The sequence below is a fragment of the Pseudomonas sp. IT-P100 genome (genome assembly GCF_949767185.1).
GTDB lineage: Bacteria > Pseudomonadota > Gammaproteobacteria > Pseudomonadales > Pseudomonadaceae > Aquipseudomonas > Aquipseudomonas fluorescens_B.
This window is the reverse complement of record NZ_CATKQK010000033.1, coordinates 283,976-340,434: the sequence shown is the minus strand read 5'-3', so window position 1 is coordinate 340,434 and position 56,459 is coordinate 283,976. Positions and strand designations below refer to the sequence as shown.

Genomic DNA, 56,459 nt, shown 5'->3' with positions numbered 1-56,459 from the left:
TCGGGGCCGAAAATCTGCAGGGCGGTCAGGACCACCAGCCGGTTATCGTCGTAGTTCCAGGGCGAATCCTTGAGGCCGAACTCCGACAGCTTGATGTGCACGTTGGGCTGCAAGGCCAGCGCTTCCAGGCCTTTGCGCCAGCGCGTCATGCCGGCCGGGCTGCGATCCCAGGCGAAACCGGTGTGATTGAGCGCGATGCGGATCTGCGGAAACATCGCCGCCACCTCGGCCGCCTCGACCAGGTGCCACGGCGGTACCCGCAGGTCCCACGACAGATCGTGAGCGGCCAGCCGGGAAAATCCTTCCAGCCATTTCGGGTCCTGCATCGTGCCCTTGGCCCCGGCAATCGATACCTCCGGTGAAGCCGAGGTCACCGGTTTCGAGCGAATGCCTTTCACCAGGGGCCGGGCGGCTTGTTCCGCAAGAATCTGCGCGCTGTCTTCGCGATCGAACCAGGCGTGGGCGACGATGGCATTCGGGAAGCCGTAGCGTGCGTTCACCTGTTCCAGCCAGCGTGTCTCGGCGACTTGCTCGTCACGCGCACGTTCGGCCTCGACATGCACGGTCCCCACCAACCGTTGTTTGGCGGTCAGGGCCAGGAACTGTTCCGCCAGGAAATCACGGCACAGGCTGTGATAGTCGCCGAGGAAAAAGTCCTCGTGGTATTCGTCCTGCAGCCACGGATAGCGACCGTTGCCGAGGTCCCACAGATGATGGTGAGCATCGACAACCGGCAGCGCATCCTCGGCGGCAAGGTTCCGCAGACCGTTGCGTTCGTGCAGCGTGATCATGACTCGACCCTTTTCAGCGTGACGCAGAGAATTGGGAAGGGCTGAGCACGCCGTCTTCGACTTCGCCAGCGGCGGCGGCCTCGGCTTTGGCCTGCACGCGGCTGCGCAGTTTGGCGACGTTCACCACCACGCGGGTATGCGCGGCCGTGGCGACCAGCTCGACGTCATCGCGCACTTCGACGTTGAAGGTGACACTGCGACCTTCGATGCGGGTCACCGTGGCGACGATGCTGACCGACATGCCCAGCAGCGTGGCGCCGACGTGGCGGATATCCACCGCCGCGCCGACCGTGTTTTCGCCGTCATCGAGGAAGGTCAGCAGGTAATCGAGGCACGTCTGTTCTATGTCGTCGACCAAGCGTGGCGTGGCATAGATGCGCAGGTCCTCGCCGAGAAACGAGATGGTGCGTGGCTGGTCGACGATCAGTCGGCGTTCGGTGGCGGTACCGGCTTCGAGCGTGGAGAAATTCATGGGAAACCTCATGTTTGAGTGCTGACAGTCAAAAAGTGATTCAGGCGTTGGGCAGGAAACCGATGGAAATCCACGGCACGGCAATCAGCACCCCGAGCGCTACGACCAGCGCGCCGAGATACGGCCAGACCCGACGCATGGCGCCGCTGGGGTCGACCTTGGCGATGGCGCACGCGGCGTAGAAACCCACGCCAAACGGCGGGGCGAACAAGCCCAGGCCCATGGCGAAGATCGCGACCATGGCGTAATGCACGTCGTTGATGCCCATGGCCTTGGCAATCGGGAACAGCAGCGGCCCGAACAGCACGATGGCCGGGATGCCTTCCAGGAAACTGCCGAGCAGGATGAACGCCACGGCGGAGATGATCAGGAAACCCATCGCACCACCCGGCACAGTCGACATCACCTGCGCCAACTGATGGGAGAAGCCCGACTGGGTCAGCGCCCAGGCCATGGCGGTGGCGCTGCCGATGATGATCAGGATCGCGCCGGACAACGAGGCGGTGCTGACCAGAATCGGATACAGGCGCCGCCAGTCAAAGCAGCGATAGCACAGCAAACCGACGATGAAGGTGTAGGCCACGCCAATGGCGGCGACTTCGGTCGCGGTGGCGACCCCTTCAACTACGGCGGTGCGGATCACGAAGGGCAGGGCCAGCGCAGGGATCGCGAGCAACAATGAGTGGCCGATTTCCTTGCCCGAGGCGCGTTTACCGGTGGAAGCCTCGCCTTTGCGGTTCTTCCACCAGATCACGGCGGCCATGGCAATCGCACCCACCACCGCCGGCATGAAGCCACCGGTGAACAGTGCGGAAATCGACACGCCGGTCACCGAGCCGATGGTAATCAGCACCAGGCTGGGCGGAATGGTTTCCGACATCGCCCCGGAGGCATTGAGCATTGCCACCAGTTCGTTTTCATCCTCGCCGCGTTTCTTCATTTCCGGAAACAGCGCGGGTGCGATGGCGGCCATGTCGGCTGCCTTGGAACCGGAAATGCCGGAGATCAGGTAGATCGCGCCGATCAGCACATACGACAAACCGCCGCGCACATGACCGATCAACGAGCACAGGAAGCGAATCATCGCCCGCGCCATGCCCATGGCCTCGATCAGCGCCCCCAAAAACACGAACAGCGGGATGGCCAGCAGGATCAGGCTGGCCATGCCTTCGTCCATCCGCCCGATCACCAGGGTCAGTGGAGTGCTGGTCATGGTCGACAGATACGCCACCGTCGCCAGGCCGAACGCGACCATGATTGGCACGCCGATGACGATCATCGCCATCACGCCGATCATGAAGAAGATCACCAGGTTCCAGTTGCCCATCAACAGCATCCAGCCTTCGGCCACCCACAACAATGCGCCGAGGGACGCGAGCATCGCCACCGACACCGAGAAGTCGATCAACCGTGCGCTGGTCAGCAACCGTGCGACGCAGGTCATCAGCATCAGGCTCAGGCCGACGGCGATGGCGGACACGCGAAAGGCGTTGGGAATTTCCAGGGCGGCGGTGGTGATGATCCACTCATCGCTGACGTACTCCCAGGCCGGGGTGAACAGCAGGCCGATAAAGGTGATAACGATCACCGCGCCCAGGGTGTCGACGAAGGCGCGTTTTTCCACGGGCAGCCGCCCGATGAACGAGGTGAGGCGCATGTGCTCACCGCGCCGCATCGCCACCACCGAGCCGAGCATCGCCAGCCACAGGAACAGCAGCGAAGCCAGTTCATCGCCCCAGACGATCGGCTGGTTGAGCACGTAGCGAGAGAACACATTGCAGAACAGCAGTGTGACTTCGATCACCACCAGCAACGCCGCGCTGCCCTCGGTCAGCCAGCGCAGGCCGGTGTCCAGCGCACGACCGAGACGAAACGTGGTTTGGCGCGGGCTGACTCCTTCAGCGGGGGACACTTCCGTCATTGGTATTTCAGTTTTCATGACCTTGTCTCCGGCTTAGGACAGTTGACCTGCGTATTGCTCAAGCAAGCTCCAGGCTTCCGGGCCGTACTTTTCCTTCCATTGGGTGTAGAAGCCCTTCGACTGCAGGTCAGTCCTGAACAATGAACGGTCGACTTTATTGAAGGTGATGCCGTGGGCGGTCAGCGAGGGTTCCAGGCTGGCGTTGAGGTCGATCACCTGTTGGCGCTGGACCAGCGCGGCGGCGTTGATCTGCCGGGAAACGATTTCCTGCACATCGGCGGGCAGTTTTGGAAAGGTCTTGCCCGAGGCGACGATCCAGAAACCGCCCCAGATGTGGTCGGTCATCGAGCAGTATTTCTGCACTTCATAGAAGCGTGCGGACTCGACCACCACCAACGGGTTTTCCTGGCCGTCGACCACTTTGGTCTGCAAGGCCGAGTAGGTTTCGTTGATGCTGATGCCGGTCGGCGAGGCGCCGAGGGCGCTGAACATCGAGGTCCATAACGGGCTGACCAACACGCGCAGCTTGAAGCCGGCGAGGTCTTGCGGGGTGTTGATCGGCCGTGTCGAACTGGTGATCTGGCGGAAGCCGTTGTTCCAGACTTTCTCCATCGGGATCAGGCCGACTTTCTCGGTTTTGGCCCGTACGTGCTCGCCCAGTTTGCCGTCCAGCGCGGCCCAGACACTGTCGTAATCCTTGAACGCGAACGGCATGCTTTCAATCGACATGGCCGGTACCAGCGTCGAGAGAATCGCACCGGGCAGCGGAATGAAATCGATCGCCCCGGCACGCACCTGGGACAGCATGTCGGTGTCGCCACCCATGGCGCCGTTGGCGTACACCTGCAAGTCCACTGCGCCGTTGGTTTCGGCCTTGATCGCGAGCGAGGCTGCTTTCATCTGGATGTTCAGCGGGTGGGTGTCGGGCAGGCTGCTGGTGTAGCGCAGTACGATGGGTTTGGTCGCGGCGAAGACGCCGGAGGGCAGCAGGTTGGCGGCGAATGCACCACCCACGGTGACGCCGGCAGACACTAGAAATGATCGGCGGCTGACAGACTCGGTCAAGATACGGCTCATGATGTTCACCTTCTTGTTTTTGTTGTAGTTGTTCTAAAAAACAGCAGATCAATGATGCGAACGCTGTTCCCTGCGGGAGCGGGCTTGCTCGCGAAGGGGCCATCAGTCTCGATATCTGTATTGACTGAACCACCGCATTCGCGAGCAAGCCTGCTCCACAGGTTTTTGCGTTATGCCAGGGCCACCACTGCTTGGCTCCGGATCAGCTCATCGATTTCATTCTCCGCATACCCGCTTTCCTTCAGCACTTCGCGGGTGTGTTCGCCGAGCAGCGGCGCAGGGCGGCTGGTGGTTGGCGGGGCGTTGTCCATGTCGGAGAAGTGGATCGGCAGGCCCATGCCGCGCACCCGGCCTTCGGTGGGGTGTTCGGTCTCGACGACCATGCCGCGAGCCTTGGTTTGTGGATGGGCGAGGGCGGCGGCGATGTCGAGGACCGGCCCGGCAGGCAGGCCGAGGCTGTCGAACAACACCATCCATTCATCCGTGGTGCGCGCGACCAGGACTTCGTTGAGAATTTCCACCAGGGCCAGACGATGCTCCATGCGCAACGCGTTGCTGGCGAAGCGCGGATCGGCCTTGAGTTGCGGCAATGCCAGCGCTTCGACCAGCCGTTCGTAGTTGGCCTGGTTGGCGGCGCCGATGTTGATCCAGCCGTCCGCCGTGCGGAACACCTGGTACGGCGCGCTGGTGGAGTTGGCCGAGCCCATTTTCGGCAGGATGGTGCCATCGGCGAAATACGCCGCTGCCGGCCAGTACATCTGTTGCAGGCCGGCTTCGAACAGCGACGTGTCGACCATCTGCCCGAGCCCGGTTTTCTGTTTGGCGGCATAGGCGGCGCAGATGCCGAGGGCGGCAAGGATGCCGGAGTTGATGTCGGCCACCGGCGAACCGGCCTTGACCGGCTCACGCCCGGCTTCACCGGTCATGCTCATCATGCCGCTCATGCCCTGGGCGATCAGGTCGAAACCGCCTTTCTCGCCGAACGGCCCGCTGCGCCCGTAACCGGAAATCGCGCAGTAGATCAGGCCAGGGTTGAGGGTTTTCAGGGTGTCGTACCCCAGGCCGAATTTCTCCATGGTGCCGGCACGGTAGTTTTCCGTGACCACGTCGGCGTCCATCAGCAGGCGGCGCAGTACGTCGCGTCCGCCCTCGGTTTTCAGGTTCAGGCCGATGCCGCGCTTATTGCGGTTGACCACCATGAACGAAGCGGATTCGCCGCTGGCCATGATCGGCGAGAAGCGGCGCGAATCATCACCGTCCGGGACTTTCTCGACCTTCACCACGTCAGCGCCCATGTCGGCCAGCATCATGCCGCACACCGGGCCGGACATGATGTGAGCCAGTTCTACCACGCGCATTCCTGTCAGCGGTCCCATGTTATTTACCCTCGAATTGTGGTTTGGCTTTCGCGATGAACGCGTTCAGGCCAGTCTGAAAATCGTCGGTGTCGTAGCAGGAGTAACTGCTGTCGATCTGTTCGACGGTGGGGGCAACGCCCGCTTCCAGTTGTCGCGCTGCCTGGCGATGCCAGCGAGCAACGAGGGGCGCGCCTTGGGTGATGCGTTTGGCGGTGGCGAGGGTCTCTGACTCGACCTCGGCATCGGGCACGACGCGGGTCACGATGTTTTTCACGTAGGCGTCGTGGGCGTCGAGAATGCGGCCTTCCAGAAGAATTTCCAGGGTCGTCGAGCGTCCGGCGAGGGCTACCAGCCCGGCCATTTCGTCATAGGACATGACCAGCCCGAGCTTGCCGACCGGCGCACCGAAGCGGCTGGATGTGCCACAGATACGCAGGTCACAGAGCGCGGCGATTTCCAGGCCGCCACCGACGCACACGCCATGGATCATCGCGATCACCGGGTGCGGGCAATCGACAACCGCGCGCATCGCCTTCGAGGTGACATCGGCATAGACCCTGGCTTGCGCCTGGTTGGCACGCATGGCCGGAAACTCGCCGACATCGGCGCCAGCGGCAAAGGCCTGTTCGCCGGCACCGCGCAACACCACGCAGCGCACGCTGAGGTCGGCGGACAATTCGGTCATGACGTCACCCAGGTCCTGCCACATGGACAGGGTCAGGGCGTTCATTTTTCCCGGATGACTGAGGGTGACGATGGCAATGGTGTCTTGCCGTTCGATAAGGACGGTGGGCTTCATGATTGTTCCGCTGGCGTTGGCTTGGCCGACGACGCGGATGCCTCCTGATTTATTGTTGTTGGATAGCGGCTGCTTACAGCGATTGTTCGAGCATCGACAGGTAGTCCGCAGACGAGGCTTCGCGCGGGTTCGTCTTGTGGCTGTGATCGTGCAACGCGCCCTCGACGATGCCGGCAAACAGGCTCGGATCGACGCCGATCTCGCTCAGGCGGGTGGGCAGGCCCAGGCGTCGGGTCATGTCTTCGATGGCCGCACCGATGTTCGCGCCGGCTTCAAGGCCCATCGCGTGGCGCAGACGTTCGAGTTTGCGCTCGTCACGGACGGTCGGAGCATTGGCATTGAAGTGCACGACCGCCGGTAAAAAAATCGCGTTCAACGTGCCGTGGTGGAGTTTCGGGTTGATGCCGCCCAGGGAGTGGGAGAGGCTGTGCACGCAGCCCAGACCTTTTTGAAAGGCGAGTGCGCCCTGCATCGAAGCGCTCATCATGTTCATCCGCGCTTCACGATTGCCAGGCTCGGCGGTGGCACGTTCGATGTGTTCCCAGGCGCGCCACAGGCCATCGAGGGCGATGCCGTCGGCGGCGGGGTTGAAGGCCGGCGCCATGAAGGTTTCGATGCAGTGGGCGATCGCGTCCATGCCGGTGGCGGCGGTGAGCATGGGCGGCAGGCCCAGGGTCAGTTCCGGATCGCAGATGGCCACGCGAGGCACCACGTAAGGCGAGATGACGCCGACTTTGCGACCATCGTCGAGGATCAGGATGGCGCCTCGTCCGACTTCACTGCCGGTGCCCGCCGTGGTGGGAATCGCGATCAGCGGCGCGGTGGCCGACGTGATGCGGTCCAGCCCGCCTTCGATCACCGCAAAGCTGTGCAGAGGACCGTCGTGGGTGGCGCAGACCGCGACGCCCTTGGCCAGATCGATCGAGGAACCGCCGCCCACCGCGATGATGCCGTTGCACTCGCCGAGGTGGTAGTGCGCCACGGCTTCACGCACGGCGTGTTCGTTCGGGTTGGGCGGGGTGGCGTCGAAAATCGCCGGAGTGAGGCCGCCGAGGGCAGCGATGACTTTGTCGACGATGCCGGCATTGCGCACGCCGACGTCGGTGACGATCAGCGGCCGGGTGATGCCGGCGCGCTCGGCTTCGGCCGCCAGGTGCTGGAGGCTGTCATAGCCGAACTGGATTTTGGTGACGTAATTGATGAGTGACATGATTCACCACAAGTTATACAGGATTGTTATTGTTGCAACCGGTCTTGGGCAGGAGGGCGTTAGCGCTCTGGTCAAACCCGTTGCATTGCCTGGTTGTGGGGTGGACTATAGGGCCGTCGTGGCCAGCCTCGATACTGACAACTTTCGATACCTCTATAACTTTTAGTTAATCCTGATGACGCCCTCACTGAACTCGATCATGTCCCGCCTGCACATCAAGCAGCTTCGTTTGCTGATCGCCCTGGATGAGCACGGCTCCTTGCTGGGCGCGGCCAAGCAGGTCGCGCTGACCCAGCCCGGCGCGAGCAAGGCACTGCAGGAAATTGAAACCACCTTTGGCACGTCCTTGTTCACCCGCACTAACCGCGGGCTTGAACCGAACGATGCCGGACGCTCGGTCATCCGGTACGCGCGGTTGATCCAGACCGACCTCGCGCACCTGCGCGAAGAGATCATCGGCATCATGAGCGGCGAGGGCGGGCGCGTGTCGGTCGGCACCATCATGGGCGCCGTTCCGCTGCTGACCACGGCGATCAGCCGGGTGATAGCCGACCACCCGAAGCTGTCCATCGAGATCGTCGAGGACACCAGCGCCGCGCTGCTCAGCCAGCTCGACGCCGGACGCCTGGACCTGGCGATCTGCCGTACTACCATCAGCACCACTCCCTACTTGTACGAGAGCTCGACCTTCGTCGAGGAAACCCTCGCGGTGATCGCCAGTACCCAACATCCGTTCGCCTATGCCCGGCAGCTATCGCTGAAGGACCTGGTGGATTACCGCTGGGTCGTCTACCGCGCCAACATGCCGATGCGGTTATTGCTGGAGCGGGAATTTCACGAGGCCGACCTGCGTTTTCCGGTGCACCTGCTGGAAACCACCTCGGCCTTCGCCACCTTGTCGCTGCTTCAGGAAAACCCGACCCTTGTCGCGCTGGTGTCGACCGACGTGGCGAAGTTCTGCTCCGGCTACGGCTTCACCACCACGCTGCCGTTGCCCATCACCTCGCGCAGCGAACCCTATGAACTGGTATCGCGCAAAAGCGTGCCGGACTCGCCGGCGGCCAGGCTGTTGCGCGAGGCGTTGTTGAATCCCGCGTAGAACCGTAATGCTGTTCACACCCGGAGAGTCTTGAACCAGAGAAACCTGTGGCGAGGGAGCTTGCTCCCGCTTGAGTGCGTAGCACTCACAAAAACCGCATTGGCTGTCAGCTTTTTGGGGCCGCTACGCAGCCCAGCGCGAGCAAGCTCGCTCGCCACAAGTGACCAGCATTAGCCTGGAACCAGTGGTTGGGATAGTGCCCGGCATTGAGGGCGTGCATTCGTGCGATTCAGGCAAAATTGATTTGTGACTGGCGCGGTGTTTGTGACGGATCAACGCCGCGATACTCGACGGGATTTTGCCTTCCCCTAAATTGGCCCACGGATGGCCATTGCGAGGTTCGAACCATGACTGTTTCCCGCCGATTGGCGCTCTTGATGACCGCTGCCGCGTTGCTTACCGCGTGTGGTGAATCGTCCAAACTGCCGCCCCAGGCCAGCGTCGGCCCCTCGCCGCAGTTGCCTGAACCCACCACTTCGTTGATCCCCACGTTGAAGGTGTCCAAGGCAGTCGGCTGGTCAGGCAGTGACATGCCCAAGGCGCCTGCCGGATTCAAGGTGACCGCGCTGGCGGACGATCTCGACCATCCGCGCTGGATCTACCTGCTGCCCAACGGCGATGTGCTGGTCGCCGAAAGCAATCACCCGCCGATGCCCGAAGGCGCCACGGACGGCGGCAGCGGGCCGCTGGCCTGGGCGAAGCGCACGGCGATGGGCATTGTGATGGGACGGGTCGGCGCCGATGTGCCCAGCGCCAATCGCATCACCTTATTGCGCGATGCCGATGGCGACGGTCACGCTGAAACCCGCACGGTGTTCATGAGCGGGCTGACTTCGCCATTCGGCATGGCGTTGGTGGGTGACGAGCTGTTCATTGCCAACGCCGATGCCGTGGTCAAGGTGCCTTACACCACGGGGCAAACCGAAATCAGCGCGACGCCGGTAAAAGTCACCGACTTGCCCGCTGGCATCAACCACCACTGGACCAAAAACGTCCTCGCCAATCCCGAGGGCACCAAGCTTTACGTCACCGTCGGCTCCAACAGCAACGTCGGTGAAAACGGCCTTGAGGCCGAAGAAGGTCGTGCGGCGATTTGGGAAGTCGACGTTAAAAGCGCAGAAAAGCGTCTGTTCGCCAGCGGCCTGCGCAACCCCAACGGCCTGGCCTGGAAGCCGGGCTCGAACGAGTTGTGGACCGTGGTCAACGAGCGTGACGAAATCGGCAGCGACCTGGTACCGGATTACCTGACCTCGGTGAAAGACGGGGCGTTCTACGGCTGGCCGTGGAGTTACTACGGCAACCACGTCGACACCCGTGTAGAGCCGCCGCGCCCGGACAAGGTGGCTCGGGCCATCTCCCCGGATTACGCGCTGGGCACCCACGTCGCACCGCTGGGCCTCGCGTTCTCCGACGCCCGCGCGATGCCCGCCGGTTTCGCCAATGGCGTGTTTATCGGCGAGCACGGCTCGTGGAACCGCAATCCGCAGGCGGGCTATAAAGTGGTGTTCATCCCGTTCAGCGACGGCAAGCCGTCAGGCGTGCCGGTGGATTTTCTCACCGGTTTCCTCAATGCCGATGGCGAAGCGCAAGGGCGTCCTGTGGGGGTAGCGCTTGATCAGGGTGGTGCGTTGCTGGTGGCCGATGATGTCGGTAACAAGGTGTGGCGTGTGGTGGCGGCCAAACAGGGGCAATGAAAACCTGGGCTTGACTCAGTGTTGCAAAACTCACGCAGATGATAGAAGGCGCGCGCCGCGAGGTACGCGCCGTTTTTTTTGTTCGACGAGGGCATCTTGTGGATTTTGTGCACTGGCCGGTCCGTGACGTTCTAAAAGAAGTTTGATCTATCCACTAGGGAGAAAAATCGAGGAACGAGGCATTTCCGAGAAAGGTGTAGGACGTCTCCGAGACGCATAAACCGGGTTTTTCTTCGCTTAAGGCTCGCCTATAGTTCGCCCGTCGCCGACGAATCGGTGATCGACTTTAGCCGGTCGTATCAGATGATGCACAAGCGCCCGTATAATCGCGGCGTTTTTTGCTGCCTAGAATCTACATGTCTATGGTGGCTGTGCGTGGGACACCTTCGGGTGTGCCGGGTTCATCTGTCCGGTCGGCTAACCCGCGCATAGCTACCACCCAAATTCGTTTAGCCGCGAAAGGGTGGGAGCTTCAATTATCAGGTGAGATTCACGCCATGCCTAAATTCCACCCGCTCCAAGGCAACTTCAGCGTCGGCCCGACGCTGTACATCGACACCGAAGCCCGCGCTTCCGATCTTCTTGAAACCGCCGTCCACCGACTAAAAGCTGCGCGTAATCTGCTCAACAGTGTTTCCTGCCTTTGCGTCAGAGAAGCCGAGGGTCATGACCTGGAGCATTTCGCCAACGCCGCACACATGCTCGTCCAGGACGGCTGTGATGCCTTGGATGTGCTGGGCTGGACGCTGGAAAAAGCTACACGCTGAGAACGAGAAAGCCGCGATATTCGCGGCTTTTTTGTGCGTCAAAGTGGCCTGCTCAAACCCCGTTCCTGGTGTTTTGCGGCCCATGAGACTGCTGGGTTGCATCCGTCACTTCCGCAGTCTTGTCCTGAGTCTCGTGCACCGCCTGGATGATGACCTTGGCCACGTCGGCCGGACGCGACTGCTGCGGCACATGACTGGCCTGGACTTCGGTGACCTGCGCTTTCAATTTCTTGGCAAACGCACGCTGCAGATCCGGTTGGATCATGCGGTCGTCGCGAGCAACGACGTACCAGGTCGGTTTGCCTTTCCAGGCAGCGACGCTGGTTTTGTCGTCGAATGCCGAGGCACGAATCGGTCCCTGCGTGGCGGCCATGACGGCGGTCTGTGCAGCGGGAAGATCCTGGGCGAAGCCGGTGGCCATGCCTTGGGGGGTCATGTAGAGAAAACCGTTTTTATCAGCGGCGATGTCTTTCACGCCGGGCGGCGCCGGGAAGTCTTTGCCCAGATCCTTACTGGCCTGGCCCGCATCCGGGGCGAACGCAGCGACGTACACCAGGCCACGGACTTTCTGGTCAGTACCGGCCTGACTGATGACTGTACCGCCCCAGGAGTGCCCGACCAGCACAACGCCGTTGTCCTGATTGTTCAACACGCGCTGCGTGGCCGCAACGTCATCGGCCAGGGAAGTCAGCGGGTTTTGCACCACGGTAACCTTGATGCCTTCGGCCTGTAGCAGCGGAACAACCTTGCCCCAGTCGGAGCCGTCGGCGAAAGCTCCGTGTACGATCACCACCGACGGTTGCGGGGCGGCGGCCTGGCTGCCGACGGCGAACAATGAAGTGGTCATGGCGAGTGCGAGGGCGATAGCCTTGGGTTTGAACATGGTTGGAACTCCTGTGGTTGGTGTGACGCAGTTTCAGGAATACGGGGGCGGTCCGGTATCGGTCGTTTATCCGAGGCAGGCCAAACATCATTCGAAGAAAGGGGAGAGTCATGCGCGAGAGTGACGGCATCGAGCTGGAGAGTGCGATCCTGGCGTTGTCCATGGTCGGCGATTTGAGTATGGGCCAGCCCTTCGACCAGTCACGCCGTACGGCTCGCCTGGTGCAGTTGCTCGCGCAGTCGTGCCACGGTGCCGGTGAACACACTGAGGTCGCACGGCAAGTGGCCTTGCTGCGTTGGTCAGGGTGTACGGCCAATGCGGAGGGTTTTACCCGTTTGCTGGGCGATGACGTCGAAGGCCGCAACGCCATGCTCAGCCAGACACTGGGCGCGGCAGGCTTGCGCGCGATGCGCAAATCGGCGCCGTTGGCCGTGGTGCATTGCGAGGTGTCGGGCGATATCGCACACACGCTGGGCCTGAGCGCACCGGTCGAACATGGGCTGCGACATGTGTTCGAGCAGTTCGACGGTGAAGGCAAACCCTTTGGCTTGCGCCATCCCGAGGTGCCTGAGGTGGTCTATCAAGTGTTGCTGGCCGGTGATCTGGAAATCCTCTCCCGGGTTCACGGACTGGAGGCGGCACTGGAGTGGATCGCGACCAAGGGCGATCGTCGCTACCCGGCATCGCTGGCGGCAGAACTTGCGCTCAATGCCAAAGACTGGCTGGAATCGTTGCGCGTGCCGCAAGACGTTCGTTCGCAACCGCATCGAAGCGAGGGGCAGGTTGCGCTGACGCTGGTCGGGGATGTGATCGACCTCAAGCTGCCTTGGTTGGCGGGCTACTCACGCCGGTCGGCCGAACTGGTCAGGGAGGCCGCGAGGTTGTGGGGCTTGTCGGACCAGTCGGCTGACCAGGCCGCGAAAGCCGCGCTGATTCATGGCGTCGGCCGGGCGGCGGTGCCCAACCGAATCTGGAACACGCCGGGCGTATTGCTGGACGGTGATCTCGAACAGGTCCGGCTGGTGCCTTACTGGACGTCGCGCACCTGCGGCCAGATTCCCGAACTGACGGCGCCGGGTCGGCTGGCGGCGAATGCCTATGAACGACTGGATGGCAGTGGCTACTTCCGTGGCCTTGAGGGCGATGCCTTGCCCGCCGAACAGCGTTTGCTGGCGGCCACGCTGGTCTGGCAGGCATTACGTGGCGACCGGCCGTGGCGTGCGGCTTTCAGCGACAGTGACGCCGAGCGTCTCTTGCTCGACGAAGCCGCGCGGGGGCGTTTTGACCCCCAGGCCTGCCAGGCAGTCATCGCGGCGGCTCGCGGCGAGAGCGTCGTCGCACCCAGGGGAAATGCCAGCCTGCTGAGCGATCGCGAGACGCAAATCCTGCAACGCATCAGCATGGGCGGCAGCAACAAGGAGGTGGCGCGCCAGCTCGGCATCAGCCCGAGCACGGTGCGCACCCATGTCGAGAGTGTGTTCCGCAAATTGCAGTGCACGACCCGTGCGGCCGCGACACTGAAGGCGCTGACGCTCGGATTGATATGACCCTCAAATGGGGATGTGTGTGGTCGACAACACCTGGCGCAACCCCATGAAAGAGCGAATCTGCCGAACCCCCGGCAGGTAAAGCAACTGCTCGGCGTGCAGCCGGTTGAAGCTGTTGCTGTCCTTGGTGCGGATCAACATGAAGTAGTCGAATTCCCCCGTCACCACATGGCACTCCATACACCCGGACACTTTCTGTGCCGCGGCTTCGAAGGCGGCGAAGGATTCCGGCGTCGAGCGGTCCAGCACCACGCCGATCAACACCACCATCCCCGCGTCCAGCGCGTCGTTGTCCAGCAGCGCGACGATGCCCTTGATCAGGCCCGCCTGCTTGAGGCGTTCGACTCGCCGCAGGCAGGCGGGGGCGCTCAGTTTCACCTTCTCGGCGAGCGCCACATTAGAGATGGAGGCGTCTCGCTGCAGGGTCTTGAGAATGGCGCGGTCGGTCCGGTCCAGCGTGAGCGGCTCCGCACCTGGAGTGCCGGGTTTCTTGTGATTATTTGTTGCGCTCATGGTCATTTCTGCACAATAAAAGTCTGTTTTAAGTAATAACTGCTGATTGATGTTTCTTTAATGGATTGAAACTTGCAACACATATTTTTCGCTTTGTTCTTAATATTGAACTCATCGAAGTCGCCTGAAACAGCCTGGAAATGCCGTTTTTTTGTCTTTCGGTCTGGCGCTTGGATATCCAATAATCAAGGAGCAAAGTCATGAACCTGAATCGCTTCAAACGTTATCCGCTGACCTTCGGTCCTTCTCCCATCACGCCCTTGAAACGCCTCAGCGAACACCTGGGCGGCAAGGTCGAGCTGTATGCCAAACGTGAAGACTGCAACAGTGGCCTGGCCTTCGGCGGCAACAAGACGCGCAAGCTCGAATACCTCATTCCCGAAGCGCTCGAACAGGGCTGCGACACCCTGGTGTCCATCGGCGGGATCCAGTCGAACCAGACCCGTCAGGTCGCGGCCGTCGCTGCCCACCTGGGCATGAAGTGTGTGCTGGTCCAGGAAAACTGGGTGAACTACTCCGACGCCGTGTATGACCGGGTCGGCAATATCGAAATGTCTCGCATCATGGGCGCCGACGTACGACTGGACGCCGCCGGGTTCGACATCGGCATTCGGCCCAGCTGGGAGAAGGCCATGAATGATGTGGTGGAGCGGGGCGGCAAACCGTTTCCGATCCCGGCGGGGTGTTCCGAGCATCCGTATGGTGGCCTCGGTTTCGTCGGTTTCGCCGAGGAAGTCCGCCAGCAGGAAAAAGAGCTCGGCTTCAAGTTTGATTACATCGTGGTCTGCTCGGTGACCGGCAGCACCCAGGCGGGCATGGTGGTCGGGTTTGCCGCCGACGGCCGTTCGAAAAATGTCATTGGCATCGACGCCTCGGCCAAACCGGAAAAGACCAGGGCGCAGATCCTGCGTATCGCCCGGCACACCGCCGAACTGGTGGAGCTGGGGCGCGAAATCATCGAAGAGGATGTGGTGCTCGACACGCGCTTCGCCTATCCGGAATACGGTTTGCCGAACGATGGCACGCTGGAAGCCATTCGTCTGTGCGGGCGTCTTGAAGGCGTGCTGACTGACCCGGTGTATGAGGGCAAATCCATGCACGGGATGATTGAAATGGTCCGCCGTGGCGAATTTCCCGAAGGTTCGAAAGTGCTTTACGCGCACCTGGGCGGGGTACCGGCGCTGAATGCCTACAGTTTCCTGTTCCGCAACGGCTGAAAAAACTGTGGGAACGGACCGTTCAACCGCTGGGAGTAACGCCATGCATGCGACATCGCAATCCGCAGTCTGGATCAAGGAACCGTCGGCGGAGGCCGGGGTGGTCATCGTCACCAGCGCCGCTTTGCCCAAATACATGATCGACAAGCTGCACATGGCGATCGATGACTGGGATCAGGTGGCTTATCTGGCCGTCAAGCAATCCCGGGAATTGATGCTCGACTGGTTGCGGGTCGGGTTCAACCCCGAACAGTCGCCGCGGGTCGACGCGTGTGACGCCAGTCAATTGCTGCGCTACGTTTCCAAAGGCAGCTTTTTACTGGACGTCGAAGTCGGCGCGGCCCCTGGCCTGGCCTGGCTGGGCTCTGTCTGTGGTCACCCGTTGCGCGTCGTCGAACTGGGAGAAGTAGCGTCCTCCAGTGCGGCGATGGATCGACAGGTGGAAGCGGTTCTATCGGCCACCCGGAGCCTGGCGAAAAGCGTGCTGCAGGAACGCTGCGGCATTTAGCAATCAGCCACCCCCAAACAAGAAAGGCGAAGCCTATGAGCCAAACTGCCGACTGTCGCAAAGCCATGAAATGGATGCGCGAGCCTTCAAGTTGCACGCGTATCGTCGTCATCGCGTCCGGACTTGAAAGCGATCATATTGACTTGCTCCACCAGGGCTTCAGCTGTTTTGACAATGTTGCGATGATCCATGTCGAGACGGCGAATGTCGTCTCGGCGGAGCGTTCCATCCTCGAGGCGATGGAGCACGTCAAAAGCCTCGCCCGAGCCAGCCATTCGCGCCACCTTGAAGTGTTTCCCGACACCTGCAGGAGTTGCCCATGAACCCGTCCGACATTCATGCCCAATTGCCGGGCCAGACCGCTGAAGATGCCCAGGAAATCGCTGAATGGCGGGATGCCTTGCTCTCGGTCATCGCCCATGGCGGTGCCGGGCAAGCCGCGCAGATCATGGACATGCTGGTGGCGCTGGCCAGCACTGCCGAGATGAACTGGCGGCCGCGCCATGGCACGCCCTACATCAATACCATCAGCGTTGAGCAGCAGCCGGTGTTTCCGGGCGATCTGGCGATGGAAGAACGCCTGGCCTCGATCATGCGCTGGAATGCGCTGGTCATGGTAGCCCGGGCCAACCAGGCCTATGGGGAACTCGGTGGTCACATCGCCAGTTATGCCAGCGCTGCGGACTTGTTCGAGGTGGGCTTCAACCACTTCTTCAAGGCGCGTACCGAAAGCAGCGGCGGAGATCTGGTGTTTTATCAGCCGCACTCCGCGCCGGGCGTTTATGCACGGGCCTTTCTGGAAGGTCGCCTGGAGGAAAAGGACCTGCAGCATTATCGACAAGAGATCGGCGCGCGCGCCCAGGGTGCCCGAGGCCTCTCGAGTTACCCGCACCCGTGGTTGATGCCGGACTTCTGGCAGTTCCCGACCGGCTCGATGGGCATCGGCCCGATCAGCTCGATCTACCAGGCGCGCTTCATGCGATACCTGGAGCACCGCGGCTTGCAAGACACTGCCGGGCGCACTGTCTGGGGCGTGTTTGGCGACGGTGAAATGGATGAGCCGGAAAGCATGTCGGCCCTGACGCTGGCGGCGCGTGAAGGGCTGGATAATCTGGTGTGGGTGGTCAACTGCAACCTTCAGCGGCTGGACGGTCCGGTGCGGGGCAACGGTCGCATCATCGATGAATTGGAGGCGCTGTTCGGTGGGGCTGGCTGGAACGTCATCAAACTGGTCTGGGGTTCCGACTGGGACGGCCTGTTTGCCCGGGATCACGACGGTGCGTTGGTCAAGGCCTTGTCCGCCACGGTCGACGGCCAGTTCCAGACCTTTGCCGCCAAAGACGGGCGCTTCAACCGCGATCAGTTCTTTGGCCAGAATGAAGCCCTGACGCATCTCGCCCAGGGCCTGACCGATGAACAGATCGACCGCCTCAAGCGCGGTGGCCACGACGTGGTGAAGATTTTTGCCGCCTACCACAGCGCGATGCGTGAGGGCAGAAAGCCCACGGTGATTCTGGCGCAGACCAAGAAAGGCTTCGGCATGGGCGACGCCGGGCAGGGCAAGATGACCGTTCACCAGCAGAAGAAACTCGACAAGGAGGCCTTGATCGCCTTCCGTAACCGTTTCAATTTGCCGCTGACCGATGAACAGGCCACCTCGCTGAGCTTCTTCAAGCCCGCCGACGACAGCGCCGAAATGCGTTACCTGCATGAACGTCGCCGTGCCTTGGGCGGGTACATGCCGTCGCGACCGACAACGTCGGCGTCATTGGCGGTGCCCGATATCAACAGCTACGCCGGGTTCGCCATTGCCGCGGAAGGCAAGGAAATGTCCACCACCATGGCGTTCGTGCGGATGCTCAGCGGTTTGCTCCGGGACAAGCAACTGGGGCCGCGCATCGTGCCGATCGTGGCCGATGAGGCGCGCACGTTCGGCATGGCCAGCCTGTTCAAACAGATCGGCATCTACTCCAGCGTGGGCCAGCGTTACGAACCGGAGGACATCGGTTCGATCCTGAGTTATCGGGAAGCCCTGGATGGCCAGATTCTCGAAGAAGGCATCAGTGAAGCTGGCGCGATCAGTTCCTGGGTCGCCGCGGCGACCAGCTATTCGGTGCATGGCCTGCCCATGCTGCCGTTCTACATTTACTACTCGATGTTCGGCTTCCAGCGCGTCGGCGACCTGATCTGGGCGGCGGCTGACCAACGGGCACGCGGGTTCCTGCTTGGCGCCACGGCGGGCCGCACCACGCTGGGCGGCGAAGGCCTGCAGCACCAGGACGGTAACAGCCACCTGATGGCAGCGATGGTGCCCAACTGCCGTGCCTACGATCCGGCGTTCGCCGGTGAGTTTGCGGTGATCCTCGATCACGGCATGCGCCAGATGCTGGAGCGCCAGGTCGACGAGTTCTATTACGTCACGCTGATGAACGAAAACTACCCGCAGCCCAACCTTCCCGACGGTGTCGAACAGGCGATTATCAAAGGCATGTACCTGTTCGCCCGACACGAAGTCGAGGATGCACGCGGCAGCGTCCAGTTGCTGGGCTCCGGCGCGATCCTGCTTGAAGTGATCGCGGCAGCCGAGTTGCTGGCCAGCGACTGGAACATCGACAGTGAAGTGTGGAGCGTCACCAGTTTCGTCGAACTGGCCCGCGAGGCCCGCGAAGTGGAGCGCTGGAATCGCCTGCATCCCGGACAACCGGCGCGGCGCAGCCACGTTCAGGAATCGCTCAACGACGCGGCGCCGATCATTGCCTGTACCGATTACGTGCGCGCCTTGCCCCAGTTGATCGCGAGTTATCTGCCGGCGCGTTACACCGTGCTCGGCACCGACGGTTTCGGTCGCAGTGACACCCGCGGCAGGCTGCGCGCGTTTTTCGAGGTGGATCGCCATCAGATCGTCTTGAGCGCGCTGACGTCACTGGTTCAGGAAGGACTCCTCGATGTTGGCGTGTGCGCCGAAGCGATTGCGCGCTACGCGATTGATGTGGACGCCATCGCGCCTTGGGAAGCTTGAAGCCGGGCTTCAGGTCGAGTCGAATTATCAGGAAATGGTCATGAAGAATGTGCATGAAGTGCGAATGCCCGACATTGGCGATGCCAAAGATGTCGGTGTCATAGAAATACCGGTCAAGGTGGGCGATGCGGTGGTCGAAGGGCAGACCCTGATCATCGTCGAGACCGACAAGGCGTCCATGGAAATTCCATCGCCGCAGACGGGTGTGTTGCAATCGTTGGTGGTCAGGCTGGATGACAAAGTCAGCGAGGGATCGCCGATTGCCTTTATCGAAAATGAAGGGCGATTGGCGACGTCTGCGCCCAGCATAGAGCCCGTTGCAACGGTCGCGGCGCCTCTGTCGGTGGCTGCGCCAGCGTTGCTCATCGAAGCGTTTGATCCGCCAACGGACTTGCCGCTGGCATCGCCGTCGGTTCGCAAGTTCTCTCGTGAGTTGGGTGTTTCGCTCAAGGCCATTCAGGGCACGGGTCTACGTCGTCGCATCACCAAAGCCGACGTGTCGGCCCATGTGAAAGGCGTACTGACAGTAACTGAAACCGGTGTTCAGCCATTAGGCGGATTGCTGCCCTGGCCGGTGGTGGATTTTGCCAAATACGGGCCGGTGGAAACCCGGACACTGTCGAGAATCCGCAAAATCAGCGGGGCGAACCTGCATCGCAATTGGCTCATGATTCCCCACGTGACCAATCATGACGACGCCGATATCACGCAGCTCGAACAATTCCGCGTGCAGGTGAACAAGGAAAAGGCCGGCAGCGGGGTCAAGTTGACGTTGCTGGCGTTGTTGATGAAAGCCTGTGCCGGCGCGTTGAAAAAATTCCCGGAGTTCAATGCCAGTCTCAAAGGCGACGACTTGGTGTTAAAGCGCTATTGCCACATCGGTTTCGCCGCCGATACGCCTGAAGGGTTGGTCGTCCCCGTCATCAAGGACGTCGATCAGAAAGGCGTGCTGGCGATTGCCCGGGAAATGTCGGTGCTGGCTGAAAAGGCGCGGGGGGGCAAATTGAGCGTTGCCGAGATGAGTGGCGGCTGCTTTTCGATCTCGTCGTTGGGCGGTATTGGCGGGACGTATTTCACGCCGATCATCAATGCGCCGGAAGTCGCCATTCTCGGGGTGGGCAAAAGCACGGAACGACTCGCGCTGGAGGGCGGGCAGGTTGTCGCGCGCAATATTCTGCCGTTGAGCCTGAGTTGGGACCATCGAGTGATCGATGGCGCGGCGGCGGGGCGTTTCAACGCGTATCTGAGCAGTGTGCTGGCGGATTACCGCCGGTTGGTTCTGTGACCCGGTTGCCGGTTTACCGGGTTCGTTCAGTCACTTAACTGACAACTTCCCCGGTCGCGGACACAATTCAGATACATAAGTGCGGTTTCATGGGACCGTCCAACCCTCAAAGAGGCTTTTGCCATGTTCCGCAAACTGCAGCTTGCCGCCAGGTTCCTCAGCCAGAGCACGCGCCTGATGGTGGGCGTTCCGGATTATGACAACTACGTCGCGCAGATGAAGCGCAATCATCCGGACGAATCGGTCATGAGCTATTCAGCTTTTTTTCGTGAACGTCAGGAAGCACGCTACGGCAAACGCAGTTGCACGACGCGGTGCTGCTGAACGCCGGTTGATCGGTGGTCACCGAAAGGCCTCGTCCTCTCTGAGAGGGCGAGGCTTTTTGCGTTTCATGGTTAGCAAACTGTCCGCATGCAGCCACTTTAATTCGGAGCCTGCAATCAGTAATGTGTCACACCGACATTTGGATGGAGCCGAATCATGCCCCTCACTCACCGCCCTGTACGCGCTGAAGATGTTCTGGCGATCTGCAATTTCCCGCAAACCCCTGAAGAACTGTTTTTCATGTTTCCGAAGGGGCAGTACCCGCTGACGGACGCCCAATTACTTGCATCGATTGCCCAACGTTCTGACTCAACGGTGGTTGAAGAGGATGGCTCTGTGATTGGTTTTGCGAACTTTTACAGGTTTGAGCGAGAAGGCGTGTGCGCGATCGGCAATGTGATCGTGGCACCCAGGGCCCGGGGAAAGGGCGTGGCGAAATTTCTGGTGGAGACGATGGTGGGGCTGGCGATCGATCGTCACCAGGCCAGTGAAGTGCAGATTTCATGCTTCAACGAAAACACGGCGGGACTGCTGCTGTATCCGCAGCTCGGATTTATGCCGTTCGGTATTGAGGAACGGCTCTCGCCGGATGGTCGTCGGGTCGCACTGTTGAACATGCGGTTGCTGACCCACGCCTGACCCTCGGACATCCCCTTACAAGCGCAAACAATCCCGCCCCGTGCTCATCCTGTCGCGTGACTAGACTAACCAAGGTTATCGAACGACAGGAGCGACAACCGTGGCGCTACTCCTATGGACTCATTGATCACAGCTGCCGCGCGGGCACTGGCGGCGGGCGACCCGCTCGGAGCGCTGGACCGGGTGGCGTTGCGTGACGATGCGCCCGCGCTCGCGTTGCGCGGTATCGCCATGGCGCAACTCGGCGATCTGGTTCGGGCGAAAGCGCTGGTGAAAAGCGCCGCACGTGCATACGGGCCGAAAGAGGCATTGGCGCGGGCGCGGTGCGTGGTGGCCGAGGCCGAAATTGCGCTGGCTTCGCGCGACCTGGGCTGGCCAGTGAAGGCGCTCGAAGCCGCACGGGTGACGCTGGAGGCGCACGGGGATCGAGTGAACGCCGCTCACGCGCGGTATCTGCAGATTCGGCGACTGTTGCTGATAGGGCGCCTCGACGAGGCTGACGCTCTGCTCGCTGCGCTGGACCCTGCAACGCTGCCACCGGTTTTACGCGCCGCCCATGAATTGGTGGCGGCGGGTATTGCGATCCGTCGCCTGCAATCGCAAACGGCCCGGCATGCCCTGACGAGGGCCGAGCATGCCGCGCGCGAGGCGGGTATCCCGGCGCTCACTGCCGAGGTCGAAAACGCCTTTCTCGTCCTGAATTCCCCGACAGCGCGTCTGATCGCCCATGGCGAAGAGCGACCGTTGTTACTGGATGAAGTTGAAGCGGTGCTCGGGTCGACCGCGTTGGTGGTGGACGCCTGCCGTTATGCCGTGCGCGGCGCCGGCATGTCGGTTTCCCTGGCCAGGCGCCCGGTGCTGTTCACCCTCGCGCGGGCGTTGGCCGAAACCTGGCCGGCGGACGTATCGAGGGAGACACTGATTCGCCGGGCGTTTCGCCTGAAGCTATCGGACGAGTCCCATCGAGCGCGCTTGCGTGTTGAAGTCGGGCGCCTGCGCGCGGCGCTGAAACCCTTGGCGGGTGTCGTCGCCACCCAACACGGGTTTGCGCTGGTGGCGCTGGTTTCATCCGACGTGGTGGTGCTGGCGCACCCGATCGAAGAACGATACGCGGCGCTGTTTGCGTTGCTCGCCGACGGCGAATCCTGGTCAAGTTCAGCGTTGGCGTTGGCCCTCGGCACCAGTCAGCGCACGGTGCAGCGCGCACTCGACGCGCTGGCGGCGGCCGGAAAAGTGCAGCCATTCGGACGTGGCCGGGCCCGGCGCTGGATGACCCCGCCGATGCCGGGTTTCGCGACGACCTTGTTACTCCCGGCGCCCCTGCCGAGTGACTAGGATGGACCTCACGAACCCCTGATGAGGAAACCGAAATGAAACACTCAAGCGCAGAAATCCTCCGCGAGTATGGCCCGTTCACCGGCGTCGACAGCGTGCATGGCGTGACCTGGGACGGTGAGCGCGTCTGGTTTGCCAGTGGCGAAAAACTCATCGCCCTCGACCCGCAAAGCGGCAAGACCTTGCGTTCAATCGATGTCACCGCGGATGCGGGTACGGCGTTCGATGGCCAGCACCTGTTCCAGATCGCCGCCGACCGCATCCAGAAAATCGACCCGCAGTCCGGCAAGGTGCTCAATACCATTCCCGCACCGGGCGGCGGCAATGATTCCGGGCTGACGTGGGCTGAAGGCACACTGTGGGTGGGGCGGTATCGCGACCGGAAAATTCACCAGCTCGATCCCGAGACCGGCGCGATTTTGCGCACGATCGAGTCCAACCGCTTCGTTACCGGGGTGACCTGGGTGGAGGGGCAGCTTTGGCATGGGACGTGGGAAGGCGACGAGAGCGAACTGCGTCGCGTCGATCCGAAAACCGGGGAGGTGCTGCAGAGCGTCAAGATGCCGACCGGAGTCGGCGTATCGGGACTTGAGTCAGATGGCGGCGATCAGTTTTTCTGCGGCGGCGGTGGCAGCGGGAAGGTGAGGACGGTACGCCGGCCTGCATGACGCTCACTGCGTTACCGGCCTCAAGGCGCTCCAAACAGCATCGTCCAGTAAACCCCTTCGTCACTGCGCGAATCCGTCGCGTAGGCGGCTCCCACTTGAGTGAACAGCGGGCTCATCAAGTTGGCGCAGTGTCCGGGGCTGGCGAGCCAGCCTGCCATTGCCTTGCTCGGTGAGCCTTGCCCCGCGGCGATGTTTTCGCCGATCTGGCGGCCACGGAATCCGGCCGCTCTTGCACGGTCGGCGGGCGTATCACCGTCGGGATCGCGGTGTGCGAAGTAATTTCCGTAGGCCATTGCCTTGCTGTGGCCCTGGGCTGCGGCCCCGAGGCTGGCGTTCCAGGCGAGTGGTCGGGCGGCGGCGAAACGCTGACGCCCGCAGAGGCGCGGTTTGGCCCGCGCGGCGTTGACCTGGGCGAGCAAGGCCCGGCTGACGGCTCGTGTGTCGTCCATTTGGCTGTCCAGTACTGGCCGCGCCAGCACCACTTGCCATTCGCTGCGGCTGCGACTGACGCCGATATCGGCGTATTGGCTGTCCAGCAATGCCATGCAGTAGTCGCTTTGCAGCAGGTCGAAGGCCTCTTCGGCATCTTGCGCGCCGACCACACGCAGGGTGCGCACGGTCACTGCCTGATAACCGGAAGCTTTCAACCGGTCCCGCAAGCCGCCGCCGTAGCCGATCGGCAAGGCCAGGTTGGATTTCAGCGTCAACGGTGACAAACGTTGGGCGGGACGCCGCTCGCAGCGCTGCGGGTGTGCACGGTAATCGTTGATGGCTTCCACCAGTTGCCGTTCCGCGCCGGCGTGGGCGGGGCGGGTGGTAAAAGAAAGCAGGGTGAACAGGCACAGCGAAGTCAGGCGCAAGGCGTGGTCGGTTTGGCGCATGGAGGGACAGCTCTGAAGAGATGACAACGATTAGGGGAGGAATTGGCGCCGCTGTAAGACTGGGGAGTTCAAACAAGGTTCACGGCGCAGGAGGGCATATTTACCGGGGCCGCCACGCGTCTGACGGACGTACCGTTCGATGCTGTTTTGCCAGCCAGCAAGATCCACACCTCTCGCCCGCTATCTACGCGCCCCAACCCTCCCGCACCGCCGTGCGAATCCCCTCCAGCAACATCGCAAACGCCGGGTTGTCATTGTTCTCCCGCCAGATCAGATGCAATTCGCTCTGCACCCCTTCGCCCAGGTCGATATCGCGAAACACCACATTCTTGAACACCACACTGCTGGCGCAACGCGGCACCAGCGCCAACCCCATGCCGGCGTTGACCAGCGCCAGAATCGTCAGCGACGAGCCGAGCCATTGCACGTATTCCGGGGCGACGCGGGCCGAGCGCAGCATCCCGGTCAGCAGTTCGTTGAACGGCGGGTAAGCGGCGTGGGAGTACATGAGAAACGGTTGGGCATCGAGGTCGTTGACCGACACGATTTCAGCGCTGGCCAGCCGGTGGTTGCTGGGCACAGCGAGGACAAATGGCTCGCGCACCAGGCATTCGGTGGCGTAACCCGGCTCCAGCAATGGCGCACGGACGATGCCCAGATCGATACGGCGGGCACGCAAGGCTTCGTGCTGCTGGTAGGTGTTCATTTCCGACAGGTCGATTTTCACCTGCGGTTGTTTGAGCCGCGCTTCGGCAATCACCTTGGGCAGGAATTCGTACACCGCACTGCCGACGAAACTGATGTTCACCGTGCCGATATCGCCTTCGGCGAAGCGTCGGGCGGTGGCGGCGGCTTGTTGGGCGCGCTCCAGCAGGTTCTGCGCTTCGATGAAGAAAGCGCGGCCGGCGGCGGTCAGGGCGACGCTGCGGGTGGTGCGGGTGAACAGCTCGACGCCCAGATGGTGCTCCAACAGTTGAATCTGCCGGCTGAGCGGCGGCTGGGTCATATTCAACCGTTCGGCGGCGCGGCGGAAATTGAGCTCGGTCGCCACCGTGGTGAAGCAGCGCAATTGCGTCAGTTCGAACATTGATCTAATCCAGGTATCAATCGAATGCCAAGTTAGATTAGACGGGATCAATGTCCGCGTCCATGATCGGCCCGTCCCTAAAAAAACAATGAACGGGAGTCGCCCCTTGAATACCCTCCAGAGTCCGCCGGACCCGACTGTGCTCGCCCGCGCAGCGGCCAAGGTCAAGCGCCACGTGCTGCCGCTGTTCGTGGTGATGTTCATCGTCAACTACATCGACCGGGTCAACATCGGCTTCGTGCGCAGCCACATGGAAACTGACCTGGGCATCGGCGCCGCCGCCTATGGCCTGGGCGCCGGGCTGTTCTTCATCGGTTACGCAATCTTCGAAGTCCCCTCCAACATGCTGCTGCAACGCTACGGCGCCCGCGCCTGGCTGACGCGCATCATGTTCACCTGGGGCGCGGCGGCCATGGCCATGGCGTTCGTGCGCGGCGAAACCAGCTTTTATGTGCTGCGCTTCATTCTCGGCGCGGCCGAGGCGGGTTTCTTCCCCGGCATCATTTACTACTTCACCCAATGGCTGCCGTCGACCGAACGCGGCAAGGCCATGGCGATCTTCCTCAGTGGCTCGGCCATTGCCTCGGTGATTTCCGGGCCAGTCTCCGGTGCCTTGCTGAACGTCAGTGGTTTCAGCCTGCACGGCTGGCAGTGGATGTTCCTGATCGAAGGCTTTGCCTCGATCGTGCTCTGCGGGTTTGTCTGGTTCTGGTTGCAGTCCCATCCGCGTGAGGCGAACTGGCTGAGTACGGAAGAAAAGGACGCACTGGTGAGCGCCATCGCGCTGGAGCAGCAGGCCCGCGAAACCACGCAGACAGTGAAGCCGTCGATGTTCAGATTGCTGGCTGACAAGCAGATTGCGCTGTTCTGCTTCATCTATTTTTCCATCGCCCTGACTATCTACGGCGCCACCTTCTGGCTGCCAAGCATGATCAAGAAAATGGGCAACCTCGGCGACTTCCAGGTCGGCCTGTTCAACTCGATTCCGTGGATCATTTCCATCGTCGCGATGTATGCCTTCGCCGCCATGGCCAGCAAATGGAAACACCAGCAGGCCTGGGTTGCGTTGACCTTGGTGATTGCTTCGTTCGGCATGTTCATGTCCACCACGGGCGGGCCGATTTTCGCCTTCGTTGCCATCTGTTTTGCGGCCATTGGCTTCAAGGCTGCCTCGGCGTTGTTCTGGCCGATTCCCCAAGGCTATCTGGACGCACGCATCGCGGCGGCAGTGATCGCGTTGATTAACTCTATCGGCAACCTGGGCGGTTTTGTTGCGCCGACGGCGTTCGGTTTACTCGAGCAAAAAACCGGATCCATCGAAGGTGGCCTCTACGGTCTGGCAGCCACTTCACTGGTGGCGGCAGTGGTGATCTTCTTTGCCCGCACGGCACCGCGGGGCGATGCACACAACGTGCTGAAGGGGAAACCGGTCGATACCGCAGCAGCGCCCACCTCTTTAAGTCACCCCGCTTTGAAACCTGATCCAAAGGGAGCAGCCTCTTGAAAATCAAACGAGTCACCGTCACCCCCATCGCTTTCCGTGATCCGCCGCTGCTCAATGCCAGCGGGATTCACGAGCCTTTCGCGCTGCGCTCGATCATCGAAATCGAAAGCGACAATGGCTACATCGGCCTAGGTGAAAGTTACGGCGATGCGCCGGCGCTGTTGATCCAGCAACAACTGCAATCGCAACTGATCGGCCTTGACCCGTTCAATCTCAATCAACTGCGCCGCATCGTCCAGGCCACCGTGGCGGCGAACAAACCCGCGAGCATTGCCGGTGCCGAACTGGCGCCGGGCTCACACGCCAGCAAAGCGGTGAGCAACGCGTATTCGGCGTTCGAAGTGGCGTTCCTGGATTTGCAGGCACATTCGTTGAACGTGCCGTTGGTGGACCTGCTGGGCGGGGCGATCCGCGATGAGATTCCGTTCAGCGCCTACCTGTTTTTCAAGTACGCGCAACACGTCGATTCACCCTATAAGCCAGACAATTGGGGCGAGGCGCTGAATGAAGAGCAGATCGTCGCCCAGGCGCGGCGGATGATCGAGGCTTACGGCTTCAAGAGCATCAAGCTCAAGGCCGGCACGTTGCCGCCGGAGCATGAAGTGTCGTGCATCAAGGCGCTGAAAAAAGCCTTCCCCGGCTATCCGCTGCGCATCGACCCGAACGGCAACTGGTCACTGGAAACCTCGATTCGCATGGCCGAGCTGCTGGGCGATGACCTGCAATATTACGAAGACCCGACGCCGGGCCTCGACGGCATGGCCGAGCTGCACAAACGCACCGGTTTGCCGCTGGCGACCAACATGGTGGTCACCGATTTCGACGAGTTCCGCCGTAGCGTGGCGTTGAACAGCGTGCAGATCGTCCTCGCCGATCACCATTACTGGGGGGGGCTGCGTGACACTCAGGCGCTGGCGAAAATGTGCGACACCTTTGGTCTCGGCGTGTCGATGCATTCCAACTCGCACCTGGGCATCAGCCTGATGGCGATGGCGCATGTGGCGGCGGCGGTGCCCAATCTGGATTACGCCTGCGACACCCATTACCCGTGGCAGGAGCCGGATGAAGAAGTGATCAAGGGCGGCAAGCTGCCGATTGTCGATGGCTGCGTGAAAATCACCCGTGCACCCGGGCTGGGCCTGGAACTGGATCAGGATCAGCTCGGCAAGTTGCATGATCAATACTTGACCTGCGGCATTCGTCAGCGCGATGACGTGAAACAGATGCAGCGCTACAAACCGGACTGGAAAGCGCTTAAACCGCGGTTTTGAATGCGCTCAGCAAACGCTCGATCTGTGCCTGCTCCCAGCCGCTGAGCAAACTCACCGGGTCGGTGCCGTAACGTTGCCAACTGTCGAAGCTGCCCTCGCGGCCATCCGGGCTCTGGCAATGCTGGCAGTGGCGCAGGTGGGTGCCGTCGACATCGAGGGTCAGGCGCCAGCCCTCGATATCGACCTGCACCACGCCGGGCTCGGCCGGTTCGCCCGATAGTCGCAGCGGGCGAACCTCCAGCGCGGCATCACGCAACAGCTGGTAAATCTCACGGGCGGTCAAGGGCGGCACAGCGGTCTCCGGCAAGTAGGTGTGTCGGTGGTGTTTGCGTGGTTTACGGCGAAATGATCCCGTGATCGATCGCGTATTTCACCAGCGCCGCCGGTTTGTCGATGTTGAGTTTGCGGCGGATGCTCAGGCGATGGGTTTCTACGGTGCGCACGCTGATGTCCAGGTCGCGGGCCATTTCCTTGTTGTTCATCCCTTGCGCCATTTTGTACAGCACCTGACTTTCACGGGGCGTCAGCTCGTTGTCGGTACTTTTATCGGCGATGAGCCGCTGGGCGATTTCAGCGCTGTAGAACGTCCCGCCGCTGGCAATGGCTTCGATAGCCGCAATGATTTCCCGTGACGGCGCATTCTTCAGCACATAGCCGCTGGCACCTGAGCGAACGGACTCACTCACGTATTCGTAATTGTCGTACATGCTCAGCACCAGCACTTTGAGCGACGGGTACTGGCTGCGCAGCAACCGGGTCAGCTCCAGGCCGTTCATGTCTTTGAGGCTGATATCGACCAGCAACAGATCCGGCTGACAGCGCCCGACCATCTCTATGGCGTCCGCGCCATTCTCGGCTTCGCCGACCACTTCCAGCGGGGCCATGACAGACAGCAGCGCCTTGATCCCGTCGCGGACCAAAGAGTGATCGTCGACCAGGGCGACGCGGATCGGGGAGGGCAGGTTCATCACGAGTATTCACTCTTATTGTCAGGTCAGCGTTTTGCGCCGGGCATTTTCATCGGCAGCAGCACGTCCAGCTCACTTCTTCCCGGCATCGAGATCAGGTCGAATCGACCGCCAAAATGCTCGACACGCTCACGGATATTGCGCAGGCCAATCCCGGCATGACGCCGTTCGACCTGGGCGACGTTGAAGCCGACACCGTCATCGACCACCGTCAGCCGTATGGATTCTTCAGACCCGTGCAGGTTGATGGAAACGTTTTTCGCCTGTGCATGGCGTTCAATATTGGTCAGGCCTTCCTGGACGATGCGGAACAGCGAGACCGCCGCGCCATCGACCAGGTGGCAGTCGAATTCGTTATCGTTGTAGGTCACCGTCAGCCCGCTGCGCTGCTCGAACTCCTCGGCAAGTTGACCGATGGCCGCGGACAGGCCCAGGGTGTCGAGCAAGGAGGAGCGCAGGTCGTGGGAGAGGCTGCGAACCTCGCCAATCGCGTCTCCCAGCCGCTCCGTGGCCTCTCTCAAAATACTCAAGCCTTTGTCCTGTCCATTCTCCAGGACATGGCTGGCCAGTTCGAACTGGAACTTGATGGAGACCAGGACCTGACTGATGCCGTCGTGCAACTCTCGGGAAACCCGCGAGCGTTCTTCTTCTTGCAAACTGACGATGCGCTGGGTCAGGCGTTGCAGTTTTTTGTCGGCCAGACGGTGTTCGCTGACATTCAGGGTCATGCCGCTGGCAAACACGAACAGCACGGCCACGAGCGCTACGGCGGCAATCGCCAGCATGGTTTTGCGAATGCCCATCGCCACTTCGTCTCGGGCCTGCTGAGTGGCGCGTTCAACGTCTTCAAGGTAGATGCCGGTGCCGAGCATCCAGCCCCAGCGATCCAGCATCACCACGTAGGCGAGTTTGTCGGTCACCTCGCCAGAGGAGGGTTTGTTCCAGGCGTAGCGCTGAAAACCTTCGCCGGATTGCGCGCTCTTGAGCAAGGCCTGGATCACCGGCAGGCCGTGCGGGTCTTTCATGTCCCACAGATACTGACCCACCAGATCCGATTGCCGCGCGTGCATCAGGCTGCGACCCTCGCGGTCGTACACGAAGAAGTAGCCATTGATGCCGAAGCTGAGCTTGCGCAGTTCTTCCAGCACTTGCTGCTGGGCGCGCGCGTCACCGTGGCCGTCGTCGTACAGCGGCGCGATCAGGCTCTGGGCCATTTCCACGTAGTTTTTCAGTTCGGCGCGCTTGCTGGCCAGAATGCTGTCTTCGATCAGCTGCGCCTGTTGATCGCCCAGTTGACGGTTCAGGGAAATCACCAGCGCACAGATGACTGCGATCGCCAGCACCAGCGGCAGAATCCCGAGCGCGACGATTTTGTGTTTGAGCTGCATCTGGGCTCCTGAGGACTTTGTAGGAGCGAGCTTGCTCGCGAAGGTCGTCAATGAAAACGCGTGTTGGCTGGATTTACGCGTTGTTCTTGAGTCCATCGCGAGCAAGCTCGCTCCTACAGGGACGGCATTAGGCGAAGGCGGGCATCATATGCCAAAGAGATGCGCGTCCAGTAGCGCTGCTGGACGGAATGACCTGTGGTTGGGAAGTCAGCGAGTTGAAAACACAAACCCCTGTGGGAGCCAGCCTGCTTGCTCCCACAGGGGTATTGCATTTCAGCTGCGAGATCAGTGGTCTCTACGTAGAACTACGTAGAGACCACGTACGTAGTAACGCGGATTTATTTGTGGACGGCATGCGCGGATATTGGGCCAGCTCCGCACAGCGGACACAATTATAAAAATTACCGCCGCAGTCACTGGCTGTCGGCAGGAGACACGCTATGCCCCGTCTGGCTAAACACCTCGCCTGGTTTGCCGTGGCTGTTCTGGGAGCGTTTGCGCTGAGTGTCGTGGCCCTGCGCCGCGGCGAAGCGATCAACGCCCTCTGGATCGTAGTCGCAGCCGTCGCCATCTACCTCGTTGCTTATCGCTACTACAGCCTGTTCATCGCCAACAAGGTGATGCAACTCGACCCCAATCGAGCCACCCCCGCTGTCCTCAATAACGATGGTCTGGACTACGTACCGACCAACAAACACGTACTGTTCGGTCACCACTTCGCGGCCATCGCCGGCGCAGGTCCGCTCGTCGGTCCGGTTCTGGCGGCGCAGATGGGCTACTTGCCCGGCACGCTGTGGCTGATTGCCGGCGTGGTGCTGGCCGGTGCGGTTCAGGACTTCATGGTCCTGTTCATGTCCACCCGCCGCAACGGTCGCTCCCTGGGCGATATGGTCCGTGAGGAAATGGGCCGCATCCCCGGCACCATCGCGCTGTTTGGCTGCTTCCTGATCATGATCATCATCCTCGCGGTGCTGGCGTTGATCGTGGTCAAAGCCCTGGCCGAAAGCCCGTGGGGCATTTTCACGGTGATGGCGACCATCCCGATCGCGATGTTCATGGGCATTTACATGCGCTACATCCGTCCGGGTCGTATCGGTGAAATCTCCGTCATCGGCGTATTGCTGCTGCTCGGCTCGATCTGGCTCGGTGGGCAGATTGCTGCCGATCCGGTCTGGGCCAAGGCCTTCACTTTCACGGGCATCCAGATCACCTGGATGTTGATCGGCTACGGTTTCGTTGCTGCGGTACTGCCGGTGTGGCTGATCCTGGCACCGCGTGACTACCTCTCCACGTTCCTGAAAATCGGCACCATCATTGCCTTGGCGATCGGCATCCTGATCACCATGCCTGACCTGAAAATGCCGGCATTGACCCAATTCATCGACGGCACCGGGCCGGTATGGAAGGGCGGTCTGTTCCCGTTCCTGTTCATCACCATCGCCTGTGGCGCGGTGTCGGGTTTCCATGCGCTGATTGCTTCCGGCACCACGCCGAAGTTGCTGGCGAGTGAGGGTCATGCTCGCTACATCGGTTACGGCGGCATGCTGATGGAATCCTTCGTGGCCATCATGGCGATGGTCGCCGCTTCGGTAATCGAGCCGGGCGTGTACTTCGCCATGAACAGCCCGGCGGCCATTGTCGGCGCCGACGCTGTGTCGGTTGCGCAGACCGTCAGCAGCTGGGGTTTCCTGATTACCCCGGAAGCCCTGCAAGCGGTGGCCAAGGACATCGGTGAAACCACCATCCTGGCCCGCGCCGGCGGTGCTCCGACCCTGGCAGTCGGTATCGCGCAGATCCTGCACAACATTCTGCCGGGTGAAAACACCATGGCGTTCTGGTACCACTTCGCGATCCTGTTCGAAGCGCTGTTCATCCTGACCGCGGTGGACGCCGGCACCCGTGCCGGACGCTTCATGCTCCAGGACTTGCTCGGCTCCTTCGTGCCGGCGCTGAAGCGTACTGATTCCTGGACCGCCAACCTGATCGCCACCGCCGGTTGTGTGGCGATGTGGGGTTACCTGTTGTACCAGGGCGTGATCGATCCGCTGGGCGGCATCAACACCTTGTGGCCGCTGTTCGGTATCTCCAACCAGATGCTGGCCGGTATCGCGCTGATGTTGGCCACCGTCGTACTGATCAAAATGAAACGCCAACGCTACGTCTGGGTCACCATGCTGCCGGCGGTGTGGCTGCTGATCTGCACCGTTACCGCAGGCTTCATCAAGCTGTTCGATGCCAATCCGGCCATCGGTTTCCTCGCGCTGGCCAGGAAATACAGCGATGCACTGGCCAACGGTCAGGTGCTTGCCCCGGCCAAAAGCATCGAGCAGATGCAGCACGTGATCTACAACGCGTACACCAACGCAACGCTGACTGCGCTGTTCCTGTTCGTAGTCTTCAGCATCCTGTTCTTTGCCCTCAAGGTCGGTATCGCCGCCTGGGGTACCAAGGAACGCACGGATAAAGAAGCGCCATTCCAGGCCATACCGGACGCTTGATCGAGGATTGCGAACATGTTCAATGACCTGAGTCGCCTCGGTAAATACCTCGGTCAGGCCGCGCGCCTGATGGTCGGCATGCCCGACTACGACAACTACGTCGAGCACATGCAGAGCAAACACCCGGACAAGCCGGTGATGAGTTACGAGGTGTTCTTCCGGGAGCGCCAGGAAGCTCGTTACGGCAGCAAGGCCGGGCCGAAGTGCTGTTGACCCGGTTGTCGGCTTAACAGCAATCCCTGTGGGAGCTAGCCTGCTAGCGATGACGGCTGAACATTCAACATCCTTGTTGATTGACAGTCCGCCATCGCTAGCAGGCTAGCTCCCACAGTTGTTTTGTATGCAGCAACTTTCAGGGTTTACGTTCGATAATGGTTCGCGCGGGCTCATTGCGACAAATCAGTTGATCCCGGTAATGGTCACAAATCGCTTTCAGCACATCGGCCGCGCAGGCCCCGCTTATCCTTCTATCAATGGCAAAACTCGCCACGTCTCCTTTCAGTTGAATATCCACCCCTGACACTGTCTCCAGTCGCTGTTTGATCTCCCCAAGCGTCCAGGGCTTATCCTTGAAAATAATACTGTCGGCCGGATAGTGGTTATTCAGCCACCCATAGATGCCGCCCAATACAGCGAAGCAAGTCAGCAGGCACAGCAGGGGAGGCGGCAACTTCAAGTGGACTTTGTCATAGATGATTTCCGTGAGCGCTTGCCAGAATTTCAGGTGAAAGGACAAACCAAGGCCCAGAAGCAGCAAGATCGCGGCAGCGATCATCGCCACCATCAAACCCGTCCGGTCAAGGTCCGATAATTCTTCAAGGCATGTGAAGTTCATGACCTTCACCTCTGTGCTGGCGAGAAGTAAAGAACGCGCAGTTGAATATCCTTTCTGTAATTGATCTGGACATAACCGCGACCCAGTTCAACCTTGCTCTCGGTATCCCACTGGAGGGTATGCGGCTCTTTTTTTCCGAGGAAAATCGCTTCCAGTTCGCCGCTGTATTTGTGTGCCACGTCCTGAATCACGGCATCCAGCTGCTTGATCGGCGCTTCTGCTATTTGCGGGGCTGCGCGAAACAGGCTGGCGCGGGCCATGACGGGCAAACTGCGCTCTATGAATTTTTGCTCGCTCAGAGGCGTGACGTTGCCTGTTTTTACGAACTCGAGATAACGACTGAAAATATCCGGTGCGACGTCTAACTGGGCCTGCTGAGTATTAGTTCCCAGCCTCGGGTTGGTCAGCACATCTGGATTGGCGCCGATACCGGCGAAAGAGATCTCGCAGATACTGGCCTTTGCGTACATGAATACACCACAGGCACCACTCGTGCCGTAGGCTTGATAGTCCCGGCTGCTGAACTCGCACTCGCAGGTTTTGACATCGGCCAGAGCGTTGCTTGCAACCGATGCAGCAAGAAGGAGCCCGCCAAGCAATCCGGCGGATAATCTCGGATATAAAAGCATAGGAAGGTCGACCTCATTTCATGTAGAGGAAGATGCGTTGTGTTGAGCGTAGCGGGAGGCTGAAATCTTTGCCTGTGCAGGGAAGGGCATTCAATCGCGGGTTACGGCAATTCCTCCCATTTGACATCGGTCAAACCGGACTTTTCAGCGTGGTCGAGCAGGTTCGCATGATTGCCCTGAGCGTTGTCTGCCCCATACAAAAGGCCCACGCCTGCGTGCAGACACGCGTAATACCACGCATCTTCATCGGTCATGTGAGTGTCCGGCTGGACAAACATTCGACGCGAGTGATTCAAACAGTAGGTGATTTCAAAATGCCGAGAGCGCATCAGCCAATTCTCCAGGTGATGCGGCTCGGACATTAGTGGCTTAGTGCCAGTTCCCTTTTATTTTTCGGGCGTCTTCCTGACACTGCAAAACGCGGAGGGTATTTTTGTCCTGAGAAAGCGCTCCATTTGTTGAAGTTCCTCATGCGCCGTAACAAGCGGCCAGAACAATGAGCGCAAGAAAACAGATCAACTGAACGCAATAGAAGGCAAACCGAACCGCCACGAACGCATCGGTTTGTACGTGGGCTACGTGAACCAGCGACTGGCAAACACGAGCGATCAGGACGAGTGTGGACAAGTAGTTCACTGCAGCGCTGTTGACCCCAAGGGCTGAAATCACGAGCACGATGGCGCCAAAGACAGGCAGGTTTTCCACACAATTGGCATGTGCTCTCATCCCGCGCCGATACCAGTCCTCGCCATCGACCTGATCGCTGCGGAAAGAGGCAATCGGAACATTCGAAAACAGGATTCTGATCCAGCGATACACCCCGACGGTTGCCATCAACAGCAGCAAAGTCCAGGTCGCAAACCCAAGCAACATCCACATCGGTATCGTCATGGCGGCGATCCTCGATCAATCATTTTCAGCACGTCATTCCCCAGCCGCGCGACCGATGTGTGGTCGGCCGCGCCCTGTCGATCAATGGCTCATGATGGGGGCCAGTGCGGCCTGAATCCTGGACATCTGTGCGGGTGTTGTCATGCGCGAAAGCAGCCGGCCAAAGTGTGGATGCTGCACGCCCGAGATAATGTATTGCCAACGGTAGGCGCTCAGCACGCAGGCTTTGATTTGCGCTGTCTCATCGGCACTGAGCAATCGTGAGACATTTCCAATGAAGTAGTCAGCGTCGGATGCCGATTGTGCCTGCAGGAGGGTGTCGACGGCTGCCACCAGAGCTATCAGATCGTTGACTGCCTGGTCGCGCTCGGCCGACAAGAGTTTCGCGTGCTCCGCCTCCCACTCCAGCTCATCGAGTACGACGTGCCGGCTTTCATCCATCCAGTGATATTTGAAGACATCCTTGAAGAGTGGGCACAACTCCTCGCGCGGGGCGATGCTTTTTACGTAGTGCGTCTGAACAAACAGTTCGATATGACAGGTCAACGCCAGCACCGACCAGGTGCTGGACGCAAGTACCGCGCGCGCCACATCGTTGGGATCGGCAACTTGCCGATATCCCGCTGGCATTTGCGAACCGATCATCGTCTCTACGCGCCGGAACAGCTCCTGGTGCTTGATCTCGTCGTTGGAAAATCGCACCAGCGCTTCAAGTGCGAGCTGATCGTCAAAGACATGGCCCCGACCTTGATCGAGCATTTTGGCACTGATAAAACGTTCGACCAGGCCAAAGATAAATGCATAGGTTCGGCCCTGAATTTGACTGAGCAGGCGCGCCTCGTCGGCGTTGAGAAAGGTCAGGCGGTCGATCTGGGAGAGTCCGTCGGGCAAGAATTTGCGCGAGAAGTCGAAACGTCGGTCCTGGAGCAAATCGCGATCGATCTGCCATTCCGCTTTCTTTGATGATCTGACAATTTGGGCATATCGGTCGGCGTTGCCCGAGACTGAGCCGGGTCTGGTAGCGACGGTGTTCATAGTGATCTCCTGCTTTCCTGGTCGAATTGGAACGGGGCAATTACGGGAACGTCGGAGCCAATGACCCCTGGGTGAAGCCTCTGGGGGGAGCGTCACGATCACTGAGTCGACGTTGGTGCTAATCTAGGCCTCGCAGTTCAGGCGAAGAATGACCGGCGCGCCTGATTACATGCTCCGGACTCCGGAAAGGAGGGCTGGCAATTGTTGGATGCACTTTCTGATGTCTTGCGTGTGATTCGGCTGTCTGGAGGGGTTTTTCTCGAGGCGGAATTCACTGCGCCCTGGTGCATCAACGGAAGGCTCTCTGCGGACGACTGCAAACCGTTCCTGGCGACGCCTCGACATGTCATTGCGTCGCATTTTGTCGCCGCGGGGCACATGCAATTAAGAATCGACGGTGGCGCGACTGTCGATGTGCAGGCAGGTGAACTCATTCTGCTTCCTTGCAATGATGTTCATACTTTTGGCAGCGACCTGAGCATTGCGCCCATGCATGCGCGCGAAGTTGTCCAGCCGCCGGAAGTCGGCGGCATTTCACGAATCAAGTACGGCGGAGGCGGCGAGGCCACGCAGTTGTTGTGTGGATTCCTCGGCTCGGACACACCCTTCAGTCCTTTGCTTTCATCGCTGCCATCCTTATTGAAACTGGACGTGCGCGCGACTGCATCGGGAGCCTGGATTGAAAGCTCGTTCCGTTTCGCTGTCAGTGAGATTGCGGCGGGGCGCGTCGGCTCGACAACGATCATCGCCAAGCTATCCGAACTGCTATTCGTCGAAGCCGTCAGCCAGTATGTCGCGAACCTCCCCGCTGAGCGGCGCGGGTGGCTGGCAGGTTTGCGGGATCCGCATATCGGGCGCGCATTGGCGCTGCTCCATGCTCGTCCAACCGAGCGCTGGACTGCAGACGCCCTGGCGCTTGAAGTGGGTATGTCGCGCTCGGTTTTTGCGGAGCGATTCACGGCATTGGTCGGACAGCCACCGATGCAATACCTGACGCTGTGGCGTATGCACGTGGCGGCTCAACAGCTGCGTGAAGGTCGCGGCAATGTGGCGCAGATTGGCTTTGCAGTGGGCTACGAATCCGAAGCGGCGTTCAGTCGTGCATTCAAACGCCAGTTTGGTACATCACCCGGCACTTGGCGCAGACAATCTGCGTGATCCACGGGACAGCGATAATGTCGTGAGGGGGCATCAGGGCGCGCTAATTGATTTGCACAATGACCGGCCCTTCCGTGACGACCGGTGGGAACGTATGGATGTGCGAGGCGTTCTTCTCAATCCATTCGCGTGCGACTTTCATGCTCTCATCGGTGCCAGCCTTGTCCGTGCAAACCGTTATCGATATACCGCCATCACCGAGAGGCAGCAGTGTGTAGCTGGCGAGGCCAGGTACTTTGCGCAGGGCCGCCTCGACGTCGGCCTTTTGCTCTTCAAGAAAATCGAAAAGTTTTTTTGCGTCACGACCCGAGTAGGTTCTTATGACCGCGTACATGGTCATCTCCTTTGCGAGTTACCGTCTTGATACCCGTCCGGATTCGCGGGTGGCCGCTATCACTTGGATTTCAGTTCGTCCTTATCTATTCAGCTTAGTCAAACGCCGGTGACAAGCGAAAGGCCACGACCACCGGCAGCTCCCGGCCCAGAGCCGCGGCGGTCGATCAATCAGGAGGCGGGGAGCAGGCCTTTCTGTCTGGCGACATGAGTCGCCAGTGCGTCCATCAAGTCCGGGGACAGGCAGTCATAGGGCTCCAGGCCGATCGAGCGAAGACGCTCACGGATGGCCTTCATTTGTGCGGGCGGTGTGCCGGTTTCGATGATGGAGGACACGAACGCCGCGAAGCCCGGTGGCGCCCATCCGCTCTGGGGTGAGAGCTCGGTGTGGACGAAGTCCAGGCCATAAAAGGCGTGGTCCTTGTTTTCGATGCGCCCGAAGAGGTGAGCGTGGCACTGTTTGCAGGCGTGGCGCTGGATGGTGGCGGTTTCGTCGACAATGGCCAGTTTTTCGCCGTGGGCCGTGACGCTGACCTTATCCCGGGGTACCACGGCAATGACGGCGAATATCGCATTTTGCGGTTTCCAGCATTTGCTGCAGCCGCACGCGTGGTTATGCAGGGTTTGCGCGTCGATCTTGACCTCGACCTTGTCGTTCGCACACAGGCATTGCAGGGTGCCACCTGTGAAATTCGCGGCGGCGGGCTGGAAACCATTGTCCAGTACAGGGTGAAGTTTCAAGGTGCTCATGTTGACCTCCTTCGATGCGACCCTCAGTTCTATGTGCAGATCAAGAGTAGCGCGCTGTTCGAAGCGTTTACTCTTGGTCGGCAGGCACTACCTTCCAGCTGTCATCCGGGTCAAAACGCTTCATTGACCGCGCCAGTTTCTCACCCTCGGCGCCCAGGTCTTTCTCGAACACCTGGCCTTCATGGCTGATCATGAAACTCATGACCCCGGTGTCAGCGTATTTCGCCGGCCAGGCGATCAGTGCAAAGCCACGGCTCATCTTGTCACCCATGAGGTAGCTGTAGGCGCCGCCAGGTGCCGAAGGGCCTTGGCCATCAAGAATACGGAAGTGGTAACCGTGCCAGTCTTCGCCGGCAATGGTTTTGCCGAACGAGGACCCCAACGGGCTGATCTGATCGCTGTCGTCGTTGGCCCAATAGAGACCGTCGTGCTTGCCGGCGGCGCTGAAGATTTTCTGCGCATACTCGAGTGCGCCGTCACCGTCACGGTCCACTGACGAATAGTCCATCTGGGCGTCGTGATAAGTCCGTACGGATTGCAACGCCGCAAGTTCGTTGCGGCCAATTCGACGGGCACGGATTTCGGCCTGGCCGGCCTTGATGTCGAAGCGCCAACCTTTCTCGACCTTGACCATGGGTATCGGCAGTGTCCAGTGGTCGCTGCCGACCGACAGAAGCGCCTTGCGGTCACTGGTTTTTTCAATGGAATGTTGCTCGCGGTATTGCTTCAAAAAAGCATCCACATCACTGCGCTGAACCCCTTCACGGGGTATGTAGCTGTGCCATTCTTTACCCAGCAACTCTGTCAGGCGCGACTGATCGGCGTGCTCTGTACCCAGGGCTTCGACGAACGCTTGAGCGGCCTTTTCCGGCGTTCGAAATGTCTGCTGTGCCGCAACAACGCACGACCACGCCACGCCGGCAACCATCGCCAATACCTGGGGGAACACACCCATGAGTGACTTTATTCGAGGATTGTTTTTCAACGACGACCCCCTCGTTGACGCGCGGGTGGATTCGACGGCCGACTGATCTGGTGGCCGGCTGATCGCGAAGCACTGGCGCGCTGGGCGGACATCTCGCTGGCCCGGCCACGACTGGCTTGTGCGTTGGACTGGGCCGGTGATCGCGCGCCGGCGAATGCATTGTTGCGGGCACTGCCCGCATTGGCGGATGGCCTTTTTTGCGCCGTGCCCTGTCCGCGCGCCTGAGCAGCCTGGTTCCTCGGTTGCTGGCTCTCTCGAGCGTTTCTGGCGTTACCCTGGCTCCTGTCGGACAACTTCGCTCTGTCCGTGCCTTGCATCCGATTGTTGGTTGCGGACTGGGCTTCGCGCGCTCGATCCCGGGCTTCGCGGTTGCTGGTGGCAGGTTGTTCGAAGCCACGCTTGTCCATGGCACCACGGGCCCGTTCACGAGCCTGGGCGCGCTCGGCATTATCCCCTCGATAGGCCTCACGCTGACTGGCACCGTCCAGTTGTCGGCCGTACTGTTCGCGGCTCTTTCTGTCTCGATAGGGAACACCATCGCGATGAACGGTGTTGTGCTGCCACTTGTTCTGATTATTGGTGATCCGGTTGTTGGCATTGATGTTGTTGTATCGGTTGACGTCGATGTCGATGTCGTTGTTACCCCAGTCACAGTCACCCCACAGCGCGCCGACGATCGCCACACCGGTACCAAACGCCAGTCCGGCCATCAACGCCGAGCCGGGGTAATAGGCTGGCGGTGGCGGATAGTAAACAGGGGGTGACGCGGGATAGGACCAGGTCCCGTATGTGGTGGTCGGGTTGTAACTGGGGACGTACACCACCTGTGGATCGGAGGGCTGAATGATGATGGTGGAAGTGCTGCTGGCAGGCGCAGGAGCCGGAGCCGGAGCCGAAGTGGCGGGTGCAGGTGCCGGTGGCGCAAAGTTCTGGACCGTCACGTTCTGATATTGATTGCTCTGCAGATTGCCTGCCGCTTGCGCCTGATGACGCAGGCGTTGCACGGCCTCCATGGCATCGTCGGGCTGCGCCAGGAAGGCATCTCCCAGACGTTGCACCCAAACGGGATCCTGCCCCAGCGTTGCCAGCACCTGCGGGAAGGCGACCAGCGCCTGTACACTCGGGTCCCACGTCTGGCTCGCCACTTGTTTGACCGCATCGTCACCTTTGGCGTCCGGGTGTGATCTGGACCAGGTCACCGCCTCGGTGACTTCGCCGGGGTACGTGGTGGCCATCAGTACCTGGGCCAGCAGTGGATCCGGGTAAAGCGCAATGGGCGCCAGCATTTGATCCAGCTGCTCCTGATTGAACACGGCATCTTTGACGGCCGCCGTGACGGGCGCGGTTTCAGCACCGTTCGCGGTCGCATCCAATGGCTGCGCCAGACAGGAATATCCGTGTAACAACAGTGCCGCGGACACCGCGAAAAACAATGGAATGCGCATTGGCCCCCCACATGCTCAGGCAGGCTTGAATGGAATGGATCAATGTCAGGAAGGTTAAAGCCGATTTCGCGAGCCAGGCCTCAGCCTCGATGCTGCTCTCTAATGGTAGCAAACATATTTTTGTTGCCATGGATTCACGGCGGCGATTGGCCGAGTGGTCGGCGTGGGTGCGAACCGGGCTGGCGGTATGGGGGCGGCTACCACTCGGTAGGCCACGGGTGCCTGGCAAGTGTTTCGCCGCTACAATGCGTGCCTCGACCGTGACAAACCAGATAAAAAAACATGTCTCTACCTAAACATCACCTGGAGCTGCTCAGTCCCGCCCGTGACGTGAGCATCGCCCGCGAAGCCATCCTGCATGGTGCCGACGCCGTGTATATCGGTGGCCCAAGCTTCGGCGCCCGCCACAACGCCTGCAATGAGGTGAGTGAAATCGCCGGGCTGGTGGAATTCGCCCGTCGCTACCACGCCCGGGTGTTCACCACCCTCAACACGATCCTGCATGACAATGAACTGGAGCCGGCCCGCAAGCTGATCCACGAACTGTATGATGCCGGTGTCGATGCGTTGATCGTCCAGGACCTGGGCGTGATGGAGCTGGATATCCCGCCGATCGAGCTGCACGCCAGCACCCAGACCGACATCCGCACCCTGGCGCGAGCCAAGTTCCTTGACCAGGCGGGCTTCTCCCAACTGGTACTCGCCCGCGAGCTTAACCTGCAAGAGATTCGCGCCATCGCCGACGAGACCGACGCGGCGATCGAGTTCTTCATTCATGGCGCGCTGTGCGTGGCGTTCTCCGGCCAGTGCAATATTTCCCACGCACAGAACGGCCGTAGTGCCAACCGTGGCGACTGCTCCCAGGCCTGCCGTTTGCCGTACACCCTCAAGGACGACCAGGGCCGCGTCGTTGCCTATGAAAAACACCTGCTGTCGATGAAGGACAACAACCAGAGCGCCAACATCCGCGCGTTGGTGGAAGCCGGCGTTCGCTCGTTCAAGATCGAAGGGCGCTACAAGGACATGGGCTATGTGAAGAACATCACGGCCTACTACCGCCAGCGCCTGGACGATGTTCTCGAAGACCGCCCGGACCTGGCCCGCGCTTCCAGTGGCCGCACGGCGCACTTCTTCGTGCCCGACCCGGACAAGACCTTCCACCGTGGCAGCACCGACTACTTCGTCAGCGAGCGCAAGATCGACATCGGCGCCTTCGATTCACCGACCTTCACCGGCTTGCCGGTGGGCGTGGTGGAGAAGGTTGGCAAGCGCGACTTGCAGGTGGTGACCTTCGAACCGTTGTCCAACGGCGATGGCCTCAATGTGCAGATCAAGCGCGAGGTGGTGGGATTCCGCGCCAATATCGCGGAGCCCAGGGGAGAGTTCGACGAAGAGGGCCAGAAGCGCTATCGCTACCGCGTCGAGCCCAACGAGATGCCGGAAGGCATGTACAAGCTGCGGCCCAACCATCCACTGAGCCGCAACCTGGACCATAACTGGCAGCAAGCCTTGCAGAAGACGTCTGCCGAACGTCGTATCGGCCTGACCTGGGTCGCACGGCTGGACGAACAGCGCCTGCAACTCACCGCCACCAGCGAGGAGGGCGTCAGCGCCAGCGTTTCCCTGGACGGCCCGTTCGGTCTGGCCAACAAGCCGGAGCAGGCCCTGGAGCAACTGCGTGACTTGCTCGGTCAACTGGGCACCACCGACTACCACGCCACCGCCATTGAACTGGATGCGCCCCAGGCATTTTTTGTCCCCAATTCGCAGCTCAAGGCCTTGCGCCGCGAAGTGATCGAAGCATTGACCGCGGCCCGCCTGCTGGCCCACCCACGGGGAGGCCGCAAGGCCGAAACCAACCCGCCGCCGGTGTACCCGGAATCGCACCTGTCGTTCCTGGCCAACGTCTACAACCAGAAGGCCCGCGACTTCTATCACCGACATGGCGTGAAGCTGATCGACGCGGCCTTCGAGGCCCACGAGGAAACCGGCGAAGTGCCGGTGATGATCACCAAACACTGCCTACGTTTCTCCTTCAACCTTTGCCCCAAGCAAGCCAAAGGCGTCACCGGTGTGCGCACCAAGGTCGCGCCGATGCAACTGGTGCACGGTGACGAGGTGCTGACGCTGAAATTCGACTGCAAGCCTTGCGAGATGCACGTCATCGGCAAGATCAAGGGACACATCCTCGATCTGCCGCAACCGGGCAGCGTCATGGAACCGATCGTCGGTCACATCAGCCCCGAAGACCTGCTCAAGACCATCCCTCGCGCGCCCCACTGAGCGTGACAGGCGAGCGTGCAGTTGTCCTGTTGCGCTCGCCTGATCGACCCGATTGCGTGTATGGCAGGCCAGAATCTAAATACGAAACTGGCCAACCAGACGACCCAGTCGACTCCCCAGATCCGTGAGACTTCTGGAGGTTTGTGCGCCATTCTTGGCGTCCCCGGCGACTACGTCAGCCGCCTGTGAGATGTGACTCATACTGCGGTTTACTTCTTCGGCCACGGCGTTTTGCTCTTCGGACGCGCTGGCGATCTGAGCGTTCATGTCATTGATGGTGTCGATCAGTTGGCTGATGGCGTCCAGCGACATTCCCGCACGGTTTGCCAGCTCCCCCGTTGTCCGGCCTGTTTCGCTGGAGCGGCCCATTGTGATCATGGCGCCTTGAGTACCTTTTTGCAGCAGGCTGATCATCCCATGGATTTCCTGAGTGCTTTTCTGCGTACGGCTGGCCAGGGCCCTGACTTCGTCAGCGACCACCGCAAAACCACGACCCGCATCGCCGGCCCGTGCTGCTTCAATGGCGGCGTTCAAAGCCAATAGATTGGTTTGCTCCGCGATAGAACGAATGACGTCAACGACACCGGCTATCGACTGCACATCCTTGTTCAGGCTGTCCAGGGACGCGCTGCTTTGGCCGATTTCCTCAATCAACGAATGAATGCTTTCGATGCTCCTGTTGACGACATCCCTTGCCTGCCCACCCACATCGCTGGTTTCCCGTGCTGCGAGCGAAGCACTTTGGGCACTGACGGAAACCTGATGCGCAGCCGTGGACATTTCATGTATGGCTGTCGCCACATGATCGGTCTCCTGGCGCTGACGATCCATGGCCTGCTCTGACCGTTGTGCCTGGGCCGACATCTCTTCGACCAGTGCAGTCAATTGCCCGGTCATCTCAGCGATCTGACGTACAAGGCTATGAATTTTTTCCACAAACAAGTTGAACGAGTGAGCCAAATCGCCCAGCTCATCGTTGCTCGAAACGGGCAAGCGGTGTGTGAGGTCGCCATCTCCAGCGGCGATGTCGTCCAGTTTCTTCTTGATGGCCAGCACAGGTCTCACAATGCTGTTGCCTAGCCAAATGCCAATCAGCGCCACGAATAGCAGCACGCAAACAGCAAGGAAAAGGATGTACGTGGTGTGCTGGCCGATTCGCTTATAGCGCTCGCTGGCGATGGCCTGCACCTGAACCTCAAGATCGTCCAGGTTCACCTGGGTACCCACGATCAGGTCCCATTTATCCAGGTAAACGGTGTAGCCGAGCTTGGGTGTAGGTTTCGGGCTGCTGGGTGTTTGCCATTGATAGCGGAAAAAATGAGTGCCCGTCCTGGCCGCTTCAACCAGTCCCCGAATGACGTATACGCCGTCGGCATCTTTGCTATCGACAAAGCTCTTGCCGATATCGGTGTTCAGATTGGCGGAGAACACGCGAACAGACGAAGAGTCGTAGCCGTAAAAGTAGTTTTGTTTATCAAAACTCAGCGTACGCAGAATCTTGACGGCCTGATCCCGAGCGTTGGAATCCCCATATCCGGAAGCGTCGTAGATCGGCTGAATCGATGCCTGGGCAATTTCCATATAGTGCTTGAGCGAAGTTTTTCGCTCATTGATCAAGAGGTCGCGCGTCTGCTCGACTTCCTCGGATGCCAGCTTTTGCAAAACCCAAAAGGTGATACCGCTGATCACTGCAGCCAGCAAAAGGCCAGGGATGATCGTCAGAAGAATGATTTTGCTGCGAAGACTTAGCATCACGATGAGTTTCACCTCACTCAAGAGATTTTATTGTTTTCCACCCCTTTTTATTTCGGCCAAGGCTGGCTAAACGTCGCGTAAAAGGCGGGGGTGTTTTTGGGTTGAAGCCGTTGGGTCTGGAGAGACTGAAAGGTCTCCCGTCGTCAAAAAATTATAAATGATCGATCGATCAATAGCAGTCTACGCTCATCCCGAACGGCTTGTCGATGGTCGGTAAACGGCGGTGGAAGAACCTGTCGTGTCATTGACCCAAGAGGAAACGTTGACCAGGCCCGGGGTCTTTTGCGCTTGACGCAACATGACGTTGCGTCCTGCCCATATTCTCTGGAGGGGGAGTGCCGCCTATTTTGTTGACCTGACAAACATCAATGCGAGTGATCTTTCCTTGGAGAGTCACCGCTGTCGAATCTCAGGAGTTTATGGAATGGGCGCTTCTACAAGTAGTACAGCAACGACGATACAAAAAACTTCAATGACCAGAGGGCTGGTGCTTCTGTTCGCGTTTTGTTGCGGAGCCATCGTGGCCAACATCTATTACGCACAACCGATCATCAGCTTGATCGCCCCGGATATCGGCATGTCGAATGGCAGCGCGAGCTTTATTGTTTCGCTGACTCAGATTGGCTATGCACTCGGATTGTTTTTCCTGGTGCCCTTGGCGGACCTGGTAGAAAACCGCCGACTGATGGTCGCGACGATCGTGATTACGATCTTCAGCCTGGTCGCCGCCGGTCTGGCCAAGCAGCCGAGCGTGTTTCTTGTCGTCTCGGCACTCATCGGTTTCAGCTCGGTCTCCGTGCAAATGCTTATCCCGTTGGCTGCGCATCTGGCTCCGGAAGAATCTCGCGGCCGGGTGGTTGGCGGGATCATGGGGGGCTTGCTGCTAGGGATTCTGCTTGCGCGGCCGCTGTCGAGCCTGGTGGCTGATCATTTCGGCTGGCGAGCCGTGTTTATCGGGGCGGCTGCCTTGATGCTCATCATCTCCATCGTGATCGCCATGACCATGCCCAAGTGGCAGCCGGCCCATCGGGCGTCGTACGGTCAACTGCTGATGTCCCTTGGGCAACTGTTTTGCCGCGAGCCGGTATTGCGTCAGCGTGCGCTTTATCAGGGGCTGATGTTTGCGGCGTTCAGTTTGTTCTGGACTGCGGTGCCGCTGGTATTGAGCCGTGAGTTTGGCCTCACGCAAAGTCAGATCGCGATGTTCTCCCTGGTTGGCGCCATCGGTGCAGTCGCCGCGCCTATAAGCGGTCGACTCGCTGATGCCGGACACACTCGACGTGCCTCACAGTTGGCCATGGTGCTGGGCGTTGTGAGCTTCCTTCCGGCCTTCATCAATCCCCTTTACGGTGTGATTGGTTTGGCGGTTACCGGTATCGCGCTGGATTTTGCGGTGCAGATGAACATGGTGCTGGGCCAACGAGCCGTCTACGCCCTGGGCACGGCGAACAGAGGTCGTCTGAATGCGTTGTACATGATCAGTATCTTCATTGGCGGCGCAATCGGTTCCTCGGTGGCCAGTTCGCTTTATGAACACGCCAGCTGGTTGGCTGTTGCAGCGGTGGGTAGCGCTTTGTCACTGATCGCTCTGGTCGCCTTTTCGATGGTTTCTCGTCGAGCCGGGCAGGCTCAATGAGACTCCGCAGCAGTCAAGGAGTGTCATGGACAAGTTGCTCTCGTTGAAGATGTTCGTCCAGGCTGTGGACTCGAAGGGCTTTTCTTCTGCCGCTCGGCAGTTGGGCCTGGCGACGTCTTCCGTGACCCGGATGATCGATGGGCTGGAGTCGGAACTGGGGGCGGTTTTGCTTAACCGCTCCACGCGTCAGATATCGTTGTCAGATGCCGGGGCCGCCTACTACTTGAAAGCGCGGGAGGTATTGAGCGCAGTAGCCGAAGCGGATGCTTCAGTCACTGACCGTGGGGAAGTGCCCGCAGGGCATCTTCGTATTTCCGTCCCGGTGGCGTTTGGACGTCGTCTGATTGCGCCTCATATCGCCTCGTTTTTGAAGCGTTACCCGCAACTCGTGCTGGACATGACGCTGTCTGACGACATTGTCGAATTGCTGGGCGAGCGCGTCGATCTGTCGATCCGATTGGGCTCGGCAGCAGCGATGGATGGTGTCGTCAGTCGTCCCGTCGGCCATTTCAGACGTCGGGTGGTTGCCAATGCTGAGTACCTGAAGACCCATGGCTTCCCTGAACATCCCATGGACCTCTTGCGGCATGAATGCATGCGCTTCAGTTACGGCCCAAAGCAACAGGTCTGGACTTTCCTGAACGACGGTGAAGAGACTCGGGTACCCGTGGAGGGGCGCTTTAAAAGCAACAATGCGGAGGTTTTGCGGGAGGTCGCGCTGGCCGGCGGCGGGGTGGCTTTGTTACCTGACTGGCTCGTCGATGATGATATTGGGGGTGGTCAATTGACGTCGTTGTTCGAGTCATTTGTTGTCAATCCGAACGATGCGAGTTCGGCCATCTCTGCGCTGTATCTCCCCAATCATCGTGGCTCCCGGCGCGTCAATGCGTTTATCGATTTCATCAGCGAATTGCTGGGGCCTGAAGGCTTGTCGCAGAGCTGATTGCGCCTGATAAATCGGGTTCATAGCCAGCGCATTCTTTTGTTTTGTATGATGCCTCGATGAAGCTCTAGTGAGGCGTTATGCAAGACTCAAAAAATGTGGACGAGAAAGAGCCTGGAAAATCAGCCGACTCCGAAGGCCTCGTCAAGTCGACGACTCGACGCCTTTCGCCAGAGGTCAGGGAAAAGCAGATTGTGCAGAAAGCCATCGAGCATTTTGCAACGTGCGGATTCTCGGGGAGTACCCGTGAGCTGGCGCGACAACTTGACGTTACCCAACCCTTGCTCTATCGATATTTTCCTAGCAAAGAGGCCTTGATAGACCGTGTCTACGAGGAGGTCTATCAGTGGGATACCGAGTGGGAGGCGATCATCAAGGATCGTTCGGAACCCCTGCAGCCTCGCCTGGTTCGTTTCTATACTTCATACGCAAGCGTGATTCTGCGGCGAGAATGGATTCGTATCTTCGTATTCGCCGGGCTGACACGTGAAGGCATCAACGATCGGTATCTGGCTAAATTGCGTGAGCGCGTCTTCATTCCTGTCATTGCAGAAATTCGCCATGCTCATGGATTGGCGCCGTCCTCAGGTGAAACGATCAATGAAAAAGAGCTTGAGCTGATCTGGAGTTTGCATGCCAGCATTTTCTATATCGGCGTGCGCAAATGGATTTACGATCTTCCAGTGACTGAGGACATTGATGCGCAGATCGAGCAGATGGTCGATGCGTTCCTTAACGGCAGTCCCCACGTCCTGCAGCAACTCGATAACGACCTCGGCGAGAATTGATCGGCTTCGGTCCGAGTGAATTGTTCCCCTTTTCCTGCCCCCTGATCTCCTGCTTCGACCCTCTTTTTTGTCGACCACTCATCACCTGTTTCAGCCTTCAGCTGAGCGGGTGGCGAGGGTCGTTATCGCGTCTGTTTGCCCTGCAAAAGCCCTTTCCCAACGCCTGAAGCGTGTTCTCTTTCAGCGACGCCGCGACGTCGTTCCGGTCAGTCCTGCGAAAATTTGATCCTCCAGCTATTGCCTTCAATTTCGTCAGGTCGTATTGTTTATCAAGTGATAAATAAATACAAAAACAGTTGGAGGCACCATGCACGTCCTGAAGCTCGCTCATTACTCGATCCGGTCGTTCGACTTGGAGAGGTCCAGTCGATTCTATGAAAGGGTGCTCGGTTTCAAGCCTGGCTACCGGCCGCCGTTCGATTTTCCTGGCGTCTGGTTGTACATGGGAGGGGATGAGGAAGACTTTGGCACCGTCCACATTATCGGGATTGATCCCTCCAACCCCGAAGGTCTGAAGAAGTACCTTGGTGACAAGGACATCCCGCTGACCGGCACTGGGACTGTCGACCACATTGCGTTTCTGGTAACCGGCCTGGTTGAGTTCTGGAACGTCTTCAAGACCGAGGGCATTGCCTGGCGCGATCGCACCGTTCCGAGCCTCGGCCTGCATCAGGTGTTCATCGAAGACCCGTCTGGCGTCACCATCGAGCTCAACTTCCCGGCCTCCGAAATTGAAGCAGTCGGTTCTTACACCGCCCATGCGGCAGCGACTGCGGGAGTACGCTCATGATCGATTCATTGAACAAACCCCGCGCCATTGTCGTGGGCGGCTCGCTGGGTGGTCTGTTTGCAGCCAATATGCTGTTGCGCAAAGGTTGGGATGTCGAGGTCTTCGAACGCGTTCCGGATGAGCTTGCCGGGCGTGGCGCAGGCATCGTTACACACCCTGAATTGTTTGAAGCGATGGCCGCAGCGGGAATTCCCCTCGATGCATCCGTAGGTATCGATGTGCGTTCACGGGTCACGCTGGCCCAGGACGGTGATGTCGTACTTGAGAACGTGCTCCCACAGACGTTGACCGCCTGGGGGAAGATGTATCAGGTGCTTCGCGCCGCATTTCCGGACTCGCTGTATCGCTGCGGTGGTAGCGTCGTCTCCGTTGAAAGCACTGAAACTCATGCCAGCGTCACATTGGCTGATGGTACGACTCACCAGGCAGACGTCGTTATCGCGGCGGATGGATTTCGTTCGACGATTCGCCAGCATTTTTTACCTGACGTGCACCTGCAATATGCCGGCTATATCGCCTGGCGTGGGTTAGTGGATGAAAGTGTCCTGTCTGACTCTGCCCACGCAGCCCTGTTCGATAAATTCGCGTTTTGCTTGCCTCCGCACGAACAGATCCTGGGGTATCCCGTTGCGGGGCATTCCAACAGCACCCGTGTCGGGGAGCGTCGTTACAACTTTGTGTGGTACCGCACCAGTGACAATGACGATTTGCGCGATTTGCTGAGGGATGAAAGCGGCAAGCAATTTGAAGGCGGTATCCCTCCGGCGCTGATACGCCGTGACGTGCTCGACACTATGTACGAATCCGCAGAGACCTTACTTGCCCCGCAGTTTGCGGAAGTCGTAAAGAAAGCGGCTCAGCCGTTATTCCAACCGATTTACGATCTGGAAGTACCGAAAATGAATTTCGGACGTGTCGCTTTGCTGGGCGACGCGGCATTTGTGGCGCGTCCCCATTGCGGGATGGGTGTTACCAAGGCGGCCGGTGATGCCTTGGCAATCGTCGAAGCACTTGAGCGACATGCATCCGTGGAAGAGGCATTGGCGGACTACAGCGAGCAACGCTGTCGTTTCGGGGCATCGATTGTTCAACATGCCAGGCATCTTGGTGCCTACATGCAGGCGCAACTGAAGAGTGAAGAAGAGCGCGAAATGGCTGAGTTATACCGGACTCCAGAAGCCGTGATGCGTGAGACCGCAGTGCCGGTGAAGTTTTAATTCAGCCACACGCCCTTTGCAGGAGACAACCATGGAACATGCATATCCGCGAGACGGTGGCCCGGCCATGTCCGCTAATCAGGTTGATGACACACTTCAAAACCCGATTCTCGAAAATCCGCAGTTTCGTGCGCTGGTAAAGCAGCGACGAATATTTTCGTGGAGCATGACGGCGCTTATGCTGGCGGTCTATTTCGGCTTCATTCTTTCCCTGGCCTTTATACCTGCCCGTTTGGGTACACCTATCGTCGAAGGGCAACCGATGACCTGGGGTGTGCCGATTGGCTTTGGAATGCTCGCCTTCACGATTGTTCTTGTTGCTGTCTATGTATGGCGCACTAACACCTGCTACGACCCTGAAATAAAAACAATCATCAGGAGCTTCAACAAATGAAGCGTCTACTCATTGCAATCTCCGCCGTCCTTGCTTCGGTAGCGGTCTATGCGGCCGATGTCCCTGCCGCCGCACAAAAACATAATCCGATTGCCATCGGCATGTTTTTAGCGTTTGTCATTTTCACTCTGTTTGTCACGCGATGGGCTGCACGTAAAAACAATAGCGTTGCCGATCACTATGCAGCAGGTGGAAAAATTACCGGTTTCCAAAATGGTTGGGCAATCGCTGGAGACTACATGTCTGCGGCGTCTTTGCTGGGCATCTCCGCGTTGGTTTTTACCAGTGGTTTCGATGGACTGATCTACTCGATCGGGTTCCTTGCCAGCTGGCCGATCATTCTGTTCCTGATTGCAGAGCCATTGCGAAACCTGGGGCGTTACACCCTGGCGGACGTACTTTCCTATCGGCTGAAACAACGACCCATACGTGCTTTTTCGGCGTCCAGTTCGATCGTTATCGTTCTGCTTTACCTGGTTTCTCAGCTGGTAGGCGCCGGAAAACTGGTGGAGTTACTGTTCGGCTTCGATTACACCGCGGCAGTACTTCTCGTGGGTACGCTGATGGTTATCTATGTGTTCTTTGGCGGGATGCTGGCGACCACCTGGATTCAGATCATCAAGGCAGTCTTGCTGCTGACCGGCTGTGTCTTCATGGCGTTCATGGTGTTATCCGAATTCGGATTCAGCCTGAACCAGCTGTTCACGCAAGCGACCGAGGTTCATCCCTCCCATGTAGCAATCATGAGCCCAGGCGGTCTGATTACCGACCCGGTGTCTGCCATTTCCCTGGGACTGGCATTAGTCTTCGGCACGGCAGGTCTTCCACACATTCTCATGCGGTTCTTCACCGTCGGTAACGTCAAGGCTGCGCGCCAAAGTATTCTTTATGCCACGGGTCTTGTCGGCATAGGGTACGCACTGATCGTCATTATCGGCTTTGGCACCATCGCCCTGGTTGCCAGTAATCCTGCCTATCACGATGCATCGGGCGCAATAGTGGGCGGCGTGAATATGGTTGCGATACACCTCGCACACAACGTCGGCGGAAATGTCTTCCTGGGGTTCATGTGTGCAGTATCGTTCTCGACGATATTGGCAGTCGTGGCGGGGTTGACCCTTGCCGGCTCTTCTGCGGTTTCTCATGATCTCTATGCGCATGCCTTGCGCCGTGGCACCGCCACTGACCGTGAAGAAATGCGTGTCTCTCGTGTGACGACCATCGTTTTAGGGGTGTTGTCGATTCTCCTGGCGATTGCTTTTGAAAAACAGAACATCGCCTTTATTGTGAGCCTGACGTTCTCCATCGCCGCCAGTTCCAATTTCCCAGTGCTGTTGTTGTCGATTTACTGGAAGGGCCTGACGACACGCGGCGCTGTGATTGGCGGATCGCTGGGGCTGGTATCGGCAATCACCCTGTGCATTCTCAGTCCGACGGTTTGGGTCAAGATCCTGCATCATCAGCAAGCCTGGTTCCCGTATGAATACCCGGCCCTGTTCTCAATGGCTGTCGCATTTATTGGCATTTTCTGGTTCTCCATCACCGATCGTTCCGCCAGTGCTGTCAGTGAGCGCAATCGATTTGAAAATCAGTTGGTGGATTCTGAATTGGGTACGCCGGCGACATGGAAGGCGCAGTTGAGCGCTGATTAATTCGGGTTATTAACATTCACATTAAATAGTTGCTGCATGAACGTGCAGGACTTGTGAATAACTACGCCTGAAAAACGCTGAAAAGTTTGTACAAAAACAATAAATCTCAACTTGGGTGCGAACCAATGAAGTGTACTTTGACTGTTGCAGCAGCCCTGTGTGTATTGGCGCAGCAAGCCCATGCGGCGGGCTTCATCGAAGATAGTAAAGCTGCGCTCAAACTGCGTAACTTCTATATCAATAGCGATTACCGAGACTCAGCAACACCCGCTCAGAAAGCAGCCAACCAGAGTTATCAAGCGGAGTGGGGCCAGGCCTTTCAGCTCGAATTCATCTCGGGTTACACCCCGGGGCCGGTAGGTTTCGGAGTGGATGCGTTGGGCATGCTGGGCGTCAAGCTGGATTCAAGCGCCGGCAAGCATGGCAATCCGACGGGCACGAACTACGGCGGCATCGTGTTTCCGAGTGACGGCGATCATGCGGTTGACGATGTCTCCAACCTGGGCCTGACCGGTAAAATGAAAATATCCAAGACCGAGCTGAAGCTTGGAACGCTGGTGCCGAAACTGCCGGTGATCTTCAGCAATGACGGACGTTTGTTGCCGCAAACCTGGCAAGGGACCCAAGTGACTTCGGCCGATATCAAAGACCTGACCTTGGTGGGTGGGCAAATTGATAAGGTGAAGGGACGCAACTCCAGTAACAACGAAAACATGTCCATCGCCGGTGCTAATAATGCTGTTACCGGTCGTTTCAGTAATAAGTTCGTCTACGCCGGTGGCGATTACAAACTGACTAAAGATCTGACCTTGCAGTACTATTACGGCAATCTGGAAGATTTTTACACGCAGAACTTTCTCGGGCTCATTCACAACTGGGCGATAGGTCCTGGCGTACTGACCAGTGATCTTCGCTACTTTAATAGTAAAAGTGATGGTGCAAACGGCCATGATCCTGCGTATTTCACGACAGGTTACTACGGCGGTAATACCTTGAAGGGAGAAGTCGACAATAATTTGTACAGTGGGTTATTTACCTATGCGGTTGCGGGTCACACCTTTGGCGCAGGTTATGAAGTAAGTAATGGTAAAAGTGACTTTCCGTATTTAAATCAGGGTGACGGCCCGACCACCTATACCATCACGGAGATGCAGGTTCAGAAATTCGTACGTGTAGGCGAGAGGTCATGGCAAGCCCGTTACTCTTATGACTTTGCAACACTGGGCTTGGCAGGTGCGACGGCGGGTGTTGTGTATGTTAAAGGCGATGGTATCGATACCGTTGCCTCCAGCAATTCCAGTGAATGGGAGCGTGATATTACGCTGGCCTACGTCGTGCAATCGGGCCCCCTCAAAGGTTTGGGTGTCATGTGGAAAAATGCAATGGTGCGAAACAATATCCCGAACACCCGCCAGCAAGATGAGAACCGCGTGATTATAAATTACCAATTGGCATTGTTTTAATGAATCAGGTTGCTCACTTCAGAGCGGTGATGTCCGGAACTTTAAAACTCGGCGGGCCCGTGCGGTTTATGGCTGGCTGCCGCAACTGACAGGCAGCACTTTAACGAGTGTTGCGTGTACATGTCGTTCTCTTCCAACGGCGTGTTTTATTGAAGAGCAAGATTTCCCTTGATGGGGGTAGGGCGGTGCAAGTGATCCTTGACCGCCCTTTTTTTATTCTGAAGCGGGATAGATCATGATCCCAGTGCATCCTGCCAGCCACGTCGTGCCAGCGGCAGATCCAGCAAGCGCTTGCCGGTGGCATCACTGATTGCATTGCCCAACGCCGCAGCCATGGGACCCTGGACGATTTCCGCAGCACCAAGAAAAGGCTGGTTCGGCTGATCAATCATGTGGACCTCGACCCGTTGCGGCAACTCGGGGAAACGCATGATCGGATATCCGCTCCAGTCGAAGCTGTGCATGCCAGTGGCGTCATAGAGGATGCTTTCATAGAGCGTCCAGCTGGCGGACTGCACGATGCCGCCCTGGATCTGATTGAGCAGCCCATCGGGGCTGACAATTTGCCCCACATCGACGGCGGTGACGACGCGATCAATCGTTATCTGCCCGGTCTGGCGCTGCACATGCAACTGCACGGCGATCGCACAGTAGCCCATGATGTTTTTATAGCGGGCGAAGGCGAAGCCGATCCCGCTGCCGGGGCCGGTTGCTTTTTGCGGCCAGCGGAACTCACTGGCCACGCGCTCCACCACCGCGCGAGCTCGCGGATCGGTCAAGTGATTCAAGCGAAACTGCACCGGATCCACGCTGGCCTGCGCCGCCAGTTCATCGACGGTGCTCTCGATGGCGAACACGTTGATATGGGCACCGAGCGAACGCATGGCCGAGGTCCTGAATGGCATAGTCAGAACGAAGTTCAGATCGACCTTCAGGTTGGGTATCTCATACAACGGAACCGCGTTACGGTCGCCGTCGCCCTCGGGTTGGGCAATCGGGATCGAAGGGGCAGGGGTGAAGGGGCTTGCCAGGAGCCAGGCCGGCAACAGGCGCCCGGCATTGACGATGCGCTCGTTGTGCGGAGTACTCCAGAGTTCGTATTTCCAGTCACGAAGGCGTCCGCTGTCATCCAGTCCTGCTTCCACGTTGGCAAGCATCGCCGAGCTGTAGGGCTCCCAGAGATTTTCCTGTTCGCGCATCCATTGCACCCGAATCGGCTTGCCCGGTAGGGCCATGGCGATCAGCGCAGCATCGGCGGCGGCGTCATCCGCGCCGTTGTGGCCATAGCAACCGGAGCCTTCGGTGTGGATGCAACGCACCTGAGTCGCTGGCAAGCCGACCATTTCGGCGATGCCCGCGCGCAAAGGATAGACACCTTGAGTGTGGGTCCAGACGGTCAGTGTTCCGTCCTTGAACCAGGCCACCGCGCAGGACGGCCCGATTGAACCGTGCATCAGGTACTGTTTGGTCACCCGTGCCTTGTAGGCACGCGGTGCAGGTTGCGCGAGGTTTCCTTTGGCGCTCACCGGGTAGCGCCGCGCTGGCAACTCGGTAAGGAGTTGATGGATGTGTGTCGAGTCGGGCAGCGGATTCCCTTCTGTCCAGCGGGCAGTGGCGTAGCCCTCGCGCATGGCTTTGACCGCCAGCCATTCATCCGTGGCGACCACGGCGAGGTAACTGCCGTTGCGGACCAGTTTCACCACGCCGGGGAGTTGCTTGACGGCGGCTTCGTCGATGTCCAGCAACTGGCTGCCGCGCCGGGGTGGACGTATCACACGGGCATGCAGCATATCCGGCAGGCGCATGTCCTGCACATACGCCGCACCGCCGCTGACCTTGGCGGGAATGTCCAGCCGAGGCAGTGATGTGCCGATCAGGGTGAAGCTGTCGGCTGGCTTGAAGGGGGAGTTGGCCGATGCAAAGCGATGCAGTTGAACCCCGACAACCGCTTGTGCGTAGGTCATGCTGCGGCCTTGCGCATCGTAGATGACTGCGTCCCGCGTGCTCAGACTATCGACTTTCTGTTGCCATTGTCGTGCCGCAGATTCGAGTAATAGCTGACGTACCTGGGCCGCGGCATTGAACAACGCAGTGCCGCTGTCGACGATCGTATGGCTGCCGGCGGTATAGCCTTCATTGGGCGTCAGCGCGGTGTCTGCGGTGAGAAAACGGATGAGCCCGGGCGACACTTCCAGGCGCTCGGCAGCGATCTGCAGCAGCGCAGTTTTGACGCCGGTGCCCAGTTCCACTTTGCCGGTGTAGACCGTGATGCCATCTTTCGCGTCAATGCGGATCCAGGCGTCCAGATAGGGCGTGGCCCGCAGGCTGCCCGGCAGGTCAGGCGCCAGGATTTGCGTGCCCAAGGTGTCCACTTCGGTGTCAGCGAAGGCGCGCGGAATACCGGGAAGCATCGCGAACCCCATCACCAATGCTCCGTTTATCACGAAGGCGCGGCGGCTCAGATTGACGTCTTGCTTTAAGGTTTTCATACCTTGGTTCCCTGCTCGATGACCGACTTGATCGCGGCGAGGATCCGCACATGGGTGCCGCAGCGGCACAAGTTGGGCGCCATGTGGCGACGGATCGTTTCGTCGTCCGGCTGAGGGTTGGTCTCTAACAAAGCCTGTGCCCGTACAATCATCCCCGCGATGCAATAACCGCACTGGGCTGCCTGGACGTCGATAAACGCTTTTTGCAACGGTCCCGGTTGGTCGGCGCTGCCCAGACTCTCCACGGTACGCACTGATTTTCCCG

General features: G+C 59.5%; 53 protein-coding genes (2 of these 53 running past the window's edge). 27 read left to right on the top strand and 26 right to left on the bottom strand.

Annotated features, from left to right (window positions below; translation table 11 throughout):
• The 7 genes from ACM6IQ_RS21965 to ACM6IQ_RS21935 form a co-directional block, all read right to left on the bottom strand.
• Positions 1-791: the 5' portion of an amidohydrolase family protein gene (locus ACM6IQ_RS21965; RefSeq protein WP_414879834.1), read on the bottom strand. 169 nt of this gene lie to the left of the window's left edge; only the first 791 of its 960 coding nucleotides appear in the window; its start codon is at positions 789-791; its stop codon lies off the left edge, out of view.
• Positions 792-804: 13 nt separating this feature from the next.
• Positions 805-1,263, bottom strand: a complete 459-nt coding sequence (locus ACM6IQ_RS21960; RefSeq protein ID WP_017339293.1) for a thioesterase family protein — start codon at positions 1,261-1,263, stop codon at positions 805-807.
• 40 nt (positions 1,264-1,303) lie between these two features.
• Positions 1,304-3,202: a TRAP transporter large permease subunit gene (locus ACM6IQ_RS21955; protein WP_031318990.1), complete on the bottom strand. Its 1,899-nt coding sequence runs from the start codon at positions 3,200-3,202 to the stop codon at positions 1,304-1,306.
• Positions 3,203-3,217: 15 nt separating this feature from the next.
• Positions 3,218-4,261: a TRAP transporter substrate-binding protein gene (locus ACM6IQ_RS21950; protein ID WP_017339291.1), complete on the bottom strand. Its 1,044-nt coding sequence runs from the start codon at positions 4,259-4,261 to the stop codon at positions 3,218-3,220.
• Between the two features lie 170 nt (positions 4,262-4,431).
• The gene (locus tag ACM6IQ_RS21945) at positions 4,432-5,637 is read right to left on the bottom strand and encodes a CaiB/BaiF CoA transferase family protein (protein WP_031318988.1); all 1,206 of its coding nucleotides are present in this window, start codon (positions 5,635-5,637) and stop codon (positions 4,432-4,434) included.
• Between the two features lies 1 nt (position 5,638).
• Positions 5,639-6,418, bottom strand: coding sequence for an enoyl-CoA hydratase-related protein (locus ACM6IQ_RS21940; protein ID WP_414879833.1), 780 nt, complete (start codon positions 6,416-6,418; stop codon positions 5,639-5,641).
• Positions 6,419-6,491: 73 nt separating this feature from the next.
• A complete protein-coding gene (locus ACM6IQ_RS21935; RefSeq protein WP_414879832.1) occupies positions 6,492-7,628 on the bottom strand; it encodes an iron-containing alcohol dehydrogenase in 1,137 nt (378 codons plus the stop codon).
• 175 nt (positions 7,629-7,803) lie between these two features.
• On the opposite strand from ACM6IQ_RS21935, the gene ACM6IQ_RS21930 reads away from it, so the two are divergent.
• The 3 genes from ACM6IQ_RS21930 to ACM6IQ_RS21920 all read left to right on the top strand — a co-directional run bounded on the left by ACM6IQ_RS21930 (position 7,804) and on the right by ACM6IQ_RS21920 (position 11,188).
• Entirely contained in the window at positions 7,804-8,727 is a 924-nt protein-coding gene (locus ACM6IQ_RS21930) for a LysR family transcriptional regulator (protein WP_414879831.1), read from the top strand.
• Between the two features lie 347 nt (positions 8,728-9,074).
• Positions 9,075-10,421, top strand: coding sequence for a PQQ-dependent sugar dehydrogenase (locus tag ACM6IQ_RS21925; protein ID WP_414879830.1), 1,347 nt, complete (start codon positions 9,075-9,077; stop codon positions 10,419-10,421).
• A 497-nt stretch (positions 10,422-10,918) separates the two neighbouring features.
• On the top strand, positions 10,919-11,188 hold the full coding sequence (locus ACM6IQ_RS21920; protein ID WP_414879829.1) for a hypothetical protein: 270 nt from the start codon (positions 10,919-10,921) through the stop codon (positions 11,186-11,188).
• Positions 11,189-11,240: 52 nt separating this feature from the next.
• On the opposite strand, the gene ACM6IQ_RS21915 is transcribed toward ACM6IQ_RS21920, so the two are convergent.
• Positions 11,241-12,071 carry an alpha/beta hydrolase gene (locus tag ACM6IQ_RS21915; protein ID WP_017339283.1) on the bottom strand — a complete coding sequence of 277 codons (831 nt, stop codon included), beginning with the start codon at positions 12,069-12,071 and terminating at the stop codon, positions 11,241-11,243.
• Between the two features lie 110 nt (positions 12,072-12,181).
• Between ACM6IQ_RS21915 and ACM6IQ_RS21910 the strand changes: the two genes are divergently transcribed.
• Positions 12,182-13,618, top strand: coding sequence for an HD domain-containing phosphohydrolase (locus ACM6IQ_RS21910; protein WP_017339282.1), 1,437 nt, complete (start codon positions 12,182-12,184; stop codon positions 13,616-13,618).
• A 3-nt stretch (positions 13,619-13,621) separates the two neighbouring features.
• Here the strand turns inward: ACM6IQ_RS21910 and ACM6IQ_RS21905 are convergent, their stop codons facing one another.
• On the bottom strand, positions 13,622-14,131 hold the full coding sequence (locus tag ACM6IQ_RS21905; RefSeq protein ID WP_017339281.1) for an Lrp/AsnC family transcriptional regulator: 510 nt from the start codon (positions 14,129-14,131) through the stop codon (positions 13,622-13,624).
• A 200-nt stretch (positions 14,132-14,331) separates the two neighbouring features.
• Between ACM6IQ_RS21905 and ACM6IQ_RS21900 the strand changes: the two genes are divergently transcribed.
• The 9 genes from ACM6IQ_RS21900 (at position 14,332) to ACM6IQ_RS21860 (ending at position 23,126) form a co-directional block, all read left to right on the top strand.
• Entirely contained in the window at positions 14,332-15,348 is a 1,017-nt protein-coding gene (locus ACM6IQ_RS21900; protein WP_414879828.1) for a 1-aminocyclopropane-1-carboxylate deaminase, read from the top strand.
• Positions 15,349-15,391: 43 nt separating this feature from the next.
• Positions 15,392-15,856, top strand: a complete 465-nt coding sequence (locus ACM6IQ_RS21895; protein ID WP_414879827.1) for a transketolase — start codon at positions 15,392-15,394, stop codon at positions 15,854-15,856.
• A gap of 35 nt (positions 15,857-15,891) precedes the next feature.
• Positions 15,892-16,179 carry a hypothetical protein gene (locus ACM6IQ_RS21890; protein WP_414879826.1) on the top strand — a complete coding sequence of 96 codons (288 nt, stop codon included), beginning with the start codon at positions 15,892-15,894 and terminating at the stop codon, positions 16,177-16,179.
• A complete protein-coding gene (gene mdeB / locus ACM6IQ_RS21885) occupies positions 16,176-18,875 on the top strand; it encodes an alpha-ketoglutarate dehydrogenase (RefSeq protein ID WP_414879825.1) in 2,700 nt (899 codons plus the stop codon). The genes ACM6IQ_RS21890 and mdeB overlap by 4 nt, the downstream gene beginning before the upstream one ends.
• Positions 18,876-18,915: 40 nt before the next feature.
• The gene (locus ACM6IQ_RS21880) at positions 18,916-20,160 is read left to right on the top strand and encodes a dihydrolipoyllysine-residue acetyltransferase (protein WP_414879824.1); all 1,245 of its coding nucleotides are present in this window, start codon (positions 18,916-18,918) and stop codon (positions 20,158-20,160) included.
• Positions 20,161-20,283: 123 nt separating this feature from the next.
• The gene (locus ACM6IQ_RS21875; protein WP_017339275.1) at positions 20,284-20,484 is read left to right on the top strand and encodes a YbdD/YjiX family protein; all 201 of its coding nucleotides are present in this window, start codon (positions 20,284-20,286) and stop codon (positions 20,482-20,484) included.
• A 156-nt stretch (positions 20,485-20,640) separates the two neighbouring features.
• Positions 20,641-21,123, top strand: a complete 483-nt coding sequence (locus ACM6IQ_RS21870) for a GNAT family N-acetyltransferase (RefSeq protein WP_017339274.1) — start codon at positions 20,641-20,643, stop codon at positions 21,121-21,123.
• Positions 21,124-21,237: 114 nt separating this feature from the next.
• A complete protein-coding gene (locus tag ACM6IQ_RS21865; RefSeq protein ID WP_017339273.1) occupies positions 21,238-22,458 on the top strand; it encodes a hypothetical protein in 1,221 nt (406 codons plus the stop codon).
• Between the two features lie 35 nt (positions 22,459-22,493).
• Positions 22,494-23,126 carry a glutaminyl-peptide cyclotransferase gene (locus ACM6IQ_RS21860; RefSeq protein WP_017339272.1) on the top strand — a complete coding sequence of 211 codons (633 nt, stop codon included), beginning with the start codon at positions 22,494-22,496 and terminating at the stop codon, positions 23,124-23,126.
• Positions 23,127-23,146: 20 nt separating this feature from the next.
• Here ACM6IQ_RS21860 and ACM6IQ_RS21855 read toward each other — a convergent pair whose 3' ends face one another.
• Together ACM6IQ_RS21855 and ACM6IQ_RS21850 are read right to left on the bottom strand one after the other, a co-directional pair.
• Entirely contained in the window at positions 23,147-24,007 is an 861-nt protein-coding gene (locus tag ACM6IQ_RS21855) for a CAP domain-containing protein (RefSeq protein WP_017339271.1), read from the bottom strand.
• 184 nt (positions 24,008-24,191) lie between these two features.
• Complete coding sequence (locus ACM6IQ_RS21850; protein WP_414879823.1) at positions 24,192-25,094, bottom strand: LysR substrate-binding domain-containing protein; 903 nt, start codon at positions 25,092-25,094, stop codon at positions 24,192-24,194.
• 106 nt (positions 25,095-25,200) lie between these two features.
• On the opposite strand from ACM6IQ_RS21850, the gene ACM6IQ_RS21845 reads away from it, so the two are divergent.
• The gene (locus tag ACM6IQ_RS21845; protein WP_414879822.1) at positions 25,201-26,598 is read left to right on the top strand and encodes an MFS transporter; all 1,398 of its coding nucleotides are present in this window, start codon (positions 25,201-25,203) and stop codon (positions 26,596-26,598) included.
• Positions 26,595-27,869, top strand: a complete 1,275-nt coding sequence (locus ACM6IQ_RS21840; protein ID WP_017339268.1) for a glucarate dehydratase family protein — start codon at positions 26,595-26,597, stop codon at positions 27,867-27,869. The genes ACM6IQ_RS21845 and ACM6IQ_RS21840 overlap by 4 nt, the downstream gene beginning before the upstream one ends.
• Here the strand turns inward: ACM6IQ_RS21840 and ACM6IQ_RS21835 are convergent.
• From ACM6IQ_RS21835 to ACM6IQ_RS21825, 3 genes are read right to left on the bottom strand one after another with little or no spacing between them, the layout of a single operon-like run.
• Positions 27,853-28,161 (bottom strand): hypothetical protein, encoded by a 309-nt coding sequence (locus ACM6IQ_RS21835; RefSeq protein WP_017339267.1) that lies wholly within the window; start codon positions 28,159-28,161, stop codon positions 27,853-27,855. The genes ACM6IQ_RS21840 and ACM6IQ_RS21835 overlap by 17 nt on opposite strands.
• Before the next feature lie 43 nt (positions 28,162-28,204).
• Positions 28,205-28,837, bottom strand: coding sequence for a response regulator (locus ACM6IQ_RS21830; protein WP_017339266.1), 633 nt, complete (start codon positions 28,835-28,837; stop codon positions 28,205-28,207).
• A 26-nt stretch (positions 28,838-28,863) separates the two neighbouring features.
• Positions 28,864-30,225: a cache domain-containing protein gene (locus ACM6IQ_RS21825; RefSeq protein WP_414879821.1), complete on the bottom strand. Its 1,362-nt coding sequence runs from the start codon at positions 30,223-30,225 to the stop codon at positions 28,864-28,866.
• Between the two features lie 440 nt (positions 30,226-30,665).
• On the opposite strand from ACM6IQ_RS21825, the gene ACM6IQ_RS21820 reads away from it, so the two are divergent.
• Together ACM6IQ_RS21820 and ACM6IQ_RS21815 are read left to right on the top strand one after the other, a co-directional pair.
• Positions 30,666-32,723 carry a carbon starvation CstA family protein gene (locus ACM6IQ_RS21820; RefSeq protein ID WP_017339264.1) on the top strand — a complete coding sequence of 686 codons (2,058 nt, stop codon included), beginning with the start codon at positions 30,666-30,668 and terminating at the stop codon, positions 32,721-32,723.
• Positions 32,724-32,738: 15 nt separating this feature from the next.
• Positions 32,739-32,936 carry a YbdD/YjiX family protein gene (locus ACM6IQ_RS21815; RefSeq protein WP_017339263.1) on the top strand — a complete coding sequence of 66 codons (198 nt, stop codon included), beginning with the start codon at positions 32,739-32,741 and terminating at the stop codon, positions 32,934-32,936.
• A gap of 139 nt (positions 32,937-33,075) precedes the next feature.
• Here ACM6IQ_RS21815 and ACM6IQ_RS21810 read toward each other — a convergent pair whose 3' ends face one another.
• From ACM6IQ_RS21810 to ACM6IQ_RS21790, 5 genes are all read right to left on the bottom strand, one after another.
• Positions 33,076-33,558 carry a hypothetical protein gene (locus ACM6IQ_RS21810; protein ID WP_414879820.1) on the bottom strand — a complete coding sequence of 161 codons (483 nt, stop codon included), beginning with the start codon at positions 33,556-33,558 and terminating at the stop codon, positions 33,076-33,078.
• A 5-nt stretch (positions 33,559-33,563) separates the two neighbouring features.
• On the bottom strand, positions 33,564-34,187 hold the full coding sequence (locus ACM6IQ_RS21805) for a hypothetical protein (protein ID WP_414879819.1): 624 nt from the start codon (positions 34,185-34,187) through the stop codon (positions 33,564-33,566).
• Between the two features lie 101 nt (positions 34,188-34,288).
• The gene (locus ACM6IQ_RS21800; protein WP_414879871.1) at positions 34,289-34,516 is read right to left on the bottom strand and encodes a DUF6555 family protein; all 228 of its coding nucleotides are present in this window, start codon (positions 34,514-34,516) and stop codon (positions 34,289-34,291) included.
• 139 nt (positions 34,517-34,655) lie between these two features.
• Positions 34,656-35,078, bottom strand: coding sequence for an MAPEG family protein (locus ACM6IQ_RS21795; RefSeq protein WP_414879818.1), 423 nt, complete (start codon positions 35,076-35,078; stop codon positions 34,656-34,658).
• A gap of 81 nt (positions 35,079-35,159) precedes the next feature.
• Entirely contained in the window at positions 35,160-36,113 is a 954-nt protein-coding gene (locus ACM6IQ_RS21790; protein WP_414879817.1) for a hypothetical protein, read from the bottom strand.
• Between the two features lie 201 nt (positions 36,114-36,314).
• Here ACM6IQ_RS21790 and ACM6IQ_RS21785 point away from each other — a divergent pair, with 201 nt between their 5' ends.
• Positions 36,315-37,271, top strand: a complete 957-nt coding sequence (locus tag ACM6IQ_RS21785; protein ID WP_414879816.1) for an AraC family transcriptional regulator — start codon at positions 36,315-36,317, stop codon at positions 37,269-37,271.
• Between the two features lie 43 nt (positions 37,272-37,314).
• On the opposite strand, the gene ACM6IQ_RS21780 is transcribed toward ACM6IQ_RS21785, so the two are convergent.
• The 4 genes from ACM6IQ_RS21780 to ACM6IQ_RS21765 form a co-directional block, all read right to left on the bottom strand.
• Positions 37,315-37,605 (bottom strand): hypothetical protein, encoded by a 291-nt coding sequence (locus ACM6IQ_RS21780; RefSeq protein WP_414879815.1) that lies wholly within the window; start codon positions 37,603-37,605, stop codon positions 37,315-37,317.
• Positions 37,606-37,775: 170 nt separating this feature from the next.
• A complete protein-coding gene (gene gfa, locus ACM6IQ_RS21775; protein ID WP_414879814.1) occupies positions 37,776-38,354 on the bottom strand; it encodes an S-(hydroxymethyl)glutathione synthase in 579 nt (192 codons plus the stop codon).
• Positions 38,355-38,421: 67 nt separating this feature from the next.
• A complete protein-coding gene (locus tag ACM6IQ_RS21770; protein WP_414879813.1) occupies positions 38,422-39,309 on the bottom strand; it encodes a DUF2950 domain-containing protein in 888 nt (295 codons plus the stop codon).
• A gap of 26 nt (positions 39,310-39,335) precedes the next feature.
• Positions 39,336-40,784: a DUF3300 domain-containing protein gene (locus tag ACM6IQ_RS21765; RefSeq protein ID WP_414879812.1), complete on the bottom strand. Its 1,449-nt coding sequence runs from the start codon at positions 40,782-40,784 to the stop codon at positions 39,336-39,338.
• A 282-nt stretch (positions 40,785-41,066) separates the two neighbouring features.
• Here ACM6IQ_RS21765 and ACM6IQ_RS21760 point away from each other — a divergent pair, with 282 nt between their 5' ends.
• Positions 41,067-43,067, top strand: a complete 2,001-nt coding sequence (locus tag ACM6IQ_RS21760) for a peptidase U32 family protein (RefSeq protein ID WP_414879811.1) — start codon at positions 41,067-41,069, stop codon at positions 43,065-43,067.
• 75 nt (positions 43,068-43,142) lie between these two features.
• Here ACM6IQ_RS21760 and ACM6IQ_RS21755 read toward each other — a convergent pair whose 3' ends face one another.
• On the bottom strand, positions 43,143-44,822 hold the full coding sequence (locus ACM6IQ_RS21755) for a methyl-accepting chemotaxis protein (RefSeq protein WP_414879870.1): 1,680 nt from the start codon (positions 44,820-44,822) through the stop codon (positions 43,143-43,145).
• A 424-nt stretch (positions 44,823-45,246) separates the two neighbouring features.
• Between ACM6IQ_RS21755 and ACM6IQ_RS21750 the strand changes: the two genes are divergently transcribed.
• The 8 genes from ACM6IQ_RS21750 to ACM6IQ_RS21715 all read left to right on the top strand — a co-directional run bounded on the left by ACM6IQ_RS21750 (position 45,247) and on the right by ACM6IQ_RS21715 (position 53,705).
• Complete coding sequence (locus tag ACM6IQ_RS21750) at positions 45,247-46,458, top strand: MFS transporter (RefSeq protein ID WP_414879869.1); 1,212 nt, start codon at positions 45,247-45,249, stop codon at positions 46,456-46,458.
• 25 nt (positions 46,459-46,483) lie between these two features.
• A complete protein-coding gene (locus ACM6IQ_RS21745; protein WP_414879810.1) occupies positions 46,484-47,401 on the top strand; it encodes a LysR substrate-binding domain-containing protein in 918 nt (305 codons plus the stop codon).
• An 80-nt stretch (positions 47,402-47,481) separates the two neighbouring features.
• Positions 47,482-48,189, top strand: coding sequence for a TetR/AcrR family transcriptional regulator (locus ACM6IQ_RS21740; RefSeq protein WP_017339255.1), 708 nt, complete (start codon positions 47,482-47,484; stop codon positions 48,187-48,189).
• Between the two features lie 307 nt (positions 48,190-48,496).
• Positions 48,497-48,979, top strand: coding sequence for a VOC family protein (locus ACM6IQ_RS21735; RefSeq protein WP_414879809.1), 483 nt, complete (start codon positions 48,497-48,499; stop codon positions 48,977-48,979).
• Complete coding sequence (locus ACM6IQ_RS21730) at positions 48,976-50,196, top strand: FAD binding domain-containing protein (protein WP_414879808.1); 1,221 nt, start codon at positions 48,976-48,978, stop codon at positions 50,194-50,196. Before ACM6IQ_RS21735 ends, ACM6IQ_RS21730 begins: the two co-directional genes overlap by 4 nt.
• A gap of 31 nt (positions 50,197-50,227) precedes the next feature.
• The gene (locus ACM6IQ_RS21725; protein ID WP_017339252.1) at positions 50,228-50,590 is read left to right on the top strand and encodes a DUF485 domain-containing protein; all 363 of its coding nucleotides are present in this window, start codon (positions 50,228-50,230) and stop codon (positions 50,588-50,590) included.
• A complete protein-coding gene (locus ACM6IQ_RS21720; RefSeq protein WP_414879807.1) occupies positions 50,587-52,242 on the top strand; it encodes a cation acetate symporter in 1,656 nt (551 codons plus the stop codon). Before ACM6IQ_RS21725 ends, ACM6IQ_RS21720 begins: the two co-directional genes overlap by 4 nt.
• Positions 52,243-52,367: 125 nt before the next feature.
• Positions 52,368-53,705 carry an OprD family porin gene (locus tag ACM6IQ_RS21715; protein ID WP_414879806.1) on the top strand — a complete coding sequence of 446 codons (1,338 nt, stop codon included), beginning with the start codon at positions 52,368-52,370 and terminating at the stop codon, positions 53,703-53,705.
• A gap of 233 nt (positions 53,706-53,938) precedes the next feature.
• Here the strand turns inward: ACM6IQ_RS21715 and ACM6IQ_RS21710 are convergent, their stop codons facing one another.
• Entirely contained in the window at positions 53,939-56,194 is a 2,256-nt protein-coding gene (locus ACM6IQ_RS21710; RefSeq protein ID WP_414879805.1) for a molybdopterin cofactor-binding domain-containing protein, read from the bottom strand.
• Positions 56,191-56,459, bottom strand: the 3' portion of a protein-coding gene (locus ACM6IQ_RS21705; RefSeq protein WP_017339248.1) for a (2Fe-2S)-binding protein. The gene runs 196 nt beyond the window's last position; 269 of the gene's 465 nt are visible here — the last part of the coding sequence; its start codon lies off the right edge, out of view — the gene reads right to left on this strand; it ends in the stop codon at positions 56,191-56,193. The genes ACM6IQ_RS21710 and ACM6IQ_RS21705 overlap by 4 nt, the downstream gene beginning before the upstream one ends.

Excerpts from the sequence above, each read along its gene's own strand:
- ACM6IQ_RS21960 (WP_017339293.1), bottom strand. The coding sequence starts at position 1,263 with ATGAATTTCTCCACGCTCGAAGCCGGTACCGCCACCGAACGCCGACTG.
- ACM6IQ_RS21955 (WP_031318990.1), bottom strand. The coding sequence starts at position 3,202 with ATGAAAACTGAAATACCAATGACGGAAGTGTCCCCCGCTGAAGGAGTC.
- ACM6IQ_RS21950 (WP_017339291.1), bottom strand. The coding sequence starts at position 4,261 with ATGAGCCGTATCTTGACCGAGTCTGTCAGCCGCCGATCATTTCTAGTG.
- ACM6IQ_RS21945 (WP_031318988.1), bottom strand. The coding sequence starts at position 5,637 with ATGGGACCGCTGACAGGAATGCGCGTGGTAGAACTGGCTCACATCATG.
- ACM6IQ_RS21940 (WP_414879833.1), bottom strand. The coding sequence starts at position 6,418 with ATGAAGCCCACCGTCCTTATCGAACGGCAAGACACCATTGCCATCGTC.
- ACM6IQ_RS21935 (WP_414879832.1), bottom strand. The coding sequence starts at position 7,628 with ATGTCACTCATCAATTACGTCACCAAAATCCAGTTCGGCTATGACAGC.
- ACM6IQ_RS21930 (WP_414879831.1), top strand. The coding sequence starts at position 7,804 with ATGACGCCCTCACTGAACTCGATCATGTCCCGCCTGCACATCAAGCAG.
- ACM6IQ_RS21925 (WP_414879830.1), top strand. The coding sequence starts at position 9,075 with ATGACTGTTTCCCGCCGATTGGCGCTCTTGATGACCGCTGCCGCGTTG.
- ACM6IQ_RS21920 (WP_414879829.1), top strand. The coding sequence starts at position 10,919 with ATGCCTAAATTCCACCCGCTCCAAGGCAACTTCAGCGTCGGCCCGACG.
- ACM6IQ_RS21915 (WP_017339283.1), bottom strand. The coding sequence starts at position 12,071 with ATGTTCAAACCCAAGGCTATCGCCCTCGCACTCGCCATGACCACTTCA.
- ACM6IQ_RS21910 (WP_017339282.1), top strand. The coding sequence starts at position 12,182 with ATGCGCGAGAGTGACGGCATCGAGCTGGAGAGTGCGATCCTGGCGTTG.
- ACM6IQ_RS21905 (WP_017339281.1), bottom strand. The coding sequence starts at position 14,131 with ATGAGCGCAACAAATAATCACAAGAAACCCGGCACTCCAGGTGCGGAG.
- ACM6IQ_RS21900 (WP_414879828.1), top strand. The coding sequence starts at position 14,332 with ATGAACCTGAATCGCTTCAAACGTTATCCGCTGACCTTCGGTCCTTCT.
- ACM6IQ_RS21895 (WP_414879827.1), top strand. The coding sequence starts at position 15,392 with ATGCATGCGACATCGCAATCCGCAGTCTGGATCAAGGAACCGTCGGCG.
- ACM6IQ_RS21890 (WP_414879826.1), top strand. The coding sequence starts at position 15,892 with ATGAGCCAAACTGCCGACTGTCGCAAAGCCATGAAATGGATGCGCGAG.
- mdeB (WP_414879825.1), top strand. The coding sequence starts at position 16,176 with ATGAACCCGTCCGACATTCATGCCCAATTGCCGGGCCAGACCGCTGAA.
- ACM6IQ_RS21880 (WP_414879824.1), top strand. The coding sequence starts at position 18,916 with ATGAAGAATGTGCATGAAGTGCGAATGCCCGACATTGGCGATGCCAAA.
- ACM6IQ_RS21875 (WP_017339275.1), top strand. The coding sequence starts at position 20,284 with ATGTTCCGCAAACTGCAGCTTGCCGCCAGGTTCCTCAGCCAGAGCACG.
- ACM6IQ_RS21870 (WP_017339274.1), top strand. The coding sequence starts at position 20,641 with ATGCCCCTCACTCACCGCCCTGTACGCGCTGAAGATGTTCTGGCGATC.
- ACM6IQ_RS21865 (WP_017339273.1), top strand. The coding sequence starts at position 21,238 with ATGGACTCATTGATCACAGCTGCCGCGCGGGCACTGGCGGCGGGCGAC.
- ACM6IQ_RS21860 (WP_017339272.1), top strand. The coding sequence starts at position 22,494 with ATGAAACACTCAAGCGCAGAAATCCTCCGCGAGTATGGCCCGTTCACC.
- ACM6IQ_RS21855 (WP_017339271.1), bottom strand. The coding sequence starts at position 24,007 with ATGCGCCAAACCGACCACGCCTTGCGCCTGACTTCGCTGTGCCTGTTC.
- ACM6IQ_RS21850 (WP_414879823.1), bottom strand. The coding sequence starts at position 25,094 with ATGTTCGAACTGACGCAATTGCGCTGCTTCACCACGGTGGCGACCGAG.
- ACM6IQ_RS21830 (WP_017339266.1), bottom strand. The coding sequence starts at position 28,837 with ATGAACCTGCCCTCCCCGATCCGCGTCGCCCTGGTCGACGATCACTCT.
- ACM6IQ_RS21825 (WP_414879821.1), bottom strand. The coding sequence starts at position 30,225 with ATGCAGCTCAAACACAAAATCGTCGCGCTCGGGATTCTGCCGCTGGTG.
- ACM6IQ_RS21820 (WP_017339264.1), top strand. The coding sequence starts at position 30,666 with ATGCCCCGTCTGGCTAAACACCTCGCCTGGTTTGCCGTGGCTGTTCTG.
- ACM6IQ_RS21815 (WP_017339263.1), top strand. The coding sequence starts at position 32,739 with ATGTTCAATGACCTGAGTCGCCTCGGTAAATACCTCGGTCAGGCCGCG.
- ACM6IQ_RS21810 (WP_414879820.1), bottom strand. The coding sequence starts at position 33,558 with ATGAACTTCACATGCCTTGAAGAATTATCGGACCTTGACCGGACGGGT.
- ACM6IQ_RS21805 (WP_414879819.1), bottom strand. The coding sequence starts at position 34,187 with ATGCTTTTATATCCGAGATTATCCGCCGGATTGCTTGGCGGGCTCCTT.
- ACM6IQ_RS21800 (WP_414879871.1), bottom strand. The coding sequence starts at position 34,516 with ATGCGCTCTCGGCATTTTGAAATCACCTACTGTTTGAATCACTCGCGT.
- ACM6IQ_RS21795 (WP_414879818.1), bottom strand. The coding sequence starts at position 35,078 with ATGACGATACCGATGTGGATGTTGCTTGGGTTTGCGACCTGGACTTTG.
- ACM6IQ_RS21790 (WP_414879817.1), bottom strand. The coding sequence starts at position 36,113 with ATGAACACCGTCGCTACCAGACCCGGCTCAGTCTCGGGCAACGCCGAC.
- ACM6IQ_RS21780 (WP_414879815.1), bottom strand. The coding sequence starts at position 37,605 with ATGTACGCGGTCATAAGAACCTACTCGGGTCGTGACGCAAAAAAACTT.
- gfa (WP_414879814.1), bottom strand. The coding sequence starts at position 38,354 with ATGAGCACCTTGAAACTTCACCCTGTACTGGACAATGGTTTCCAGCCC.
- ACM6IQ_RS21770 (WP_414879813.1), bottom strand. The coding sequence starts at position 39,309 with ATGGGTGTGTTCCCCCAGGTATTGGCGATGGTTGCCGGCGTGGCGTGG.
- ACM6IQ_RS21765 (WP_414879812.1), bottom strand. The coding sequence starts at position 40,784 with ATGCGCATTCCATTGTTTTTCGCGGTGTCCGCGGCACTGTTGTTACAC.
- ACM6IQ_RS21760 (WP_414879811.1), top strand. The coding sequence starts at position 41,067 with ATGTCTCTACCTAAACATCACCTGGAGCTGCTCAGTCCCGCCCGTGAC.
- ACM6IQ_RS21750 (WP_414879869.1), top strand. The coding sequence starts at position 45,247 with ATGGGCGCTTCTACAAGTAGTACAGCAACGACGATACAAAAAACTTCA.
- ACM6IQ_RS21745 (WP_414879810.1), top strand. The coding sequence starts at position 46,484 with ATGGACAAGTTGCTCTCGTTGAAGATGTTCGTCCAGGCTGTGGACTCG.
- ACM6IQ_RS21740 (WP_017339255.1), top strand. The coding sequence starts at position 47,482 with ATGCAAGACTCAAAAAATGTGGACGAGAAAGAGCCTGGAAAATCAGCC.
- ACM6IQ_RS21735 (WP_414879809.1), top strand. The coding sequence starts at position 48,497 with ATGCACGTCCTGAAGCTCGCTCATTACTCGATCCGGTCGTTCGACTTG.
- ACM6IQ_RS21730 (WP_414879808.1), top strand. The coding sequence starts at position 48,976 with ATGATCGATTCATTGAACAAACCCCGCGCCATTGTCGTGGGCGGCTCG.
- ACM6IQ_RS21725 (WP_017339252.1), top strand. The coding sequence starts at position 50,228 with ATGGAACATGCATATCCGCGAGACGGTGGCCCGGCCATGTCCGCTAAT.
- ACM6IQ_RS21720 (WP_414879807.1), top strand. The coding sequence starts at position 50,587 with ATGAAGCGTCTACTCATTGCAATCTCCGCCGTCCTTGCTTCGGTAGCG.
- ACM6IQ_RS21715 (WP_414879806.1), top strand. The coding sequence starts at position 52,368 with ATGAAGTGTACTTTGACTGTTGCAGCAGCCCTGTGTGTATTGGCGCAG.
- ACM6IQ_RS21710 (WP_414879805.1), bottom strand. The coding sequence starts at position 56,194 with ATGAAAACCTTAAAGCAAGACGTCAATCTGAGCCGCCGCGCCTTCGTG.